Annotated in this window: 51 protein-coding genes (2 of these 51 running past the window's edge); 25 read left to right on the top strand and 26 right to left on the bottom strand. The window is 65.7% G+C overall.

The genetic code is table 11. The features are described from left to right. Positions 1-872 carry the 5' portion of an MFS transporter gene (locus ACO06P_RS20925; protein WP_420347165.1) on the bottom strand. The gene continues 691 nt to the left of window position 1, outside the view, so 872 of the gene's 1,563 nt are visible here — the first part of the coding sequence; it begins with the start codon at positions 870-872; its stop codon lies beyond the left edge, outside the window. 345 nt (positions 873-1,217) lie between these two features. Here ACO06P_RS20925 and ACO06P_RS20920 point away from each other — a divergent pair, with 345 nt between their 5' ends. From ACO06P_RS20920 to ACO06P_RS20905, 4 genes are all read left to right on the top strand, one after another. Beyond that, the gene (locus tag ACO06P_RS20920) at positions 1,218-2,546 is read left to right on the top strand and encodes a multidrug effflux MFS transporter (protein ID WP_420347164.1); all 1,329 of its coding nucleotides are present in this window, start codon (positions 1,218-1,220) and stop codon (positions 2,544-2,546) included. A 122-nt stretch (positions 2,547-2,668) separates the two neighbouring features. After that, positions 2,669-3,358: an orotate phosphoribosyltransferase gene (locus ACO06P_RS20915; RefSeq protein ID WP_420347163.1), complete on the top strand. Its 690-nt coding sequence runs from the start codon at positions 2,669-2,671 to the stop codon at positions 3,356-3,358. A 297-nt stretch (positions 3,359-3,655) separates the two neighbouring features. Then, complete coding sequence (locus tag ACO06P_RS20910; RefSeq protein WP_420347162.1) at positions 3,656-4,225, top strand: hypothetical protein; 570 nt, start codon at positions 3,656-3,658, stop codon at positions 4,223-4,225. Positions 4,226-4,457: 232 nt separating this feature from the next. Further along, positions 4,458-5,312 (top strand): division plane positioning ATPase MipZ, encoded by an 855-nt coding sequence (locus tag ACO06P_RS20905; protein WP_420347161.1) that lies wholly within the window; start codon positions 4,458-4,460, stop codon positions 5,310-5,312. A 13-nt stretch (positions 5,313-5,325) separates the two neighbouring features. On the opposite strand, the gene ACO06P_RS20900 is transcribed toward ACO06P_RS20905, so the two are convergent. Further along, the gene (locus ACO06P_RS20900) at positions 5,326-7,743 is read right to left on the bottom strand and encodes an SPOR domain-containing protein (RefSeq protein WP_420347160.1); all 2,418 of its coding nucleotides are present in this window, start codon (positions 7,741-7,743) and stop codon (positions 5,326-5,328) included. Between the two features lies 1 nt (position 7,744). After that, positions 7,745-8,452, bottom strand: a complete 708-nt coding sequence (locus ACO06P_RS20895; RefSeq protein ID WP_420347159.1) for an AAA family ATPase — start codon at positions 8,450-8,452, stop codon at positions 7,745-7,747. A 516-nt stretch (positions 8,453-8,968) separates the two neighbouring features. Here ACO06P_RS20895 and ACO06P_RS20890 point away from each other — a divergent pair. Next, positions 8,969-9,154, top strand: a complete 186-nt coding sequence (locus ACO06P_RS20890; protein ID WP_420347158.1) for a hypothetical protein — start codon at positions 8,969-8,971, stop codon at positions 9,152-9,154. A 402-nt stretch (positions 9,155-9,556) separates the two neighbouring features. Further along, complete coding sequence (locus ACO06P_RS20885; RefSeq protein ID WP_420347157.1) at positions 9,557-10,213, top strand: class I SAM-dependent methyltransferase; 657 nt, start codon at positions 9,557-9,559, stop codon at positions 10,211-10,213. A 96-nt stretch (positions 10,214-10,309) separates the two neighbouring features. Here the strand turns inward: ACO06P_RS20885 and ACO06P_RS20880 are convergent, their stop codons facing one another. Next, complete coding sequence (locus tag ACO06P_RS20880; RefSeq protein WP_421938148.1) at positions 10,310-11,527, bottom strand: polyhydroxyalkanoate depolymerase; 1,218 nt, start codon at positions 11,525-11,527, stop codon at positions 10,310-10,312. A gap of 448 nt (positions 11,528-11,975) precedes the next feature. Between ACO06P_RS20880 and ACO06P_RS20875 the strand changes: the two genes are divergently transcribed. From ACO06P_RS20875 to ACO06P_RS20855, 5 genes are all read left to right on the top strand, one after another. Beyond that, positions 11,976-12,536, top strand: a complete 561-nt coding sequence (locus tag ACO06P_RS20875; RefSeq protein WP_420347155.1) for a hemerythrin domain-containing protein — start codon at positions 11,976-11,978, stop codon at positions 12,534-12,536. Between the two features lie 214 nt (positions 12,537-12,750). Next, positions 12,751-13,734, top strand: coding sequence for a TAXI family TRAP transporter solute-binding subunit (locus ACO06P_RS20870; protein WP_420347154.1), 984 nt, complete (start codon positions 12,751-12,753; stop codon positions 13,732-13,734). Between the two features lie 158 nt (positions 13,735-13,892). Further along, positions 13,893-15,587: a peptide ABC transporter substrate-binding protein gene (locus tag ACO06P_RS20865; protein ID WP_420347153.1), complete on the top strand. Its 1,695-nt coding sequence runs from the start codon at positions 13,893-13,895 to the stop codon at positions 15,585-15,587. 32 nt (positions 15,588-15,619) lie between these two features. Next, complete coding sequence (locus ACO06P_RS20860; protein ID WP_420347152.1) at positions 15,620-16,567, top strand: ABC transporter permease; 948 nt, start codon at positions 15,620-15,622, stop codon at positions 16,565-16,567. Further along, positions 16,564-17,535 (top strand): ABC transporter permease, encoded by a 972-nt coding sequence (locus tag ACO06P_RS20855; RefSeq protein ID WP_420347151.1) that lies wholly within the window; start codon positions 16,564-16,566, stop codon positions 17,533-17,535. The genes ACO06P_RS20860 and ACO06P_RS20855 overlap by 4 nt, the downstream gene beginning before the upstream one ends. Before the next feature lie 39 nt (positions 17,536-17,574). On the opposite strand, the gene ACO06P_RS20850 is transcribed toward ACO06P_RS20855, so the two are convergent. The 11 genes from ACO06P_RS20850 to ACO06P_RS20800 all read right to left on the bottom strand — a co-directional run bounded on the left by ACO06P_RS20850 (position 17,575) and on the right by ACO06P_RS20800 (position 32,707). Continuing rightward, entirely contained in the window at positions 17,575-21,240 is a 3,666-nt protein-coding gene (locus ACO06P_RS20850; RefSeq protein WP_421938147.1) for a CheR family methyltransferase, read from the bottom strand. A 382-nt stretch (positions 21,241-21,622) separates the two neighbouring features. Next, complete coding sequence (locus ACO06P_RS20845; RefSeq protein ID WP_420347149.1) at positions 21,623-22,306, bottom strand: hypothetical protein; 684 nt, start codon at positions 22,304-22,306, stop codon at positions 21,623-21,625. A gap of 185 nt (positions 22,307-22,491) precedes the next feature. Continuing rightward, positions 22,492-23,169: a rhomboid family intramembrane serine protease gene (locus ACO06P_RS20840; RefSeq protein ID WP_420347148.1), complete on the bottom strand. Its 678-nt coding sequence runs from the start codon at positions 23,167-23,169 to the stop codon at positions 22,492-22,494. 122 nt (positions 23,170-23,291) lie between these two features. Continuing rightward, positions 23,292-24,476 carry a M20 aminoacylase family protein gene (locus ACO06P_RS20835; protein WP_420347147.1) on the bottom strand — a complete coding sequence of 395 codons (1,185 nt, stop codon included), beginning with the start codon at positions 24,474-24,476 and terminating at the stop codon, positions 23,292-23,294. 26 nt (positions 24,477-24,502) lie between these two features. After that, the gene (locus ACO06P_RS20830; protein ID WP_420347146.1) at positions 24,503-25,612 is read right to left on the bottom strand and encodes an ABC transporter ATP-binding protein; all 1,110 of its coding nucleotides are present in this window, start codon (positions 25,610-25,612) and stop codon (positions 24,503-24,505) included. Next, entirely contained in the window at positions 25,605-26,630 is a 1,026-nt protein-coding gene (locus tag ACO06P_RS20825) for an ABC transporter ATP-binding protein (RefSeq protein WP_420347145.1), read from the bottom strand. Before ACO06P_RS20825 ends, ACO06P_RS20830 begins: the two co-directional genes overlap by 8 nt. Before the next feature lie 8 nt (positions 26,631-26,638). Further along, entirely contained in the window at positions 26,639-27,607 is a 969-nt protein-coding gene (locus tag ACO06P_RS20820) for an ABC transporter permease (RefSeq protein WP_420347144.1), read from the bottom strand. Positions 27,608-27,617: 10 nt separating this feature from the next. Beyond that, a complete protein-coding gene (locus tag ACO06P_RS20815; protein WP_420347143.1) occupies positions 27,618-28,643 on the bottom strand; it encodes an ABC transporter permease in 1,026 nt (341 codons plus the stop codon). Between the two features lie 67 nt (positions 28,644-28,710). Further along, a complete protein-coding gene (locus ACO06P_RS20810; protein ID WP_420347142.1) occupies positions 28,711-30,318 on the bottom strand; it encodes an ABC transporter substrate-binding protein in 1,608 nt (535 codons plus the stop codon). Between the two features lie 199 nt (positions 30,319-30,517). Next, on the bottom strand, positions 30,518-31,753 hold the full coding sequence (locus ACO06P_RS20805) for an amidohydrolase family protein (RefSeq protein WP_420347141.1): 1,236 nt from the start codon (positions 31,751-31,753) through the stop codon (positions 30,518-30,520). Between the two features lie 105 nt (positions 31,754-31,858). After that, positions 31,859-32,707: a DUF2927 domain-containing protein gene (locus tag ACO06P_RS20800; RefSeq protein WP_420347140.1), complete on the bottom strand. Its 849-nt coding sequence runs from the start codon at positions 32,705-32,707 to the stop codon at positions 31,859-31,861. Between the two features lie 187 nt (positions 32,708-32,894). Between ACO06P_RS20800 and ACO06P_RS20795 the strand changes: the two genes are divergently transcribed. From ACO06P_RS20795 to ACO06P_RS20770, 6 genes are all read left to right on the top strand, one after another. Beyond that, positions 32,895-34,757: an ABC transporter ATP-binding protein gene (locus ACO06P_RS20795; RefSeq protein WP_420347139.1), complete on the top strand. Its 1,863-nt coding sequence runs from the start codon at positions 32,895-32,897 to the stop codon at positions 34,755-34,757. Between the two features lie 2 nt (positions 34,758-34,759). After that, the gene (locus tag ACO06P_RS20790; protein WP_420347138.1) at positions 34,760-35,353 is read left to right on the top strand and encodes an NAD(P)H-dependent oxidoreductase; all 594 of its coding nucleotides are present in this window, start codon (positions 34,760-34,762) and stop codon (positions 35,351-35,353) included. A gap of 152 nt (positions 35,354-35,505) precedes the next feature. Continuing rightward, entirely contained in the window at positions 35,506-36,897 is a 1,392-nt protein-coding gene (locus ACO06P_RS20785; RefSeq protein ID WP_420347137.1) for an aspartate aminotransferase family protein, read from the top strand. Between the two features lie 270 nt (positions 36,898-37,167). Further along, complete coding sequence (hemA, locus tag ACO06P_RS20780) at positions 37,168-38,379, top strand: 5-aminolevulinate synthase (protein WP_420349664.1); 1,212 nt, start codon at positions 37,168-37,170, stop codon at positions 38,377-38,379. A gap of 246 nt (positions 38,380-38,625) precedes the next feature. Next, complete coding sequence (locus ACO06P_RS20775) at positions 38,626-39,906, top strand: extracellular solute-binding protein (RefSeq protein WP_420347136.1); 1,281 nt, start codon at positions 38,626-38,628, stop codon at positions 39,904-39,906. Positions 39,907-40,148: 242 nt separating this feature from the next. Further along, on the top strand, positions 40,149-40,691 hold the full coding sequence (locus ACO06P_RS20770; protein ID WP_420347135.1) for a hypothetical protein: 543 nt from the start codon (positions 40,149-40,151) through the stop codon (positions 40,689-40,691). A 22-nt stretch (positions 40,692-40,713) separates the two neighbouring features. Here ACO06P_RS20770 and ACO06P_RS20765 read toward each other — a convergent pair whose 3' ends face one another. The 8 genes from ACO06P_RS20765 to pdxH form a co-directional block, all read right to left on the bottom strand. Further along, positions 40,714-41,145 carry a GFA family protein gene (locus ACO06P_RS20765; protein WP_420347134.1) on the bottom strand — a complete coding sequence of 144 codons (432 nt, stop codon included), beginning with the start codon at positions 41,143-41,145 and terminating at the stop codon, positions 40,714-40,716. Between the two features lie 73 nt (positions 41,146-41,218). Beyond that, positions 41,219-42,193, bottom strand: coding sequence for a prolyl aminopeptidase (gene pip, locus ACO06P_RS20760; RefSeq protein ID WP_420347133.1), 975 nt, complete (start codon positions 42,191-42,193; stop codon positions 41,219-41,221). A 44-nt stretch (positions 42,194-42,237) separates the two neighbouring features. After that, positions 42,238-43,098: an SDR family NAD(P)-dependent oxidoreductase gene (locus ACO06P_RS20755; RefSeq protein ID WP_420347132.1), complete on the bottom strand. Its 861-nt coding sequence runs from the start codon at positions 43,096-43,098 to the stop codon at positions 42,238-42,240. A gap of 132 nt (positions 43,099-43,230) precedes the next feature. After that, positions 43,231-43,596, bottom strand: a complete 366-nt coding sequence (locus ACO06P_RS20750; RefSeq protein WP_420347131.1) for a hypothetical protein — start codon at positions 43,594-43,596, stop codon at positions 43,231-43,233. Between the two features lie 58 nt (positions 43,597-43,654). Next, on the bottom strand, positions 43,655-43,930 hold the full coding sequence (locus ACO06P_RS20745; RefSeq protein WP_420347130.1) for a hypothetical protein: 276 nt from the start codon (positions 43,928-43,930) through the stop codon (positions 43,655-43,657). Positions 43,931-44,046: 116 nt separating this feature from the next. Then, positions 44,047-44,856, bottom strand: coding sequence for a universal stress protein (locus ACO06P_RS20740; protein WP_421938146.1), 810 nt, complete (start codon positions 44,854-44,856; stop codon positions 44,047-44,049). 206 nt (positions 44,857-45,062) lie between these two features. After that, complete coding sequence (locus ACO06P_RS20735; protein ID WP_420347128.1) at positions 45,063-46,031, bottom strand: cation diffusion facilitator family transporter; 969 nt, start codon at positions 46,029-46,031, stop codon at positions 45,063-45,065. Between the two features lie 22 nt (positions 46,032-46,053). Then, the gene (gene pdxH, locus ACO06P_RS20730) at positions 46,054-46,662 is read right to left on the bottom strand and encodes a pyridoxamine 5'-phosphate oxidase (RefSeq protein WP_420347127.1); all 609 of its coding nucleotides are present in this window, start codon (positions 46,660-46,662) and stop codon (positions 46,054-46,056) included. Positions 46,663-46,870: 208 nt separating this feature from the next. On the opposite strand from pdxH, the gene ACO06P_RS20725 reads away from it, so the two are divergent. The 3 genes from ACO06P_RS20725 (at position 46,871) to ACO06P_RS20715 (ending at position 48,889) form a co-directional block, all read left to right on the top strand. Further along, positions 46,871-47,335, top strand: a complete 465-nt coding sequence (locus tag ACO06P_RS20725; RefSeq protein ID WP_420347126.1) for an RT0821/Lpp0805 family surface protein — start codon at positions 46,871-46,873, stop codon at positions 47,333-47,335. Positions 47,336-47,519: 184 nt separating this feature from the next. Continuing rightward, a complete protein-coding gene (locus tag ACO06P_RS20720; protein ID WP_420347125.1) occupies positions 47,520-48,428 on the top strand; it encodes a DnaJ C-terminal domain-containing protein in 909 nt (302 codons plus the stop codon). Between the two features lie 116 nt (positions 48,429-48,544). Further along, the gene (locus tag ACO06P_RS20715; protein WP_420347124.1) at positions 48,545-48,889 is read left to right on the top strand and encodes a chaperone modulator CbpM; all 345 of its coding nucleotides are present in this window, start codon (positions 48,545-48,547) and stop codon (positions 48,887-48,889) included. A 51-nt stretch (positions 48,890-48,940) separates the two neighbouring features. On the opposite strand, the gene ACO06P_RS20710 is transcribed toward ACO06P_RS20715, so the two are convergent. Beyond that, on the bottom strand, positions 48,941-50,209 hold the full coding sequence (locus ACO06P_RS20710) for a YihY family inner membrane protein (RefSeq protein WP_420347123.1): 1,269 nt from the start codon (positions 50,207-50,209) through the stop codon (positions 48,941-48,943). A 171-nt stretch (positions 50,210-50,380) separates the two neighbouring features. Between ACO06P_RS20710 and fabI the strand changes: the two genes are divergently transcribed. The 3 genes from fabI to ACO06P_RS20695 are packed head-to-tail and all read left to right on the top strand — an operon-like array spanning position 50,381 to position 53,456. Continuing rightward, positions 50,381-51,220 carry an enoyl-ACP reductase FabI gene (gene fabI, locus ACO06P_RS20705; protein WP_420347122.1) on the top strand — a complete coding sequence of 280 codons (840 nt, stop codon included), beginning with the start codon at positions 50,381-50,383 and terminating at the stop codon, positions 51,218-51,220. Between the two features lie 19 nt (positions 51,221-51,239). After that, on the top strand, positions 51,240-52,334 hold the full coding sequence (gene aroC, locus ACO06P_RS20700; RefSeq protein ID WP_420347121.1) for a chorismate synthase: 1,095 nt from the start codon (positions 51,240-51,242) through the stop codon (positions 52,332-52,334). A 57-nt stretch (positions 52,335-52,391) separates the two neighbouring features. After that, positions 52,392-53,456 (top strand): threonine aldolase family protein, encoded by a 1,065-nt coding sequence (locus ACO06P_RS20695; protein WP_420347120.1) that lies wholly within the window; start codon positions 52,392-52,394, stop codon positions 53,454-53,456. A 194-nt stretch (positions 53,457-53,650) separates the two neighbouring features. Here ACO06P_RS20695 and ACO06P_RS20690 read toward each other — a convergent pair whose 3' ends face one another. Further along, on the bottom strand, positions 53,651-53,956 hold the full coding sequence (locus tag ACO06P_RS20690) for a helix-turn-helix domain-containing protein (RefSeq protein WP_420347119.1): 306 nt from the start codon (positions 53,954-53,956) through the stop codon (positions 53,651-53,653). A 160-nt stretch (positions 53,957-54,116) separates the two neighbouring features. On the opposite strand from ACO06P_RS20690, the gene ACO06P_RS20685 reads away from it, so the two are divergent. Then, positions 54,117-54,350: a helix-turn-helix domain-containing protein gene (locus tag ACO06P_RS20685; protein ID WP_420347118.1), complete on the top strand. Its 234-nt coding sequence runs from the start codon at positions 54,117-54,119 to the stop codon at positions 54,348-54,350. Between the two features lie 66 nt (positions 54,351-54,416). Here ACO06P_RS20685 and ACO06P_RS20680 read toward each other — a convergent pair whose 3' ends face one another. After that, positions 54,417-55,565 carry an IS4 family transposase gene (locus ACO06P_RS20680; protein WP_420345314.1) on the bottom strand — a complete coding sequence of 383 codons (1,149 nt, stop codon included), beginning with the start codon at positions 55,563-55,565 and terminating at the stop codon, positions 54,417-54,419. A 497-nt stretch (positions 55,566-56,062) separates the two neighbouring features. On the opposite strand from ACO06P_RS20680, the gene ACO06P_RS20675 reads away from it, so the two are divergent. Continuing rightward, a protein-coding gene (locus ACO06P_RS20675) for a pentapeptide repeat-containing protein (protein ID WP_420347117.1) crosses the window boundary here: on the top strand, positions 56,063-56,977 show its 5' portion. 168 nt of this gene lie beyond the right edge of the window; 915 of the gene's 1,083 nt are visible here — the first part of the coding sequence; its start codon is at positions 56,063-56,065; its stop codon lies beyond the right edge, outside the window.

Below are 56,977 nucleotides of genomic sequence, written 5' to 3'. Positions count from 1 at the left end.
AACAGGGTCAGCAGGTTGGCCCCTGTGAAGGCGGAAGATCGGAACAGCCCGAGCGGCAGCATCGGATCGCCGCTGCGCCGTTCGACCCAGAGAAAGACCAGCAAGCCCAGCACACCTGCAATGCCCATCAGGACCAGGGACTGCGAGATCTGGCGACTCTCACCAAACGTCGTGAGGCTGTAGGTCAGGGCCGCCAGGGCCAGCACTGCCAGCAACCCGCCGGCCCAGTCCATCCGCCGCCCGGCCGTCTCGTCGCGGGATTCCGGAACCCGCCACAGCGAAAGTGCCAGCGCTACGGCCGCCACCGGCAGATTGATGAGGAACACCAGCCGCCAGGACCCGAGGTCGATCAGCCAGCCGCCGAGCACGGGCCCCAGGGCGGCGGCGATGGCCGAGAACGCAGCCCAGGTGCCGATGGCCCGGCCGCGCTCCGCCGGCGGAAAGGCGGCAGAGATGATGGCCAGGCTGTTGGGGACCAGGAGAGCGCCGCCGAAGCCCTGCAGCGCCCGCGCGGCGACCAGTTGACCCGCGGTCTCTGCCAGTCCGCACCACAGGGATGCCAGCGCGAAGACCACGACCCCGATGTTGAACACCCGGCGACGGCCGTAAAGGTCCCCTGCCGCGCCGCCAACCAGCAACAGAGCCGCCAGGAAAAGGGCATAGGCGTTGACCACCCACTGCATGAAGCTGAGCGAACCGCCGAACTGCTCCCCGATCACCGGCAGGGCGACGGTGACCACGGTGCCGTCCACGAAGGCGAGACTGGACCCCAGGATGGTGACCATCAGGACGATCGGCCGGGCCTCGCGGCGACAGGGTTCGGTGCAGGCGCCGGCCCGGATCTGGCTGTCATCGCAGGGCGCAATCTTCATCGTCGGTCCTGGCTCGCTCTCAAAAAAAGGCTGTTTTCCGGGAAACAGGGCAGCTATGCGGACAAGTCACTGGCTTTGTTCCCGCAGAGGTATCATCTTCGTGTAACAGTCACCGCAAAGAAGAGTGTCATTTCGGCGGGTCCGCAAAGGGCCGGGAGAAGACAGATCCGGCCGCCGGGCAGGTTTCTCTGATTTCCTAAGCTGAGTGTTCTTTGCGGCCGGCGCAAGGGGATGGAATGCGACCGGGACCTCCGCCATTGCGATTGCGGCCATTGCGGTTGCAGCAGTCGAGCGGTGCACCCTCGTCAAGCACGGCCTGACCCAATGGCCCAACCGGGGAGAGAAATGCGCGAGACGAGCGACGAGCGGGACGAACACCGGCAGCCCGAGGCGGCAGCCGGAGCTTCGTCGACGCCGTCCCAGGCCATGCCGCGCACCGTCACCGGCGCGGGCCTTCAGACCGGTGCGGTGCGCCGGCCTTCGCTGGGCATCCTCATCGCCGTCACCGCCCTCGGCCCCCTGGCCTTGAACATCTTCATCCCCTCCATGCCGGGCATGCAGGCGGTCTTCAACACCGACTACGGCACCATCCAACTGACGCTGACGCTCTACCTTTTTGGCGTCGCCGTCTCGCAGCTCTTCCTGGGGCCCCTCTCCGACCGCTTCGGGCGCCGGCCGGTGCTGCTGTGGGGCATCCTGCTGTTTCTCCTGGGCACCCTGCTCTGCGCGCTGGCCGAGAGCATCGCCATGCTGATCGTCGGCCGGGTGATCCAGGCCGTGGGCGGCTGTGCCGGTCTGGTGCTGGGCCGCGCCATCGTGCGCGACACCCACGACCGCAGCGAGTCGGCCAGCATGATCGGCTATATCACCATGGCCATGGTGGTCGCCCCGATGGTGGCGCCCCTGCTGGGCGGCTTCACCGACGATCTCTTCGGCTGGCGCGCCTCCTTCTTCCTGGTGCTGCTGGTGGGCGCCGTGGTGCTGGCCCTCGCCTGGTTCCTGCTGATCGAGACCCACTTCGACCGCGACGCCGTTGCCGGACCGGCCAGCATGATCCGGGGTTTCGGGACGCTGCTCCGGGACACGGCCTTTACCGGCTATGCGATCAACGTCTCCTTCACAACGGCGGTGTTCTTCGCCTTCCTCGCCGGCGCCCCCTACATGATGATCGAAGTGATGGGCCGCCCGCCCAGCGAGTACGGTCTCTACTTCATGCTGAATGCCGCCAGCTACATGACCGGCAACTTCCTGGCCGGCCGGCTGTCGACCAAGGTCGGGCCGGAACGCATGACACTGGCGGGCAGCGCGCTTGCCCTCATGGGCGTGGCTCTGCTGACCGGCCTCGCGCTCTCGGGCGAGATGACGCCCCTCATGCTGTTCGGCCCGGTCATGTTCATCGGGCTGGCCAACGGCCTCAGCCTGCCCAATGCGACCGCCTCCGCGATCTCCGTGCGCCCGGACCTGGCCGGCACCGCATCGGGCCTGCTCGGCTTCCTGCAGATGATGGTCGGCGGCGTTGCCACCCTTGTGGTCGGGCATCTGCAGAGCGACACCGCCACCCCCATGGTCGCCGTGATGACCGCGGCGGCGGTGATCGCCTTCCTCGGCTACTTCCTCGCCAAGATCGCCCTGGCTGCCCGGCCGGCGGCAACAGTTTCCCGCGGGGCCGAATAGTCCGCCTCACGGTGGCGTTTGCTCGACTCGGGCGAAGGGGCTAAAACCGGCTCAAACGAAGGCTGGCACGGACCCCAGCGCGGCAGAGGTCCCGGCCAGAGGCCGAACCTTGAGGACGGACGATGCACGCGGCAAGCACAACCGACGGGCAAGCCATGGCGGCGGTCACGGCCCGGATTCTGCTGGAAATCGAAGCGATCCTTTTTCGCCCGCAGGAGCCCTTCACCTTCACCTCCGGCCGGGTCAGCCCGGTCTACGTCGACTGCCGCAAGATCATCTCCTTTCCGCGTGCCCGGGCGCAGCTCATGGACTTCGGCTGCGAACTGATCAAACGCGAAGTGGGTTATGAATCCATCGACTGCATCGCCGGCGGCGAGACGGCGGGCATTCCCTTCGCAGCCTGGATCGCCGAGCGCCTGGGCCTGCCGATGGTCTATGTGCGCAAGCAGCCGAAAGGCTTCGGCCGCAACGCCCAGATCGAAGGACATCTGCCGGAAGGCAGCCGGGTACTTCTGGTTGAAGACCTCGCCACCGACGGCGGCTCCAAGCTCGCCTTCGTCGATGCGCTGCGTAAGGCCGGCACAGAGGTCGCCCATACTTTCGTAGTCTTCCACTACGGCATTTTCCCTGAGGGCGTCGCCGCCCTGCAGGAACAGGGTGTGACGCTGCATGCTCTTGCAACCTGGTGGGACGCTCTCGCGGTTGCCGAACAGACCGGCTACCTCAAAGGGGCCGAGGTCGAGGCGGTGCGGCACTTCCTGCAGGACCCGGAAAGCTGGACGCCGGACACGCAGGCCACGTCGAACGGCTAGCGCGGGATCACGCTACGCCGGCACCGCTCGGTGATCCCGCGAAGCGCGGCAGACCTGTCTACTTTCAACCGCTAGAGCGGACCCGACGGTTTGATCGAATGCCTCCGGCGATTCCGTCAAGCCCGGAACGTCTCTGCGCCGGGATGTGACTCCGGCCGCAGGGTCCGGATACCAGAGGTAGTTTTGCGGCGCGAAATTAACCATAAGCAAATCTATTTTTTGTGAATTCGAGGTAGGGGCGCTTCTCTTCCATCGCAAAATCAGTACACTTCAACCGAGGGTCTGGGGACGGGGAGCATGGATCGGAATACGCCGGAAGGCGACATCATCACGCGCGTCATCTCCGAACTTGAAAGCGCTTCCGAAGGCAGCCAGGAACTGGACTGCATGATCAGCTATGCGCTGGAACTGGCGCGCGGCGAGTTCGATCAGGTGATGATGGAACTGCTGGTCAAGGAAGGCTTCTCCTGGAACGTCATCTCGGAGATCTGGGGCGGCAAGGTGCCGCCCTATACCCAGTCGCTCGACTGCGGGTTGGAAGGCGAGAACATTGCCTTTGCCATGCGCTCGGACAAGCGCCAGCAATGGGCGGCCGTGCATAAGAACACGGAGGGCAAGGAGTTCCTGGCCTGGGCCAAGACCGAGGTTCTGGCCCGGCGGCTGGCCGCCCTGAAAGGCAACGTCGCCGAAAGCGTGGGCCAGCCGGAGAGAGGCCCCAGTCTCGAGCCCGAAAAAGCCGAACAGCCGGAAGATCTCGGCGGCGAACAAGAGGCGGAACATCTGAGAATGGTGTCCCCTGGCGGCCACTCAACCGTCGCCCAGGCTGCCGCCGCCCGCGATACGGAAAGCTGGACGGTGCTGTTCTAAAACGAGGTTGTTCGGGAGGAAGCCGTTCTGGGAGTGACGGCGCTGGAAAGGGCTTTTCTGGAAGGGGCTTTTCTTGGGGGGACCGTTGTTGTGAGGGAATGCCGATGGATCGGCCGGGGTCAGAGCCGGCGGTGGGCGGAACGCCAGGGCGACAGGCGGCAGCGCGGATTTCTATACCTCCCGTTGCGACAATACGGTGAACTCCCGTTCGCGCTGTGCTAGCGTCATGAGCATGCAGGGGGCGACCGTCGAGTCAGAGGAAGACTGGGTTCAGGACCAGCCTGACGACAATGGACCCTATGTCGTCGTCGTCGGCAGCGAGAAGGGCGGCACCGGCAAGTCGACCACAGCCATCAACCTCAGCGTCGCCTTGATGAAGCTGGGATTCAAGGTCGCGACTCTCGACCTGGATTCCCGCCAGGCAACGCTGTCCGCATTCTTCAAGAACCGTGAAGACTACGCCCAGCGCAGCGGACGGACGCTGGAACTGCCGCGCCACACAGTGGTCGAACGCTCCGCCGCCGCCGATCGTCAGGAAGCCATGGACGACGAAGAACGGCGCCTGCGCGCGGCACTGGCCGAGGCGCAGGGCTGCGACTTCGTCGTCATCGACACACCGGGCAGCGATTCCTCGCTCTGCCGGCTGGGGCACCGCTTCGCGGACACCCTCGTGACACCCTTGAACGACAGCCTCTTGGACATCGAGGTCCTGGCGCGCATCAACCGCAAGGACCGGCTGGTCGAAGCGCCGAGCGTCTACAGCCAACTGGTCTGGGAACAGAACAACCAGCGCGTGGTCACAGGACGGCCGCCGATCGACTGGGTGGTGCTGCGCAACCGGCTGGCGCACATCGAAGCCCGCAACATGCGCGAGATCAGCAACCTGCTGTCCGTCCTGTCGAAGCGCATCGGATTTCGCGTCGCTCCGGGCGTCAGCGAGCGGGTGGTCTTCCGCGAACTCTTCCTGAGCGGGCTGACGGCCCTGGACCTGCCCGAGGAAGGGGAAACCAGCAGCCATGCGGCCGCACGCCGCGAGATCAAGGACGTTCTGGAAGCGATCGGCCTCTACGACACCGGCAGCGCCTGACAGCGGCGCGTCTTCAGTCCGGGATTTCCGCCTGCTGGTTCGGCGGCGGGATCGCCCCCGGCGGATCGAGCAGGTCTGCGTCAGGCCCCGTCATCGGCGGGTCCTCCGCGCGAACGACGACAAGACAGCCCTGCCCCTCAGCCTCCAGCCGCCGGCAGAGCTCGCGCGCCTTGCCCAGATCATCGATAGGACCTGTCCGCAGGCGATAGAAGACCCCGGCGCCGTCGATCGTGGCTTCCTGCACCCTGAGACCGAGCCCGCCGAGAAGAGCCGGGAAGATGCCGATCAGTCTCTCGCGTTCCCTTTCGGCCGCGTCGCTCTGCCGAACCGAAGCGAACTGCACCTGATAGCCACCGCCCGGCGCGAGGTCGATGACCGCAGACCGCTGCACGGCTGCCGGCAGCTCCTGCGGCTTCAGACGCGGCAAAGCGACCGCGGCCGCCGCACCTTCCGCCAAGGCCTCTGCGTCCCCGGGACCCTGGTCCGGCGCCTCCGTCGCCACCACCCGGCTACCCAGGGGCGCCAGCACCCCGGCGTCGCCGCGGTCGGATTCCGCGGTACCCGTCGGAGCTTCCGGCACGTCATCGACGGCCTCGGACGACGGGCCGATCGTCGCCGGGATTTCGACCTTCCCGCGCTCGGCCTTTCTCACCAGGCTGAAATCGTTGGCGCCGGGAACCAGCGAGGAGTCCGGCAGCAACACCCATTCACCGTTGACATCGGCTTGGACGGTCCCGATGGGCTCACCGTTGTTCAGCAGGATCCACTCGCTGAGCGGCTCTGCACGCCCGGCAATGATCGACTGGCCGTTCGGTTCGATCCGGATGATATCGAAGGAGGGATCGGCAGCGGGCTCGGGTGATGCAGCAGCCTCGGATGGCAGGGCCGGATTGTCCGGCGCATCGCGCTCCGCCTGCGCATCACCCCCGGCCGGGTCGCCGGCATCGGCGGCAACCGCCGGGGACGGGGTCGGCGCGACGGCCCCGGAACCTTGCGCCGCGTCCTGCCCGGCGTCTTGTGCGGTGCTCTCTCCGGCGGGCGCCGAGGATTGCGGTGCCGACGAGAACTCCGGGCCCCCCGCGGTTTGCGGCGCTTCGGTCGACTGCGGCCAGAAAGTATAGGCGCCGAACCCGAGCGCAGCCCCGACCGCGATCACGGCGGCCATCCGCCAGGGACTCCGGTCCCGCCCGACACTATGGTCCCGCCGCGGTCCGGCAATGACGGAGGAGGGACCGGCGGAGGTGGGGGTGGCGGAGGTCGGCGCTGCAGTGCCCTTGGGCCGGCGGGCGGCCGCGGGTCCGTCGATTTTCTGCGCCAGACGCAGATTGACCGCCGACGACGTGCGCTGCGGGTCTTGCGCATCGGGCTTGGCGATGGCTGCAGCCTCGTCGCTCTGGGCCTTTTCGCTCTGGGCCTTTTCGCTCTGGCTGTCCTGAAGACCATCGCCCTGATCGGCGCCGTCAGCGACCGCCGTGGCGGGCTTGTCCAGCGCGGCGGTCTCCGTTTCCGCGCGCGGTTCCGGGTCGCTCCCTGCTGCAGGCATAGCGGATGCCGGCTGTTCCGAGCTGGCGGCGAGCGGCGCTGCGGCAAGGCCGGGGTCCCCATCAGCACCGTCTTCTTCGGTGTCGCCCTGTTTTGGATCACCCTGTTCAGGGTCGTCCAGTTCATCGGCGTCCTGCTGCGCCACGACGTCCGGCCGGTCGCTCCGGTCCTCGGGTTCGACGATCTCGGCGTCGATGATGCCGGCTTCAGCCTGCTCGCCTTCGGCGAGATCCGGGCCCTTGCGCGCCACGGCGGCTGTCGGTGCAGGGTCGGCGACCAGAGGATCCCCGACAACAGGCGCAGGCGAAAACGGAACGGCCTCTCCGGGTTCCGTTTCGACCGCTTCCACCTCCAGCGTCTCGGGTTCGGGTGTTTCCGAGGGAGGCGGCGCCTGCTCAGGCGGCCCCTCAGCCTCGCTCCGCAAGCCGAGGGGACTGCGGTCCAGAAGGCTCGCCGCCGGGCTCGCCTCACCGTTCCGCTCCCCGACGCGGTCGGTCAGGGTGCCATCCGGCCCTTGGGCCTCCGTATCATCCTCTGCAGCGCCGGTCGCGCCATCCGTGCCGACAGGCCCGTCTTCGCCGGCCTGCGCGGCTTCGGCATGCATGGCTTCGGTATGCACGGTTTCGGTATGCACGGTTTCGGGGGCCTGCCCGTCGTTCGCACGCTGGGCATCGACGAAGGCGAGCAGCGGCAGTTCCTGCTCGATCTCGGGCAACCTTGCCTGCCGCCGTTCCGAGGAGTCCCGGCCCCTGCCCTTGCGCTTGCCGCCGGGCAGGCTCTCGGTCTCTTCATCCGCCTGCAGTTCGGCGATCACGAGGCTCGCCGGTGACGCAGCGCCTTTGCGTGCGAAAAGCGCACTGGTCAGGGAAGCCGCCTTGGCTTGGGTCATCTCAGGCTCTGCCCTCAACCTTGATCTGATTTGCCTGATCGCTGCCGGTCAGGGCCGGCGGGATCGCGGGAACCCGCCGCGGCCTCCTGACGCCGAACAGGCGGGTGTCGAGGTAGTCCCAAAGCGCGGCAATCTCGCGCGCCGACCGGGATTCGCCAGGCAGTTCCATCACCGTGCGGCCATCGATCATGGAAGCCGCGAAGTCGACCCTCTGATGAATGATCGAAGGGGCCAGGGGCCCGTGCTGGGACAGCAGAGAAACGGCTTCCGCCGTGATCTTCGCCCGGGGCGCGGCGCCGTTGACCACGAAGACCAGCGGCTTGCCCAGGTGCTCGACCAGTTCCATGGTCGCCCCGATCGAGCGCAGATCGTGCGGGCTGGGCCGGGTGGGGATGACCACCAGGTCGGCGACGCGGATGACATCGGCGATGGTCCCGGTCAGCGCCGGCGGGGTGTCGATCACCAGCAATTCCATGCCGTGTGCCGCCAGTTCCTTGACGTCCTGCGCCAGCCGCGGCACGGCAGTCTGTATGAAAAAGGGATTGGGCGCCGCCCGTTCATTCCACCAGTCCGCCAGGCTGCCCTGCGGATCGACATCGATCAGCCCAACCGGGCCACGACCGCTGAGTTCAGCCTGTACCGCCAGGTGTCCGGCAACCGTCGTCTTTCCGGATCCACCCTTTTGGGATGCAACAACAACAACCTTCACAACCGCCCGCTCCCCCAATTGACAAGAGCCCGCAGAAGCCGACCGACCGCGGCCCGACGCGGCATCAGCAACTCTTACCTCAACGCTGCAAGAAAGCGTATGCTCCCCGCACCTACCAGTGAAAGTTAATATTTGGTTAAGCTATACTATATGTAGCGGTTGATTGGAAGCTGGACATATTGCAGCCGGCAAAAAAATGTGCGGTGCGGTAAAGCCTTTGACCGCAAGCCCCTTGGCATGGAAGGCGCCCCCTGCAGTCCTGCCGCGGATGCTTTGAGAGACGGCGCAACAGGGCGCCTCATCACCATGTTTAGCGCAGCACGTGCGCGGACTGATCTAGAAATCAACCAGAAATCCAAATAAAATACGCCTATCCCAATGATTTTTCATGAGAAAAATTAGATGAAATTTTATTTAAATTCGTCTTTATTTGCATTTTATTTAAATCTTTACTTAAGCGCCATGATGTATTACATAGAGATGGTAGAATGACTGCCTGAACTTTAGGAGGTTCAAATGCAGATCCAACCAAGCCCCGTGCCGCTGGCCAATACGGGGACGACGCAGTCGGTGGTGCCCGAGGCCCCGCCCGCTGCCAAGTCGGACTCGGCCCGGCCGGTAGAGTCGGCACCCAAAGACCCGCCCCCGCGGTTTCCCTATCCGGATCCCGACCGGGGACAGAAGATCGACTTCGAGGCGTGATCTTCGCCTTTGGGCTGACAACACCGGGGGCAAAAAATGACGGTAATGAGGTTGCTCCGAGAAGGGCCTGATCGGCCTTTTTCGGAGCTCCCGTCGTTGGCCCGCCTCGTTCGATGGCGCCGCACCACAGGAAGATCACTTGTGGACGAGCGAGCCGGCTCCATATACAGCATATCCCCAGGCGTTGTGTGGATTCGCCAACGTTCCTCGGGGGCTGCCCGCGCCTGGTAGACCGGCTGACAGTGAATGGGGACAAGCCGACTTTGCCGCGGCGAAGAGCGGCGGCGCAGGCAGCTGCAATGGGCGGCCCGTTTCGAGGGAGAACCGGGCCAACTCAAGCGGGCCAACTCAGGTGGGCCACCTCAGGCGGATCATCGGAACTGGGTCAATGGAACTGGGTCAATGGAATTGCGGCAACCGAAGAAACTGAAGCGGAACATCCGCTTCCTGGGCCGCTGGCTGCGTAACCCGAAGGCTGTCGGGGCCGTGGTCCCGAGCGGCCGCAGTCTCGCGACCGCCATGGCTGCGGAAATCGACCCGGACGCCGAAGGCGCAATCATCGAACTGGGCGGCGGCACCGGAAACATCACTGCGGCCCTGCTCGAAGCCGGCATTTCCTATAAAGACCTCATCGTGATCGAGCGGGACAGGGCGTTCCACCGGGTCATCGCCGAGCGCTTCCCCCAGGTCCAGGTTCTGAGGGGCGATGCGGTGGAACTGCGCCGGTTGCTGCAGGAGGCCGGCATCGGCAAGGTGAAGGCGGTCGTATCGAGCCTGCCGCTGCTGTCGATCCCGGATCGGATCTGTCGCCAGATCGTCGCCGAGGCCATGGCCGTGCTCGACGACGATGGCGTCTTCGTCCAGTTCACCTACGGTCCGGCCTCGCCGGTGTCCAAGCGCATCGCCGCCGACCTGGGCCTTGCCGGGCGCCGTGCCAGTTGGGTGATGGATAACATCCCGCCGGCTTCGGTGTGGCGCTATCAGCGCCGCGATGCCGCGCCGGGATCGCAAAGGCCCCACAACCAATCCGCAGGACCGCTGCAGAAGCGCAGCGCCTGAGCGCGGCCAAAGCCGGCCGCCGCCCGCCCCAGCCGCAGACCCCAGACTCAGACCCCAGACTCAGGCCAAGGCCGCAGAATCCAGACGGTGCCGGACTCAGTCGGTTCCGGACAGCCGGGCCGCTGTCCGGCGGCGGCGCATGGTGGCGCGGATCATTTTTTTCAGCCGCGGCTGAATCTCGTCGCGCCAGCGACGCCCGTTGAAGACGCCGTAGTGGCCGACGCCTTCTTGGACATAGTGATGATGATCGGCAGCAGGGATGTTGGGGCAGAGATCGTGCGCGGCTTCGGTCTGGCCGAGACCGCAGATATCGTCCAGCTCGCCCTCGATGGTCATCAGCGCCGTTTTGCGGATTGCCCGGCAATCCACCGGACTGCCGCGATGCCGCATGGTCCCGTTCGGCAGGGCATGCTTCTGGAAAACCGTGTCGATGGTCTGCAGGTAGAACTCCGCCGTCAGATCCATGACCGAGAGGTACTCCTCGTAGAAGCGCTGGTGCTGGTCGACCGAATCGCAATCCCCTTCGATCAGATGACGGAAGAGATCGGCGTGCGCGTCGAGGTGGCGCTCCAGGTTCATGGTCATGAAGCCGGTCAACTGGACAAATCCGGGATAAACCCGCCGCATCGCCCCCGGGCAGGGAAAAGGCACCGGGGAGATGACGGTGTGCTCGAACCATGACAGCGGGCGCGAGGCCGCCAGTTCGTTCACCGCGGTCGGATTGCGGCGCGTATCGATGGGTCCGCCGATCAGGGTCATGGAGGCCGGCTGCAGCGGATCGCGCTGCTCGGCCATCACGGCCGCTGCGGCCAGCACCGGAACCGATGGCTGGCAGACGGCGATCACATGGGTGTCCGGGCCGATAAAACGGATGAAGTCGATCACGTAATCGATGAAGTCGTCGAGATCGAAGCGCCCGTAGGCAAGCGGCATGAAACGGGCGTCGCGCCAATCGGTTACGAAAACCTCATGCTCCGGGATCATCGCCTTCACGGTGCCCCTCAGCAGGGTCGCATAGTGACCGGAAAGCGGCGCCACGATCAGCACCTTCGGATCCTTGCGGCCCGCCACGGCCGCCTCGTCCCGCTTGAAGTGCAGAAGGTCGCAGAACAGCTTGCCGTAAACCAGCCGCGGTTCGACGGCGACCTCTTCGCCGTCGATGTCGACAGCGTCGAGGCCCCATTCCGGCTTGCCGTAACGCCGCGTCACATTCTCAAAGACTTCGCAGGCCGCCGCCACCGCTTTGCCGACCGGCGTGTAGGCGACCGGGCTGAACGCGCTGCGGCAGGCGTAACGCAGTGCATCGGATTGCATTCGCAGAGGTCTCACCGCTGCGTGAGTCAACTCGTAAGCATGGTAAAGCAAGGTCTCAGTGGCCCCCAGTGTTGCCGTGCCGCTTTCGGGCACTCCCCCCAGTCTTTGTTACCGTGTTTTTCTTTGTCGTTTTTGCCTTCGCTGCCGTGGCCAATCGCTGGCCTCGTTCCGGTACCGGAGACCGCATTGCCGGTCTGCCGAACCGCGGGCGCCGCCGCAGCCATCGCACCGCGGCGGCAATCTATCACTTCGTATCGAGCCGGGCGAAGGGAAATCTCTGGCAATCATAAACGAAACGCTGATGCGCAAAGGAACAGCTGGCAGTGACGCGGCAGCGAAGCCGCCTGCTTGACGCAGGTCAATGTCTGCGCGCCAAACCGCCCCCTATCCTTGCCTCTCCCTTGCCGGGACCTCTCCCAGAGAGGCCTTCTCACGTAGAGGTACACCTATGGCCGGCATCATCGAGTCCCTGCGCAACGACCACTCCCGGATCACCAAGCTGCTGGATGCTCTGGAGCGCCAGATGACGGCTTTCGAAGACGGGCAGACACTGGAATTCGATATCCTGGACGGCATTCTCTACTACTGCCTGTCCTATCCGGATCTTCATCATCATCCCTTGGAAGACCTGATCTTCGGACGCCTGAAGGAGCGCAACCCCCAGGCGCTTGAGGGCGTTCCCGATCTGCGGAAAGAACACGCCGTCCTGGCCGAAAAGACCCAAAGGTTCGCTGCGGCGATCGAGTCGGTCGAACAGGACATTCCCCTTGAACGCAGCGCGATCAAGGATGTTGCCGTCGAGTTTCTCAGCGCCTACCGCCACCACATCATGATGGAGGAGAAGCATTTTTTCCCAGCGGCCCAGCGCAGCCTGAAGCCGGAAGACTGGGCCGCCATCAGCGCGCAGTTGAAACCGATTGAAGATCCCCTGTTCGAGCGGCGCGAGGACCAGAGGTTCGCAGCCATCTACGACGATATCATCGCCTGGGACCAGGCCTCCATGGCCTGAAGCCGCTGCGCAGCCGGCGCAGACTGCGCTTTGGCCGCCGCACGACAGTTGCCAGACTGTCAGTCTTCTAACGATAATACGAAAAGCAGCAGGATCTCCGACTCGCGAAGGCCCTGGACTGCCGCCGCGGGGGCGCGGTCCGCTCTGCGGGACCCTTGAGCGCCGTCGGAGTCGCCGGCGACCCTATCGGACCGTCCAATCTGGGGAGGATCTTATGGCGCAAGGGCTCTACACATCCGCCATTCTGTTCCCGCTCGCCGTCCTGGCCGCGGGCATTGCGCCCGGCTGGCAGCCGGCCTCGGCCGAAGAAGCGATGACGATCGGGACCGGCAGCCGCGCGGGGGTTTATTTTCAGGTCGGCCGTGCCGCCTGCCGACTGATCAATGAGACCCGGGACGCGCATGGCATCGCCTGCAGCGCCGAACCGACGGCAGGCTCCATCGCCAACCTCGAAGCCCTGCGCAAGGGTGAGATCGAGTTTGCCGTCGCACAGTCCGACTGGCAGTTCCATGCTGTAAACGGGACCAGCCGCTTCGCGGAGGCTGAGGCCGATCCCGACCTGCGCGCGGTTTTCTCCGTGCACGGCGAGCCCTTTACCCTGGTCGCCCGGCGCGATTCGGGTATCCGGCACCTGCGCGATCTGGCCGGCAAGCGGGTGAACATCGGCAACCCCGGCTCCGGCCAGCGCGGCACCATGGAAGTGGTGATGAGGGCGATGAACTGGGACAAGGCCTCGTTCAGCCTGGCCGAGGAATTGCCGGCGAGCCAGCAGTCGCTCGCGCTCTGCCACGACCGGGTTCAGGCCATGATCTACACCGTCGGCCATCCGAACGACTCGGTTGCGCAGGCGGTGCGCCTCTGCGATGCGGTGATTGCCGAGGTTTCCGGCCAGCAGATCCAGAAACTGGTCGACGAAAACCCATACTACGCCATGACAGCCGTACCCGGCGGTCTCTATGCAGGCAACACCAAGGATGTCACGACCTTCGGCGTCAAAGCCACGCTCGTCACCTCCGCGGCGGTGCCGGCGGAGACGGTTTACAGCGTGACGAAGGCGATCTTCGAGAATCTCGACCAGTTCCGCGCCATGCATCCCGCCTTTGCCAGGCTGCAGCCGGAAGTCATGGTGCGCGACGGCCTCTCCGCCCCTTTGCACGAGGGCGCGGCACGCTACTTTAAAGAGCGGGGCTGGCTCTAGCGGCTTCTTCGCGCCGGGTTCCGCTCCCCCGGGCAGCTTCAGCAAAGCCTTCGCCTCGGGGGCGCGGTTCGCTAGACTGGCGGGATGCTGCCGGAAACGGGCGTTCAACAGAGCCCGGCCGGGGCCTGAACAGGGTGGGCTGCGAAAGGGATCTACCGATGCGAAAGCTGTTGCTGGCCGTCGTCTTTGCGTTCGCAGGAAGCTTAACGGGCGCCTTCGCAGGGCCACAGGCCGCCGCAGCCGAGGAATTGCGCATCGGGATATCGCAATACCCGACGACCCTGCATCCGAGCAGAGAGGCCTCGGTCGCAAAGTCTTACATCATGTCGATGACACAGCGGCCGATGACGGTCTACGACCATGAGTGGCAGCTCATCTGCATGCTCTGCGTCGAACTGCCGTCGATCGAAGCCGGCACCGCCGTACCGGAGGACCTGCCGGAAGGCGTGGAGGGCGCCGGGGACGGCAAGGGCATCGCCCTCACCTACACCATCCAGCCGGAGGCGACCTGGGGCGACGGCACGCCGATCACCACCAAGGACGTGCTCTTTACCTTGAAGGTGGGACGTCACGAGAAATCCGGCGTCGGCAGCCTGGAACTCTACCGCCGCATCCTTTCCATCGACGTGATCGACGACAAGACCTTCGTCATGCACTACGACCGGATCGGCTTCGAATATGCCGCCATCAACGACTTCCGCCTGCTGCCGGCGCATATCGAGGAGCCGATCTTCGACGCCGCGCCGGAGGACTACCGGAACCGCACCGCCTTCGACAACGACCCGGCCAACCCGGGGCTCGCCTTCGGCCCCTATCGCATCGTCGAGGCGATCCCCGGTTCGCGCATCGTCCTAGAACGCAACGACACCTGGTGGGGCAAGCGCCCGGCCTTCGACCGTATCACCCTGCTCACCATCGAAAAGACCACGGCGCTGGAGGCCAATCTGCTGTCCGGCAACATCGACATGATCGCCGGCGAGCTGGGGCTGACCTTCGACCAGGCCCTCGCCTTCGAACGGCGCCACGGCGGCAACTATCAGATCATCTATGAGCCGAGCCTGCTCTACGAACACATCGACCTGATGCTGGAGAACCCGATCCTTCAGGACAAGCGGGTGCGCCAGGCACTGGTCTATGCCATCGACCGGGAAGCCATCAGCGAGCGCCTCTTCGAAGGCCGTCAGCCGGTCGCCCATTCCGGCGTCTCGCCGCTGGACTGGGTCTACTATCCGGACATCAAGAAATACAGCCACGACCCGCAGAAGGCCGCCGCCCTGCTCGACGAAGCGGGGTGGAGCGAGATGCGTGGCGGAATCCGCCACAATGCCGCGGGCGAGCCGCTGCGTCTGGAGTTCATGACGACGGCGGGCAACCGTATCCGCGAACTGGTCCAGCAGGTGCTGCAAAGCCAGTGGAAGCAGGCCGGCATCGACATGCGCGTGCGCAACGAGCCGCCGCGCGCCTTCTTCGGCGAGACCGTGCATCACCGCCGCTTCACCGGCCTTGCCATGTTCGCCTGGGGCAAAGGACCGGAGCACGTGCCGCGCACTACGCTGCACTCCGAAGAGATCCCGACGGAGGAGAACGGCTGGTCCGGGCAGAACTACACCGGCTTCCGCAACGCGGAGATGGACTCCCTGATCGAGGCCATCGGCGTGGAACTCGACCGGCCGACCCGCAAGGAAATGTGGGCGCGCGTCCAGCAGATCTACGCCGAAGAGATCCCGGTGATCTCCCTCTACTGGCGCGCCAACGCCCACGTGCTGCCGAAGTGGCTGAAGGGTCTGCGCCCGACGGGCCAGATGGCGACCTCCTCGCTGTGGATCGAAGACTGGACGGTCGAAGGGCGGTGAGCCTGGGCAAGCCGGGCCCGGGCTGAGCGGCCATGCTGTCCTACCTGGCCCGTCGCCTGACGGAGTCGCTGATCGTCCTGGCGATCATGTCTTTCGTTATCTTCGCCCTGCTGGGCCTCATGCCGGGCGATCCGATCGACATCATGATCTTTTCCGACCCGGAGATGACGCCGGAGGACGCGGCGCGCCTGCGCGCACTCTACGGGCTCGACCGCCCGATCACCGACCGCTACCTCACCTGGCTCGGCGCGGCCCTTCAGGGCGACTTCGGCTATTCACGGCTCTACAACCAGCCGACGCTGGACATCCTGCTGCCGCGCCTCGGCAACACCATCATACTGATGGGGCTCAGTCTCTTCCTGGCTTTGCTCATCGCCCTGCCGGCGGGCATCTATGCCGCAACCCGCCCGCAGAGCCTGACCGACCACGCCATCAACCTGCTGGCCTTCGCCGGCATCTCGGTGCCGCCGTTCTGGCTCGCCATCCTGCTGATCATTCTGTTTGCCGTGACGCTCGGCTGGCTTCCCGCCGGCGGCATGGGCGACGGCCGCGATTTCTGGGCCGACCTGCGCTTTCTCGTGCTGCCGGTGCTCGCGCTCACCATTGCGACGGTGGGCGGCATCGTCCGCTTCATGCGCGCCGCCGCCATCGAAGCGCTGCGCCAGGACTATGTGCGCACGGCGCGCGCCAAGGGCTTGAGCGGGCGGCAGGTTGTCGTCGGCCATGTGCTGCGCAACGCGATGATCCCGGTGGCCACCATCCTCGCCCTGCAGATGGGCAACCTCTTCTCCGGCGCCCTGATCACCGAGACCATCTTCGCCTATCTGGGAATGGGCAAGACAATCTACGATTCCGTCGTCGGCAACGACTTCAACGTGGCCCTCGTCGGACTGCTCTTCGCCACCCTGACGACCCTGCTTGCCAACCTTCTGGCGGACCTGGCCTATACCTGGCTGGATCCGAGGATTTCCTACCAATGAGCCGCGACGGCGAAACCCCGGGCGCCCCCCTGCTGGCCGCCGAAGCCGCCCTGGCGGCCGGCGGTTCGCTGACGGCGCGGCAGGTTTTTCTGCGGCGCTTTCTGAGGCACCGCTTTGCCGTCGCCAGCCTTGGCTTCCTCGTCCTCCTCGCCCTGCTGTCGGCCGCAGCGCCGCTGGTGGAGGCCTGGCTCGGGGTCGACGGCAATCTGGTCGATCTTTTCAACGCCAAGCAGCCGCCCTCGCCGCAGCATCCTCTCGGCACCGACGAACTGGGCCGCGATACCCTGGTGCGCCTGCTCTACGGCGGCCAGGTTTCACTGGTTGTGGGTCTTGCGGCTGCGGTCGGCTCGGCGATCATCGGAACCCTGCTGGGCATCACCGCCGGCTACTATGGCGGCCGCCTGGATGCGCTGCTGATGCGCTTCACCGACGGCGTGATCGCCCTGCCGATCCTGCCGCTGCTGATCATCCTGGCGGTGGTCGATCTCACCAAGCTGGGCCTGCCGCAGGATCTGGCCAATTCCGAGACCATCTCGATCTACCGCATCGTCTTCCTCATCGCCCTGGTGGGCTGGACGACGGTCGCCCGGCTGGTGCGCGGCGCCACGCTCTCGATGAAGGCGCGGGAGTTCGTGCGCGCGGCAGAGGCCCTGGGTGCATCCGGGCCGCGGATCATGCTGGTCCATATTCTGCCCAACGTCGTCTCGCCCATCATCGTCGCAACGACGCTCTCCATCGGCGGCATCATCCTGCTGGAATCGGTCTTGAGCTTCCTCGGCCTCGGCATCCAGCCGCCGCTGCCATCCTGGGGAAACATGCTGACCAACGCGCAGGAACTGATCTGGGATGCTCCGGTGCTGGCGATCTATCCGGGTCTCCTGATCTTCCTCACCGTCATCGCCTTCAACTTCCTGGGCGACGGCCTGCAGGACGCACTTGACCCGCGGGCCATACAGGAAGGGGAGTAAGAGACCCAGGCGATGCCGGGATAGCGCCGAAGCGAAGGCCTATTTGGCGGCGATCGCCGCGGCCTGCTTCCGAGAAGGCCTCGCTTTCGCGGCCGGGCGTTTCCTGACCCGGGATCGCGGCAATCGCAGAGTCACCTGCGTTCCCTCACCCAGTTCGCTGTGGATGTCCACCTTGGCCTGATGCTGTCTGGCAAGGCCCTGTACGAGGGAGAGACCCAGACCGACGCCGGAATTGTTGGAGGTGAGCGTTGACCGCACCTGGGCGAAGGGTTCGGTTATGCGGAGCAGGTCTTCCTTGGCAATCCCGACACCGTCGTCGGAAATCTCGACCACCAGTTCGCCGGTTGATCGGTCGAGCCTGGCGACACAGGAAATGGTTCCCCCGGCATCGGTGAACTTCAAGGCATTGCCGATGACATTGATCAGAATCTGTTTGATGGCGCCCGCGTCCGCGAACACCGAGGGCAAGCGCCTGGGTACGTCACGCAGCAGTCGAACCCGCTTCTGTTTTGCTTCCTGCTCGATGAGCTTGAACACTGCAGCCGCACACTCCCCGACGTCGACCAGTGATTCGCTGAGTTCAAGACGGCCCGACTCGATCTTCGAGAGGTCGAGGATGTGATTGATCATGCTCAGCAGGTGATTGGCAGCGCTGGAGATGTCCCGTCCATACTCGGCGTATTTGTGGCTGCTGTGCACGCCGTAAGCTTCCGAGGCGATGAGATCGGAAAAGCCGATGATGGCATTCAGCGGCGTCCGCAACTCATGGCTCATGTTCGCCAGGAAGCTGGACTTGGCGTGGCTCGCCTGCTCGGCCAGCTTGCGCGCCGCGGCCGTCGACGCCTCCAGCAAGACCTCGCTGGTGATGTCGAAGTGCATGACAAGCGCACCGATTGCGTTGTTCTCCGATCCGCTTCCGCGAATGACACACTTGAACCAGCGCTTCTCGTCCGGAGCGTGGCAGGTATAGCGAACCTCAGCCTGATCGAGATGACCATCAAGCACCTGCCGCAGGCCATCGACGATCTGAGAGCCGCCCACTTCTTGTGCAGCGGGTTGTTCACAGACCCCGAAATAGCTGTTGCCGACGCCGAAGCTGCCATCCGTCGCGCCGTTTTCGCGGCCGAACGCCCGCCAGCCTTCGTTGACGGCGATGATCGTTCCGGCCTTGTCGAGCACGGCGATCTGGGCCGGCGTGCTGTCCAGAATCGTGGTGCGCAGCACGACCTCACTGGCAAGATCGCGGCGGCTGCGGCGCAGTCTTGCATTGGCGCGAGCCAACCTTGAAACGTCGTTGACTGTAAGAACGGCGCCGATCATCTGATTGTGGGAGTCGACACAGGGGTGGATCAACAGATCGAAGTACTTGTCGACCTTGCGGGCCCGAATCGCTTTGGACTTCGGACTGCCGCTGTTGATCACTTCGCGGACAAGAGCGCTCAGATCGGGCATCAGAAACTGGGGCTTCGCCTGCGCAAGGGGTTGACCGATGCACTGGTCGTCTACCCTGAAAAGGCGTCCGGCCGCAACGTTGTACCGTTGAATGCGAAGGTCTCTGTCCGTCACGATGACGGCATTGGAAATGCTCTCAAGGATCGACGTCTGAAATGAATTCGCTTCGTTCAGGGCGTCGGACTTGACGACGATTTCCTCATTGACCGTTGTCAGTTCCTCGTTCGTGGACTGCAGCTCTTCGTTGGAGGTCTCGAGCTCTTCGTTTGTCGACTGAAGCTCCTCGTTGGACGACTGCAGTTCTTCGTTGAGAGACTGCAACTCCTCGTTCGAGGTCTCAAGCTCACTGACCATGGTGTGAAGGTGCTCTCGCATCGCCAGAAGCTCGTGCTCAAGCTCCCGGACCTGATCCGGCTTCTCCGTAACATCGAAGTCCGGGCTCTCTTCCTCCTCAAGCAGGGCGCGCACCGTCATGAACGCGATAAGGTTCAGATCTTCATCGGTGGCATCATCGCGATAGGGGTGAACGACGATCCTGAATTGCCATCGGTCGCCCTGGTAATCCGCAGCGTGCGGACGGCTGTGCACCACGACATGCTCGCGCCGGCTGCGGAGCAGAAGTGCGCGCAGTTCCGGGCGCAGGTTTTCGTCAACCAGGCTGAAGACGTCAAACTGCGAGCTGCCGGTAGGAACCTGCAGGTAGGGTTTGATCGCGCCCGCGATATGAACCGGTTTGTCATCGCGGTCCACAACCACCGTCGGCGGGCCGAACCGCTTGGCTATGGCTTCGTACGCCTGCGCCTCCCGGCTGCGCGACCGTTTGTTCACCTGCTTTGTTTCCTGCGCCTTGGGCACGGAAAAGGGCGTGAAAGCGCTGGGTCTGAACGGTGAACGCTCGCGGTTGGCCGCACGAAACAGCTTGTTGGGCCGATCAACCAGTTCAAACAGCTCGTTCGGCTCCCCGATCGCCTCGGAGCGCCCCAGCACAAGCGCGCAACCGCTCTGCAAAGCGTAGTGGAACCGCTCCAGGATGCGGCGCTGCAGGTCATGCGTGAAATAGATGAAGAGGTTGCGGCAGCTGATCAAATCGAGCTTCGAAAAAGGCGGGTCTTCGATGATGTTGTGTCGGCTGAAGACGATCATGTCTCGGATGACCTGGTTAACCGAGAACTCGGTCCCTGCCGGCGTGAAATAGCGCCGAAGCAGGGCGGCACTCATCTGCTCCGCCGCAGAGGCCGGATAAATGCCCTTCCTGGCGATTGCCAGGGCATCGTTGTCAAGGTCGCTGGCGAAGATCTGGACCTTCAGGTTCTTATCCTGCTTCCGCAGAGCTTCAGCCAGGAGAATCCCGATCGAATAGGCTTCCTCACCGGTTGCGCAGCCAGGCACCCAGATCCTGATCGGGTCGCGGATTGACCGCGTGCGGACAAGTTCTTCGACGGTTGGCGCCAGCGCTTCCCAGACAGAGGGGTCCCGGAAAAAGGACGTCACGCCAATCAGCAGTTCGCGGACCAGCTGATCGATTTCCGCCGTGTCGCGATGCAGGACGCGGAGATAAGACTCGAGGTCCTCGACGCGCAGCAGCTTCATGCGGCGCGACAGCCTGCGTAGGATCGTCGAAGACCTGTAGTTGCTGAAATCGATGCTGGTATGGGTGCGGACGACGGCACAGATTTCCAGGTAGGTGTCGCTGTCCGCGGCATGATCCGACTTCTGAAGAACGTCCTGGCGCTGGCTGCCGTGGAGCAGGTTAGGAATATGCTTGGCGATCTCATCGGGCTTCAGAACAAGATCGACACAGCCCGTCGCAACCGCCGCATTCGGCATTCCGTTGTACTTCGCAGACGCATCCTGGGCGACGGTGACGCCGCCGGCCGCCCGAATGGCCTTGATGCCGCGGGCGCCGTCCGACCCGGTACCGGAGAGGACGACGCCGATCGCCCTTTCCTCGCACTCAAGGGCCAGCGATGCGAAAAGCAGGTCGACGGAGGGCTGCGGCCCGGTCTTGATCTTCGGCGTCCTGACGGTCAGAAGCCCGTTCTGCAACTCCACATGCCGGTTCGGCGGCGTAATGTATATGACGTCGGGCTGCGGAAGCTGGTTGCGCAGAATCTCTTTTACTTCCAGCTTCGTCTCGCGGGCCAGCAGTTCCATAAGCATGCTGCGATGGCGCGGCGACAGATGCTGGGCGACGACATAGCAAAACCCGCCGCCCGGCTTCAGCCCGGCCACCAGTTCGCGCAGCGCCTCCAACCCCCCCGCTGAGGCCCCGATGCCGACAATGGCGGCCGCCCGCGCCGTACTCTCGTCGTTTGCTATAGCTTCCCCCAGAGCATGGCCTGCACAACTCATGGATTGCCGCACTCGATCCAACCTACTCATTGCGCGTAATCTAAATCGTTAGTACTGAAATTCAACCAAGATTTGCGGAAACCCCTCCGATTCTTTCCCGTAATGATTGCAGGTTGGTCAGAATCCGCCCTTGATCAACCGACGCTGAAGCAGAAGCGTCAGTCGCGCCCCTGAGGAGGAGCCACGTCGATCGGGTCGCATCTGCGGATTCGGGGGTTACGTGATCCTGGACGCTTGGGTCGAGGGGCGTCCTTAATGCCTCGGAGGCATCGGCGGGCGCCGGTCAGCGCATGAAGGTTACGGTCGCTGCCAGACTGTCGCCCCCCGGGCCTTCGATCTGGACGCGGCTGACGGTGCGCAGCCGCGGCGAGCGCGACAGCACGCGCAGGTGCCGGACCGTCAGCTTGCCCGCCGTCATCGGTGCGGTGCCGAGCGGCAGCGCGGTCTGGCGAAACCCGGCGAAGCGGAGGTCGTCAAACGCACCCGGCCCGGCCAGGTGCACGCCCTTGACGGTCTCCACGATGAGACTGAGCAGGTCCTCGAAATCCAGAAGCCCGGCAAAGGCGAAAGTGCCGTTCAGACCCGCCCCTTTCGGCCCCAGAGGCTCGAAGACCACATCGTGGCGGCGCTTCCGGTGCTCGGCCGGTTCGGCCAGTTCGGCGAACCGCAGGATCACGGGGCCGCAGTCGCCGGACTGGGTGGCGAAGCGCGCCTCGCCGATGAGGTCCAGACCTTCCGGCGGCGGCGTGTCGCCTTTCAGGCAGAGGACCTGGTTGCGCGTCCTGCGCGTGAACACGGCAGCCGTAAGGACGGCCTGCGGCCCGAAGATGCCACGTGCAATCCTCGCAGCGCCGGAAATGATCTGGGTTTCCCCGACATAGGTCTCGCCGCCGTCGACGAAGACGGGCAGGCGCTTCAAGGCGGGCGGTGTGCTTTGGCTGGCAGGATGCGCCAGGATCGTGGCCATGGCTGGGTCTTCCGGTTTGTCCGGCGTTGTTGATTGCCGTTGCCCTGGTTCCGCCTGCCGGCAGGCAGGGATGGCCGGGCGTTTCCTCCGCAACCTCTTATACACAGCCGCCGGATGACCGATCTGTGACCGTTCTGGGGCAGACGCGTTCAGGCAGAGATCGGGAGCAGTGATGTGCGGGGGTGCTAGCGGGGATCGGGCCGCTTGCCGAGCAGCCCGGCTGCCAAGAGACCGGCCAGGAAACCGCCGATGTGCGCTTTCCAGCCGATCTGGGCGCCGGCCAGGAAGTCGCCGAGGCCAATAACGCCGAACGCCAGGTTCAGGCCGATGAGCACGAAGACAAGGCTGAGGCCTGCACGCCGCCTGAGGCCGCCGCGGTCCAGCAGCATGAAGCGCGCGGCAGCGCCGGTCATGCCGTAGACCACGCCGGAGGCGCCGATCAGCAGGATCTCCCGCCCGCCGCGCAGCGCGAATTCGGCGAGCGCCCCCGCCGCCGCCGTCAGGGCCACCAGCAGCAGGAAGGGCAGGAAGCCGACCCTGCGCTCGACGAAGCTGCCGAAGGCCAGAAAGAAGCCGAGATTGAGCAGCAGATGCGTGGCGTCGGCATGCAGGAGGGCATAGGTCACCAAAGACGGCAAGGCGCCGAGGTCCGGCAGACCGCGCCCCTGCGGCCAGAAGGAGAAGGACTCGAAGGCCAGCGTGAACACGAGCCAGTCCCCGCTCCGCCCCGGCAGGATGACCTGCAACGCGAAGACCGCCAGAATGGCCAGGGTGAGCCATTTGGTCGCCGGCGGCAGATTGAAAATCGGCTCCCGCCCGCCGGGCGGCGGGGCGGGCTGGCTGGGGTCGGGTTGCGGGGTCATCAAGGGCCGGCAGCGTTGGGGGAACGACCTCGAAGATGTGAGGACTCCTCCCCCTTAAGGCAAGGCGTCCCGCCGGCCCCCTGGGACGGACCGCAAGCCGGGCCGGCCGGTCGCTGGCCCCCTCACCCGTCCTTCGGCAGGGTGGATTCCACCAGGGTCGCCCAGTAGCTCGCACCGACCACGGCGATATCGTCGTTGAAGTCGTAGTGCGGGTTGTGGACGGCGCAGCCGCCGGGCCCGCCCTCGGTGCCGTTGCCGAGCCAGATGTAGCAGCCGGGCCGGGCCTCCAGCATGTAGGCGAAGTCCTCCGAGCCCATCAGCGGCTCGGCGCCGACGCGCACGTTCTCCTGTCCCACCACCTTGGCGGCCACGGCGGCGGCGATGTCGGTCTCCGCCGCGCTGTTGACCAGCGCCGGATAGCGCCGCTCGTAGCGCAGGGTCATGCGCGCGCCCTGGGAGGCGCAGATCGCTTCGGCGATGCGGGCGATGTCCTCCTCCACCTTGGCCTGGGTGTCCTTGCGGAAGGTGCGCACGGTGCCGCGGATCACCGCCGTCTCCGGGATCACGTTCCAGGTGTCGCCGGCGTGGAACTGGGTGACGCTCAGGACGACGGAGTCGATGGGCTCGGTGCGCCGGCTGGCGATGGTCTGCAGGGCAGTGACGATCTGCGCGCCGGTGATCACCGGATCGATGCCCTGGTGCGGCATGGCGGCATGGGCCCCCTTGCCGGTGATGGCGATTTCGAAGATGTCGAAGGCCGCCATCGCCGGACCGGCGCGCATGGCGACCTTGCCGACGGGCTCGCCCGGCATGTTGTGCAGACCGTAGACGGCCTCCACCGGGAACTTCTCGAACAGCCCCTCCTCCACCATCACCCGGCCGCCGCCTTCGTTTTCCTCCGCCGGCTGGAAGATGAAGGCGACCCGGCCGTCGAAGTTGCGGGTCTCGGACAGATACTTGGCCGCACCCAGCAGCATGGCCGTGTGGCCGTCGTGACCGCAGGCGTGCATCTTGCCGTCGTGGCGCGAGCGGTGATCGAAATCGTTCAGTTCCTGGATATGCAGCGCATCCATGTCGGCGCGCAGGCCGATAGCCCGTCCGCTGGCGTTGGTCCGGCCGTCGAGCAAGCCGACGACGCCGGTGGTGGCGAGGCCGCGGTGCACCTCGATGCCGAACTCGGCCAGCTTCTCGGCCACGAAGTCAGAGGTGCGCTGCTCCTCGAAGGCGGTCTCCGGGTGGGCATGAAGATCGCGGCGCCAGCCTTTGATCTCCTCATGGAACTCGGCGATACGGTTGATGACGGCCATCGGGGGCACTCCTCTTGGCTTCTTGTTCAGGCACGCGGCGCCTGGCTTCCGGCGACTTTACCCGTGTCTGTTTGTGTGGGGTTTGCCTGCTTGGGCAGGCGGCGCGGCTCCGCCTCCGGCAGGCGGTCCTCTTCGACGGCGTGGCAGGCGACCGCGCCGGCCGCCGTCGCCAGCGGCTTCGGCGCTTCACGTTTGCAGCGCTCATTGGCGAAGGGGCAGCGCGGATGAAAGTGGCAGCCGCTGGGCGGGGAGATCGGGCTCGGCACCTCGCCGGCCACCGGGATGCGGTGACGTCCCGTCATCTCCAGATCGGGAATGGCATCCAGCAGCATGCGGGTGTAGGGGTGCTGCGGGCGGCGGAACAGGGCCCGCGCGTCGCCCCACTCCACCAGGCGGCCCAGGTACATCACCCCCACCATGTCGGAGATGTGATAGACCACCGCCAGGTCGTGGCTGATGAAGAGATAGGTGAGGCCGAGCTCGCGCTGCAGGCGCTTCATCAGGTTCAGGATCTGCGCCTGCACCGAGACGTCCAGCGCGGAGGTCGGCTCGTCGCAGACCAGGAACTCCGGATTGCTGGCGAGCGCGCGGGCGATGGAGATGCGCTGGCGCTGGCCGCCGGAAAACTCGTGCGGAAACTTCTCGCCGTCGGCCGGGGCGAGGCCCACCTGCATCAGAAGCTCGCCGACCTTCTGGGCAATCGCATGGCTGTCGCGCGACAGGCCGTGGGCACGGATCGGCTCGGCGATGATGTCGGCGACGCGCCAGCGCGGGTTGAGGCTGGCATAGGGGTCCTGAAAGATCATCTGCAGGCGCTTGCGCAGCGGCGCGATCTCGGCCCGCGTCTTCAGGCCCGCCATGTCGGTACCGTCGAATTCGATCTTGCCGCGGGTCGGGTGATAAAGCCCGACCACAAGGCGGGCCACGGTGGACTTGCCGCAGCCGGACTCCCCAACCAGGCTGAAGGTCTTGCCGCGCGGAATCTCGAAGGAGACGCCGTCGACGGCCTTCAGGTAGACGCGCTTCTCCCCCTGCAGGATACGGTTCAGCAGCGGCGGCGAGACATCGAAGGTCTTGGCCAGGTCGGTCACGGCGACCAGCGCGTCACCGCGTTTCTCCTGCACCGCCTCAGCCATGGGTGCCGCTCCGGCCCGCCGCCGGCTCATCATACAGCCAGCAGGCCGCCTGGGTCGCGCCGACGGGCTGCAGGTCCGGGCGCTCCCGCCGGCAGCGGTCGAAGGCCCGCGGGCAGCGCGGGTTGAAGGCGCAGCCCCGGGGGATGGCGTTCAGCCGCGGCATGGCGCCGTCGATCTGGGCCAGGTCCTCGACATCATGGCCGACCAGCGGGATCGAACCCATCAGCCCCGCGGTATAGGGGTGCTGGGCGCGCAGCACCACATCGGCCACCGGGCCGATCTCGACGATGCGCCCGGCATACATCACGGCCACGCGGTCCGCGGTCTCGGCGATCACCCCCATGTCGTGGGTAACCAGCATGACCGCCGCGCCGTGCTCGCGGCAGAGGCGTTTCAGCAGCGCGATGATCTGCGCCTGGATCGAAACGTCCAGCGCCGTGGTCGGCTCGTCGGCGATGATGAGCCGCGGGTTGATGCAGAGCGCAAGCGCGATCACCACCCGCTGGCGCATGCCGCCGGAGAACTGATGCGGATAGTGGTCGATGCGCTCGGCGGCGGCGGGAATGCCGACCTCCTGCAGCAGGTCGATGGCCCGCTGGCGCGCCGCCTTCTCGCCCAGGTCGGTGTGGGTCAGGATGGTTTCGGTCAACTGGCGCCCGACCGTGTAGAGCGGGTTCAGGGAGGTCAGCGGGTCCTGAAAGACCATACCGATCTCCCGCCCGCGGATGCGCCGCATCTGCTCGTAGGGCAGGTTGTCGACGCGCCGGCCGTCGAGATGGATGGTGCCGCCGGCGATATGGCAGGGCGGCTCCAGCAGGCCGATGACGGCGGAACCGGTGAGCGACTTGCCGGCGCCGGACTCCCCCACCACCCCCAGCACCTCGCCCTCGCTGATGTGAAAGGAGACGTCGTCGACCGCCACCAGGGTGCCGCGGCGGTTGGGGATCTCGATACGCAGGTTTTCGACCCGCAGCAGCGGCTGGTTGGAGGGACGGCGCTCTCGGGCGGGATCGCTCATGGGCGGCGTCAGCGCAGCTTCGGGTTCAGGGCGTCGCGCAGCCAGTCGCCCAGAAGGTTGACCGCCAGCACCAGGATCGCCAGGGCGGCGCCCGGGAAGATGGTGATCCACCACTCGCCGGAGAACAGGAAGTCGTTGCCGACACGGATCAGGGTGCCGAGCGACGGCGAGGTCAGCGGCACGCCGACGCCGAGGAAGGAGAGCGTCGCCTCGGTGATCACAGCGATGGCCAGATTGATGGTGGCAATCACCAGCACCGGCCCCATGACGTTGGGCAGGACGTGGCGGATCATGATCAGCACCGGCGGGATGCCGATCACGCGGGCGGCCTGCACATATTCCTTGTTGCGCTCCACCATGGCCGAGCCGCGGACCGTGCGGGCGTACTGCACCCAGAACGACAGGCCGATGGCCAGCACCAGCACGTAGAACCAGACCTCGCTGTGGAAGTCGCGCGGCAGCACCGCGCGGGCCAGTCCGTCGATCAGCAGCGCGATGAGGATGGCCGGAAAGGTGAGCTGCACGTCGGCGATGCGCATGATGACCGCATCCACGGTGCCGCCGAAGTAGCCGCTGACGAGACCGAGGGCGATGCCCAGCACCATGGCGAAGAGCACCGAGGCGAAGCCGACGCCGAGGGAGATGCGCGAGCCGTAGATGATGGTGGAGAGGATTCCACGCCCCTGATCGTCCGTCCCCAGCAGAAAGCGCGGGTCCCCCTCCGCACTCCAGATTGGCGGAATGAAAGAGTCCAGCAGATCGATGGAGGCAAGATCGAAGGGATCGTGCGGCGCCACCAGAGGCGCAAAGGCAGCCGAGACGACAAAGAGCAGAGTGATGACCGCCGAGACGATGACCACCGGCGAGCGGGTGAAGGAGTACCAGATGTCGCCGTCGAAAAAGCGCCTCAGCGCATCGAGGAAGCGCGCCCCTATCCCCGCCTCCACCGCGATCGGCTTGTCCTGCCCAATGGCCACGGCTGCCCTCCTACTGATGCCCGCCGGCCACGGCCTTGTCGGCACGCAGGCGCGGGTCCACCACGTAGTACAGCAGGTCGACGATCAGGTTTATGACCACGAAGAAGAACCCGATCATGATGAGGTAGGAGGCCATGACCGGTATGTCGACCTCGTTGATCGCCTGGATGAAGAGCAGGCCCATGCCCGGCCACTGGAAGACCTGCTCGGTGATCAGCGCAAAGGCGATGATGGAGCCGAGCTGCAGGCCGGTGATGGTGATCACCGGCACCAGGGTGTTCTTCAGGGCATGGCCGAAGTTCACCGCCCGGTTGGTGAGACCGCGCGCGCGGGCGAACTTGATGTAGTCTGTGCGCAGCACCTCCAGCATTTCCGAGCGCACAAGACGCATGATCAGCGTCATCTGGAACAGCGCCAGGGTTATGGACGGCAGGATCAGCGCCAGGATGCCGGACTGGGTGAGGAAGCCGGTGCTCCACCAGCCGACCTGCGTGGTCTCGCCGCGCCCGAAGGTGGGCAGCTGCGGCAGCAGGGAAAAGCCGATGGCCTGGTTGATGTCCTGCGACATCACGCCGAAGACCAGAATCAGCAGGATGCCGATCAGAAAGGTCGGCAGGGAGATGCCGATCAACGATACGGTCAGAAAGACCTGGGAGAGGAAGCCGCGGCGGTGTAACCCGGTGTAGACCCCCATCGGAACGCCGATGAAGAGCGCCAGCACCGCGGCCACGAAAGAGAGCTCCAGGGTCGCCGGCATGCGTTCGGCAATGAGCTCGGAGACCGGGCGGCGGTGGCGGTAGGAGATGCCGAAATCGCCCTGGACCGCGTTCACCAGAAAGCGCCCGTACTGCACGAAGAAGGGGTCGTCCAGGCCCAGGCGCTCGCGCAGTTCCTGGCGCTGCTCCAGGGTCGTGTCCTGGCCCACCATGTTGTTGATCGGATCGCCGACGTAGGTGAACAGCGAGAAGGCAATGAAGCCGACCGCCAGCATCACCAGAATGGACTGCAAGAGCCGCCGAACGACGAAGGCGATCATAGGACACCGAACCCTGCAAAAAGAGGCCCGGACCGCGGACGGCCCGGGCCCCGGATTTCGATCCGCCTTACTTCACCGTCACGTACTGCAGGTGAAAGACGTTGTCCGCCCTCTGCGCGACCGTCACGTCGTCGCTGACGCCCCAGGACAGCGGCTGTTGGTGCAGCGGAATATGGCCGACGTCCTCCGCATGGATCTTGAAGGCCTCGTCGATCAGGGCCTGACGCTTTTCCTGATCGGTTTCGGTCTGGATCATGTCGGCCAGTTCGGTGACCCGCTGGTTACAGTAGCCGCCGAGGTTAAAGGCGCCCTTGCCGTCCTCCCGGCAGGACATCAGCGTCGAGATCGGGTTGTGGGAGTCGAAGGTGGAAGGCGTCCACCCCAGCAGATAGAAGCTCGTGTCGTAATTGTTCTGGGCCAGCACCTTGCCGAAGTACTTCGACTTGGTCTGCGCCAGCAGATCCACTTTGACGCCGATCCGCGCCAGCATCGAGGCAACCGCCTGGCAGATGCGCTCGTCGTTGACGTAGCGGTCGTTGGGGCAGTCCATGGTGACCTCGAAGCCGTCCGGGTAGCCGGCTTCGGTCATCAGGGCCTTGGCGGCCTCCACGTCAAGCGGCAGACGCTCGTTGAGCGCGGCGTTGTAGCCGTTGATCTGCGGCGCCACCATCAGGTTGGACGGCGTGGCCGCGCCGCGCATCACCTTCTTGCGAATCGCATCGATGTCGATGGCCTGATAGAAGGCCTGGCGCACACGCTGGTCCTTGAAGGGGTTCTCACCCTTGATGTTGGAATAGAGCAGCTCGTCGCGGTCCTGATCGAAACCAAGGAAAATGGTCCGCGCCTCCGGCCCGGTCAGCGGGCTGACGCCATTGGCATCCTCCAGCCGCTTCCAGTCCTGCACCGGGACCGGGTAGGCCATGTGGACATCGCCGGAGATCAGCGCGGCGACGCGCGTCGCATCCTGGCTGATCGGGGTGAACACCGCTTCGGTGATGTTGCTCTCGTTCTGACCCCACCAGTTGGGATTGGGCACCAGGACGGTGCGGACGTCGGGCTGCCGCTCCTTGACCATGTAGGGGCCGGTCCCGTTGGCATTGATGTTGGCGTGGTTGCCCTGGTCGTCGCCCCTGACGTTGGTGGCCTCGGTGGTGTTGTGCTCCTCGGCCCATTCCCTGTCCATGATGTAGAAGATTTCGAGCTGCAGCGGCAGGATCGGGTTGGGCTGCGGCGTCACGATATCGACGGTGAAGTCGTCGACCTTGACCGCGTCCTTGATCAGGCCGGCAACCACCTTGATGTCCGAGCCTTCGCTGCGGATGCGCTCGACCGAGAAGATCACATCGTCGGCGTTGAAGGCGTTGCCGTTCTGAAACTGCACGCCCTTGCGCAGAGTGAAGCGCCAGGTATCCGGCTTCACGTTTTCCCAGGAGGTCGCCAGCGCCGGCACCACCTCCAGATCGGGCGTGCGCGTCACCAGGCCTTCGTAGACGTTGGCCTGGAAGCCGAGCGTCATGGTCTCGAAGAGGCCGTGCGGGTCCATGGTCTGCACGTCGCCCTGAAAGGCCCACTTGAACGTCTTCGCCTCGGCCGCCCCGCCGCCCACGGCCAGCGCCACACCCGCCACGGCCGCGAGCAGGCCCGATCGCAGTGTCTTTCCTCGCTGCAGTCTCATTGCTATCTCCCTTGTCGGCTTCCCTGTTCGCGCACACCCGCGACACCGCCAACCACCAAGACAATCGGCAGAGGGTGCATGTGTTTTGCGCTTTTCCGTAGCTGTTACCCTAGTACGAGGCGGGCTGCCTTAACAAGACGATTAGGGGCTTCGGGTAGGGGCTTCGGGACGGCGACGGGCAGCCTCGGTCCGGCCGCGCCTAAAGGCCCTCGCGCTTCACGAAATCGCCGTCCTTCATGATGACCGGAATGTGGGCGCCCTGGTCGCCCAGCACGCCCAGATCGGCCAGCGGGTCGCCGTCCACGACGAGGAGGTCGGCCAGAGCACCGGGCGCCACCACCCCCAGTTCGCCTTCCGCGTTCATCATGGCCGCATTGACCGAGGTGGCGGAGCGCAGCACCTCCGCCGGTGACAGCACCTCCGCCCGGATCGTGAACTCCTCGCTCTGGTGGGCCTGCATGGCGCCCAGAAGATCGGTGCCGAAGCCCATCCTGACTCCGGCCGCCTTCAGGAGTTCGAGGGAGGTGAGACCCGCCGCCCGCACTTCCTTCAGCTTCTCCTGACTGACCGCCGGCAGGCCCAGTTCGGGGCCGAAGCGGTGCAGCGCATCGTAGGTCACCAGGGTGGGCACCACATAGGCCCCCTCCGCGGCACAGAGCGCCGCCGTCGGCTCGTCGATCAGGTTGGCGTGCTCGATGGAGCGCACGCCGAACTGTACGCAGCGGGAGATCGCTTCGGGCGTATAGGCATGGGCCATGACGTAGGTGCGCCAGGAGGCGGCCTCCCAGACAATGGCCCGGATCTCCTCCTCCGAGTACTGCAGGTTCCAGATCGGATCGCTGGGCGAGGCCACCCCGCCCGAGGCCATGATCTTGATCTGGGTCGCGCCCTTGCGCAGCTCCTCCCGCGCGGCCTGGCGCACCGCCGGCACGCCGTCGGCGATGACCCCGAAGACATGGCTGCCCTGGCCGCAGAAGCAGAAGGCGCTGTGGTCTTCCAGGGCGCGAAAATCGGCGTGGCCGCCGGTCTGGGTCAGCGCCCGGCCGGAATAGAACAGCCGCGGGCCCTTGATGAGCCCCGCCTTGATGGCCAGCGCCAGGCCGTAGTCGGCCCCGCCGGCGTCGCGCAGCGAGGTGAAGCCGCGGGCGAGCGCCGCCTCCAGCAGCTGGCGCGCGTGCTGGGCCAGCAGGGAGCGGGGCATCGCCTCCATCTTCGCGAAGTCCGGGTCGGCGGCCATGGCGTGGAAATGCGCGTCGATCAGGCCCGGCATCAGGGTCCGCCCGCCGAGATCAAGGACCTCCGCCCCCTCCGCCGTGATCGGCTTGTCGGAGACTTCCTTGATGACCGAGCCTTCGGTCAGAACCTCGTGGCCTTCCAGCAGTTCCGACCCTTCGCCGTCGAACAGCCGGCCATTGCGGAACAAAACCTGTCCCATGATCTCACCCCTCCCCACGGCCGGCCTGCGCACCCGATTTCAGAGCATGACCGATCCGCTCTCACTAATGGCGCTCATGCTAGGAGCTTGTCCGACGAGAGGCAATCAGCCACCACGCCGGAGCTCGCGCAGCGCTGCGCGGGCCAGCGGCTCAACCTCCGCCCAGCCCATGCCGGGCCTGAGGCGCCCATCGTAGAGCATCCGGATCAACAGGCGGTCGCGCGCCGTCAGGGCGACCTGGCGGCCGGAGTCGCTGAACACCGAGTCCGCCGTCGGCGCCAGATCGTTCATCGGGCCCAGAACCTGGGTCACCTCCTGCACCAGGCATCCCTCTATGGTGCGCGCGCCACGGTCGGCGCGGATGAAGGCAACGGCGAAGTCGATGCTGCGGCCGCTGGGCCAGCCGCCCCAGAGAAAGCCGAAGCAGGTCGCCGTGCGCTCCATCTCTCGCAGCAGCGCCTCATAGCTGGGCCGATCGGCGATCTTGTGCGCGAAGAGCCCGCGGTGACGGCGGGCCGCAGCAAAGGGGTCCTTGGCGAGAAAGATCAGCAGATTGGCGCGGGATAGCGGCGCCGGGGCAACCTCCAGCCCTGTCAGACCCGCGAGATCCTCCAGATGCGCCTCCGCCAAGCGGCGAAAGGACGGCGGCGGCGCGCGCAGGTCCTCGGAGTCGCCGTCCACCAGGGCAAAGCGGACCGGAACCGTCCACTTGGCCAGATGGTCGCGGCGCGGCCGCGGACGCCCGTCATTGCCCAGAACCGGGCGTTCCGTCTGAAAGGCCAGACTGCGGAAGTCCCGCAGCAGAGCCTCTTCCTCCGGGTCGGGCGGCGGCGGAGCGGCGCAGGCGGCAAGCAGTGTCAGGAGGAGGCAGGAGAGACGCAGGGTGCGCCTGATTGGCTGGGCTTCCGACTTTGCAAGGGTCCGGCGGCACGAAGCTGCTATGATATCTGGCATTGCGCTGCTCCCGATCCGCCCGTCGTTGAGATTGCCAAATCGCTGCCGCGCTTCAGATTAAGTCGAGGGGGCTGCTGACGCGCGCCCGGCACGCGGTTTGGAACGGCCATGCCGCCGGGCAGGGGGGAGGCAGCGCGGCAGCCGACGGCCCGAAGCGATACCACGACGAAGGAGATCCGCAGCCCGCATGTATGCTTTTTTTGAGCGCCTCTTCAACCCTCTCGCACCGGCGGCGATCGAGCGCCCGCCGACCCTGACCCGCGACTTCTTCATCCACTTCCTGTCACCGGTCAAGGGGCTGCTCCTGGCCACCCTGCTGATTTCCGGGATCGCGGCGGCCGCCGAGATCGCGCTCTATTACTTTCTCGGCATGCTGGTCGACTGGCTGACCACCGGCAACCCCAACACCTTTCTGCAGGATCACGGCTGGGGCCTCGCCGGCATGGCCGTGGTGGCGGTGCTCCTGCGCCCCATCGCCACCCTGATCTCGCGCGGCCTCATCAACCTCAGCCTGGCGCCCGGCCTCACCAACCGGGTGCGCTGGCTGAACCACCGCTATGTGCTGCGCCAGAGCCTGGCCTATTTCCAGAACGATTTCGCCGGGCGGATCGCGCAAAAGGTGTTGCAGACAGGCCACGCCGTGCGGGAAGCGGTGATCAACGTCATCGACGGCGTCTGGTTCCTGCTGATTTATCTGCTCGGCACCCTCTTCCTCTTTGCCGGGATCGACTGGCGCCTGCTGCTGCCGGTGCTGGCCTGGACCTTGGCCTATGCGGCGGTGATCTACTTCATGGTGCCGCCGGTGCGGCGCAAGTCCGCGGCCCTCTCCGAAGCGAACTCCGCCCTCACAGGGCGCATCGTCGACAGCTACACGAACATTCAGTCGGTGAAACTCTTCGCCGACAGCGAGCGCGAGGACGCCTTCGTCGCCGAAGTCGTGGACCGCCACACCCTGGCGCTCCGTCGGCTGATGCGCTCGGTCGTCGGCATGACCATCACCTTGACGGTACTGAACACGGCCCTCATCGTCCTGGTGTCGGGCCTCGCCATCGCGCTTTGGATGCAGGAAAGCATCTCCACCGGCGCCATCGCCGTGGCCGTCAGCCTGATCATCCGCCTGACCCAGATGTCGGGCTGGATCCTGCGCACCGTCACCAGCCTGTTCGAGAACATCGGCACCGTGCAGAACGGCATCGAAACCATCTCCCAGGCCTACTCGGTCGCCGACCCGCCGGCGGCCAAGACCCTGACCGTGAACGACGGCGAGGTGCGTTTCGACGGCATCCGCTTCCACTACGGCAAGGAAGACGGCGTGATCGAAGATCTCAGCCTCACCGTGCGGGCGGGCGAGAAGGTCGGCATCGTCGGGCGCTCCGGCGCCGGCAAGTCGACCCTGGTCAACCTGCTGCTGCGCTTCTACGACCTGGAGGGCGGCCGCATCCTGATCGACGGCCAGGATATCGCCGAGGTCTCGCAACACAGCCTGCGCAGCCAGATTGCCATGGTCACCCAGGATACGGCGCTGCTGCACCGCTCCATCCGCGACAACATTCTCTATGGCCGGCCGGAGGCCAGCGAAGCCGAGATGCGCCGTGCCGCCGACCTGGCCGAGGCCCTGCCCTTCATCCCCGACCTGGAGGACATGCAGGGGCGCCGCGGCTTCGAGGCCCATGTCGGCGAGCGTGGCGTCAAGCTGTCGGGCGGCCAGCGCCAGCGCGTGGCCATCGCCCGGGTGATCCTGAAGGATGCGCCGATCCTGGTGCTGGACGAAGCGACCTCGGCGCTCGACTCCGAGGTCGAGGCGGCGATCCAGAGCCAGCTCAAGAACCTGATGGCCGGCAAGACCGTGATCGCCATCGCCCACCGTCTCTCCACCATCGCCTCCCTCGACCGGCTGGTGGTGATGGACCGGGGCCACGTCGTCGAACAGGGCAGCCACGCCGAACTGCTGCGCCGCGGCGGGCTCTACGCCCAGCTCTGGGAGCGCCAGTCCGGCGGCTTCCTTGGCCTCGACGCGGAGCGCAAGGCGTCCGTGAGCGCGGCGGGGTAACCGTGGCGCAGGTGCTGCTCATCCTGGCGCATCCGCTGGAGGACAGCTTCTGCGCCGCCATCGCCGCGCGCGCCGAAGCGGCCCTCGAGGCCAGGGGCGATGGCGTCGATGTCCTCGACCTTTACCGGGAGGACTTCGATCCGCGCCTCAGCCGCAGCGAACGCCGCTGCCACTACAGCGACCAGCCGGATCACAGCGCCGTGGCGGATCAGATCCGGCGCCTGCGGGCCGCCGACAAGATAGTGCTGGTGTTTCCCCAGTGGTGGTTCGCGATGCCGGCCATTCTGAAAGGCTATTTCGACCGCGTGTTCCAGCCCGGCGTCGCCTTCGACCATACGCCCGGCTACGGCCAGATCCGCCCGCGGCTGAAAACCCTGCAGGCGGTCCTGGCCGTCTCCACCCTCGGCTCCGCCCGCTGGGTGAGCGCTCTCTACATGGGCTATCCCGTCAAGCGCCAGTTGCGCCGGGCCATCGTCAAGACCTGCGCGCCGCAGGCCCGCTTCCGCATGCTCAATTGCTACGATACGGAAAAGATCGACGCCGCGCGCAGCGCGCGCTTTCTGGCCCGGGTCGAAAAGGCCGCCGCGGCGCTCTGAGGCCCCTGCGACGGGCAGGTGCAGCGGGCACCAAAGAATTGGCAGGCGGCCACGCGGAAGAGTAGGCTGCGTCAAAGTCCCTCCATCGGACCGAGACTGCGGTCGCGGCGGGACCAATGCCGTTTGGAGAGAGCCCTTCTTTGGAGACCAGCATGAGCGACCGCTCGAACTCGGCCGTCGACCGGGACATCGCCTACCACCTTCATCCCTATACCAACGCCCGCAAGAACGAGAGCGAGGGCTCGCTGATCATCGACCGCGGCGACGGCGTCTATGTCATCGACAGCCAGGGTAAGCGCTATCTGGAGGCCATGGCCGGCCTCTGGTGCGCGGGTCTCGGCTTCAGCGAGGAGCGGCTGGTGAAGGCGGCGAGCGATCAAATGGCCCGGCTGCCCTATTACCACTCCTTTGCCCAGAAGACCGCCGGCCCGGCGGTCGACCTGGCCGAAAAGCTGGTCGGAATGACGCCGCCGCAGCTGACCAAGGTCTTCTTCGCAAACTCCGGCTCCGAGGCCAACGACAGCGCCGTCAAGATGGTCTGGTACTACAACAACGCGATCGGCCGACCGCAGAAGAAGAAGATCATCAGCCGGGTGAAGGGCTATCACGGCGTCACCATCGCCGCCGCCAGCCTCACGGCCATGCCCTACGTGCAGGCCGGCTTCGACCTGCCGATCGCCAACATCATCCATACCGGCGCGCCGCACCACTATCGCTTCGCGCAGGAGGGTGAAAGCGAGGACGCCTTCACCGACCGCCTGGCCCGCGAACTGGAAGACCTGATCCTGCAGGAGGGCCCGGACACGGTCGCCGCCTTCATCGGCGAGCCGCTGCAGGGGGCCGGCGGGGTGGTCGTACCGCCGGACGGCTACTGGGCGAAGATCCAGGCGGTGCTCAAGAAATACGACGTGCTGTTGATTGCCGACGAGGTCATCTGCGGCTTCGGGCGCACCGGGCGGATGTTCGGCAGCGAGACCTTCGGGCTTGAACCGGACATCATGACCTGCGCCAAGCAGCTCAGCAGCGCCTATGTCCCGATCTCGGCGGTGCTGATCTCAGACCCTGTCTATCAGGCCATCGCCGACAACTCGGCGAAGCTCGGGTCCTTCGGCCACGGCTACACCTATGGGGCGCACCCGGTGGCCGCCGCCGTGGCGCTGGAGACGTTGAAGATCTACGAAGAGCGGCGGATCGTCGACCACGTCCAGGCTGTCGCGCCGCGGTTGCAGGACGGCCTCCGGCGCTTCCAGGACAACCCCATCGTCGGAGAGATCCGTGGCATCGGCCTGATCGCCGCCGCCGAGCTGGTCGCCGACAAGGCCGGCAAAACCCCCTTCGACCCGGCAGGCAAGGTGGGCGCCTTTTTCGCGGCCCGGGCCCAGGACCACGGCGTCATATTCCGCAACCTGGGCGACACCATCGCGATCTGTCCGCCGATGATCATCACCGAAGCGGAGATCGACCGCCTGCTGGAGGGCTTTGCAGCCGCCCTGGCGGACACCGAGGCCTGGGTGGCCGAGCAGGGTCTGGCGGCGGTGGCGTGAGGCCGCCGCAAAGGCCGGTGAAACGCCTGCGGGCGTCCTGAAACCGGCGGTTATGCGGCGAATTGACACCCTGTTCACAAAGCTTTGTCATTATCGGGCAAATTGAGCTATGACCGGGCTCGCCGGGATTGCTAGAGTTGCAGCAAAGCAGGTTGTCGGACGCCTACGCGCAGATTGACGAGTATCAAGGCCCAGTCATTCGGCAGCGCTAGAGTTGTCGACGGACTGGGACGAAATACCTGCGAAACTGGAGTGAGAGACACCAAGCCCATGGACTTCGAGCGTTTTTTTGCTGAAGAGATGGCCGGCCTGAAGGCAGAAGGCCGCTATCGGATCTTCGCCGATCTGGAACGCAAGATGGGGAACTTCCCCCGCGCTGATTTCTACGGCCCCAGGGGCGTCGAAGCGGTCACCGTCTGGTGCTCGAACGACTATCTGGGCATGGGCCAGCACCCGGATGTGATCGCCGCCATGCACGAGGCGATCGAGCGTTGCGGCGCCGGCGCCGGCGGCACCCGCAACATCTCGGGAACCAACCACTACCACGTCCTGCTGGAGCGCGAACTCGCCGCCCTGCACGGCAAGGAAGCGGCCCTGCTGTTCACCTCCGGCTATGTCTCCAACTGGGCGGCGCTCGGTACCCTGGCGAGCCGGCTGCCCAACTGCACCGTCTTCTCCGATGCCCTGAATCACGCTTCGATGATCGAGGGCATCCGCCAGAGCCGTGCGAAAAAGGCGATCTTTCGGCACAACGACCCAGAAGACCTGGACCGCAAGCTGTCCGAGGCCGATCCCGATGGCGCCAAGCTGGTCGCCTTTGAGTCCGTCTATTCGATGGACGGCGACATCGCCCCCATCGCGGAGATCTGCGATGTGGCCGAACGCCACGGCGCCATGACCTATCTGGACGAGGTCCACGCCGTGGGCCTCTACGGCGATCAGGGCGGCGGGATTGCGCAGCGCGACGGCGTCGCCGACCGGGTGACGGTGATCGAAGGCACCCTGGGCAAGGCGTTCGGTGTGATGGGCGGCTACATCACCGCCTCCGCCAACCTGACCGATTTCGTGCGCAGCTTCGCCTCCGGCTTCATCTTCACCACCTCCCTGCCACCGGCCATTGCCGCCGGGGCGCTGGCCAGCGTGTCCCACCTGCGCCGCAGCCAGGCGGAGCGAACCGCGCATCAGGAGCGTGCCGCCACCCTGAAGCGGCGCCTCACCGAGGCCGGCCTGCCCGTCATGCCCTCCGAGAGCCATATCGTGCCACTGCTGGTCGGCGATCCGGTCGCCTGCCGCACGGTCACCGACCGGCTGATGGCGGACTACGGGATCTACGTGCAGCCGATCAACTATCCGACCGTGCCGCGCGGGACCGAGCGGCTGCGTCTGACCCCTTCGCCGCTGCACAACGATGCCGATCTCGACCATCTGGTGATGGCCCTGGGTGAAATCTGGCAGGCCATGGATCTGCGCCGCGCCGCCTGACGCCGTCAGGTTCCGATGCGGTATCCGGGGCCCCGGGCCCGTGACAGGGCTACGAAACGCCGCCCGGGGGCACCGTCCCGGATCTAAAAAGACCCTGCAATTGCAGCTGACGCCGCCGCGCGACACCGGGCGGCAGCGCGCTGCGCCCAGGGATTAACCCTTGGGCACAAATAAGTCACCGGTCGGGGATTGCCGGGATGCGCGTAAAAAGGCAAAGCTATCAAAAGCTTCGCGGGGGGAACTGCCATGCCTGAACGCAACAAGTCCACGGTTTGCCTCAGCCTGACGGGGTTCGGTCTGCTGGCCGTTCTGCTGGCGCAGGCGCCGCTTTCGGCCCAGGCCCAGGCCCAGACACAAACCGAGACGCAAACCGAGACACAAGTCCAGACACAGGCCCCGGTGGAGGCCGAGGCACCGCCGCAGAGCCAGGATCTGCCCGAAACGCAAGACTTGGCCCAAACCCAGGATCCGGGCCAGACCCAGGATCTGCCGGGCGCCGCCGTCGAGCGGCTGGTGGTGGTCTCCTGGGGGCGCAGCTACGGGCGCAGCCAGGAAGAAGCGATCTACAAGCCCTTCACCGAGGCGACCGGCCAGCCGATCCTGCGTCAGGACTACCGGGGCGGCATGCAGCAGATCCGCGCCCAGGTGGAAAGCGGCGAAGTCTACTGGGACGTTGTCGATATCGAGCCGGCCACGGCCGACCGCGGCTGTGAGGAAGGTCTCTTCGAGTCTCTCCCTCTGCTGTTGCCGCCGGCACCCGACGGCACCTCCGCCGTCGAGGACTTCCTGCCCGGCACGCTGCACCCCTGTGCCGTGGGCTCGGTCGTCTGGTCCATGGTCGTCGCCGTGGACAGCGATCAGGCCGGCGAAAACCAGCCGGACCGGATGGCCGATCTCTTCAACCTCAATGATTTTCCGGGCCGGCGGGGCCTGCGCAAGACCCCCAAGGGCAATCTGGAGTGGGCCCTGATTGCCGATGGCGTGGCGCCGGAAGAGGTCTACATGGAACTCGCCACCAGCGAAGGCGTGGCGCGGGCCTTCGCCAAGCTGGACAGCATCAAGGACCAGATCGTCTGGTGGGAGGACGGAGAAGAGCCGAGCCAGCTTCTGGCGCGGGAGGCGGTGCTGATGACCTCCACTTACAACAGCCGCATCTTCCGCGACGTGGCCATCGAGCAGGAGCCCTACACCGTGATCTGGGACCACCAGATCTGGGACGTCGACCTCTGGGCCGTGCCCAAGGGCGCGCGCAACAAGGAGCAGGCGCTGGAGTTCATCCGCTTCGCCACCAGCACGGAGCCCCTGGCTGAGATCACCAAGTGGTTGCCCTATGGCCCGGCGCGGCGGTCATCCCACGCGCTGGTCGGCCCCACGGTGATCGTCGCGGATGTTGACGTGGCGCCCTTCCTGCCGACCCATCCGGACAACTTTGCCACGGCGCTGCACAACAGCGCCTCGTTCTGGAGCGAGAACGGAACGGCACTGGTGGAGCGCTTCAACGCGTGGCTGCAGGAGCCTTCGGGCTGAAGGTTTCGCCGGGTTTGCCAGAGGATCGGCGGAACACAGGCCGAGTCCCAAGCACGGTCCGGCGGACCTCGCTTTAGGAGGCTCGTTGAGGGGGCTCGGTCCGGCGGGACTTATTGAGAATCATTCTCAAATACGTGGACAGCGCGGGGCAGACGCGCTATATTGCTGTTAACGGACTGGATCGATCCGGTCGGGTAGGCTGGCTTGCCTATCCAGCCGATTTCGGAAAGGGCGACGGCGCCATGTACCGCGACAATACACTGATCCCGAGCGAGGCTGTTCGCCTGCTGGCTTTGGGTATCCTGGCCGGCCGGCCGATGTCGTATGGCCAGCTGGCGAAGGAGGTGCGGCACTTTACCGGGCGCATCGTCGGTCCCTCGCTGGATCTCGTCGGCGCCCCGCTGGAGGTCCTGAAAGTCGAGGGACTGGTTGCACAGGTCGACCCCGCCGCCAAGGGCGAGGACGCGGTTCTGACTGTCACCGAACTCGGCCGTTCGGAGATGCTGCGGCTGCTGGCGTCGAACGTGCGCCCGCAGGTCAGCGACATCAACAAGCTGATCATCGCCCTGAAGATGCGCTTCCTGCATTTCCTCGACGTCGGGGACCAGCGGGTCCAGGCCGAGCTCCTGCACGACATCAGCGAGCGGGAACTGGCGCGCCTCACGGATCTGCGTGGCCATCACGGCGAGGAGGACGGGTATCTGCCCGCCTGGCTCGACCTCGAGATCGCCCAGACCCAGGCCCGGCACGACTGGATCGGCAGGCTGCGCGACCGCCTCGTCTGAAGCGTCTTCATTCCGCTCGTTCTCAGGAGCCGTCGGCGTCCAAGGCGCGCGAGGCAACTGCGGAGCTTATCTTTTCAAAGCGCGGCAAGCCGTCGTCCAGCCGTACCCAGGGTAGCTGGCGCAGAGTCCAGACATGATCGTCGGGACGAATGTCCTCCTGCCGGTCGAGGCTTCCAAGAGACACCTGCACGCGGTCGTCGAGAACCGCCTCATGCATGGTCAGCGTGCTGCCGCAGTGCGCACAGAAGCCGCGCTCGGCCTCAGAGGAGGAACGGTAGCGCGTGGGCTCGCCTTCGATCCACTCAAAGGCGGCGATGGGAAAATGCACATGAGTCAGAAAGGCCGCGCCGGACGCACGCCTGCACATCGTGCAGTGGCAATGCACCGCACGGATCGGATCGGCCGTCGCCCGGTAGCGGACGGCCCCGCAAAGACATCCTCCGGTCCACTCCATGTCACTGTCCAATACTGGTCGCACGTTGTCCGCCAAGCAGCATAGCCAAGCCAAGCCAGGGGTAAAACGGACATCAGTCTTGTGCCGGGATTTCCCCGGCAAAGCGGTCGGTCACGCCGATGATGGTCTCAGCAAGGCCGGGATCGCCGTGCGAGTGGCCAGCGCTTGCGACCATTCGCAGTTCTGCATCGGGCCAGGCCCGTGACAGCTCCCAGGCGGTCACCGGCGGCGCCTCCAGGTCGAGACGGCCCTGCACCAGGACGCCGGGAATCCCTGCCAGCTGCGCCGCCCCTCTCAACAAGGCTCCCTCCGCCAGCCAGGCGTTGTTGTGAAAGTAGTGCGTGATGATGCGGGTGCGCGCCAGAATGTAGGCGGGATCGGACCAACGGGCCGGCGGCCTCGCCGCTGGATCGACCTTCATAGAGGCCGCTTCCCAGTCGTGCCAGTCGCGCGCCGCCTTGGCGCAGATGGCAGGATCGCGGTCGTTCACCAGGCGGTGGTAGGCCGCGATCAGATCGCCGTCGCGCGCATCCTCGGGAATCCCGGCGCGAAAGCGGTCCCAGTCCTCCGGGAAAAAGCGGGCAAGCCCGCGGTACAGCCAGTCGATCTCCGACCGTCGGGTGGTGGTGACGCCGACAAGCACCAGGCCAAGGACCCGCGCCCGCTCAGCCTGGGCGTAGGCCAGGGCCAGCGTCGTCCCCCAGGAGTGACCGAACAGCAGCCAACGCTCCACGCCGAGATGACGGCGCAGCCGTTCCATGTCCCCGATGAGATGAGCCGTCGTATTGACCGAGAGATCGACCCCCGGCGTGCTGGCATGGGGCCGGCTGCGCCCGCAGCCGCGTTGGTCGAAGAGAATGATGCGATAGGCGCCTGGATCGAAGAAGCGCCGGACCCGGGGTGAACTGCCGGAGCCCGGGCCGCCGTGCAGCGCCACGACAGGCCGCCCCCGGGGGTTGCCGCTGATCTCCCAGTAAAGGCTGTTGCCATCGCCGACCGCCAGCATGCCCTCGGCGTAGGGTTCGATCTCCGGATAGAGCGGGTTCATGCCGTGGCGCTGCAACCTGCCTCAGAAAAGGCCTGGAGCGGCGGTCAGTAGAGGTGCTGGCCGCCGGTCACGAAGATCTCGGTGCCGGTGACATAGCCGAAGTCCTCGGTGCAGAGGCGGAACACCGTGGCCGCCACCTCCTCGGGCCGGCCCATGCGGTGCAGCGGTATGCGCGGAATCAGCGCTTCGTATTCTTCCCCGATCATCGCCGTCTCGATCTCGCCAGGGGCAACGGCGTTGACGCGCACGTTCAGCTCGGCGAACTCCACCGCCATCTCCCGCGTCAAGGCGGAGAGCGCCGCCTTGGAAGTGGAATAAGCCGAACCGGCAAAGGGATGCACGCCGTGGCCGGCGATGGAGGTGATGTTGACGATCGCCCCCTGCCCGCGGCGCAGCGGCGCGGCAAAGCCGCGGCCCAGTGCCAGGGGGGCGAAGAAGTTCAGTTCGAAGACCTCCCGCCAGTGGTCGAGATCGCCGTTGAGGCAGCCGAGGCGCTCCTTGAACTCGGTCTTCGGCGAGACCGCCGCGTTGTTCACCAGGGCGTGGACCGCGCCCTCTCCCACAAGGGCCAGCGCTTCCTCGACAAAGCTGTCGACGGCACTGCGGTCAGCAAGGTCTGCAGTGATGTGATGCGTCCAGTTGGGATCGCGCAGACAGTGCTCCGGCACCGCATCACGCGAACAGGTGATGACCTCCCATCCTTCATCGCTGAAGCGTTTGACCGTGGCATGGCCGATCCCGCGGCTGGCGCCGGTCAGAACAACACGCCGGCGGTCCTGGGCTCGGTCCCGGGCCTGTTCCCGGGCTTGCTCGGAGGAAGGCTCCTCAGGGCGCTGCCGGGCACCGGCCGGGCAATTGGCGGAACCGTTGGCTGGACCGTCGGCTGGGGGGGATGCCTCGCTCATGACCGCGATCATATACCGCCCGCCGTGCCTTGCCAGCGCAGAAAACGCGATTCAGTGCAGTTTCATTTTCCGGTCATCAGGCTGCCGCCTGCCTTCGGCCAACCTGCGTCTGGGCGGTCAGCGTTTGGGTGGTCAGCGTACAGACGCCACCCGGAAGGTCCGCAAGGAGCCGTCGTGCTCGCGGATCGAGACGTACTCACCCTCATTGAAGACATGGGACTCGAACTTGAAGCCGACTTCGTCGTCGTCGGGGTCGCCGTCGATGTCGTAGTGAAAGGCCCACTGTCCACCGCGGGTGTGGCGCAGGTGGCCGCTCTCGTCGTCCTCTCCGGGCCAGAAGCGTTTCACCCGGCAGGCCGCGCGGTTCTGGCGCCAGGCCTCCGCATCGATGTGCCCCTCCGCCGTCAGCGGCGCGCGCAGTTCGTAGCCGCGGTCCGCCGAGCCGTTGGGGAAGTCATGGTCTCTGGCGAGTTCGAGGCGGATGGTCTTCAGGCTCATACGTCCTCCCGACACCTGGTCTGAGCTTTCTGATTTACGTTCGTGCTGGAAGCTTGGCTCAATTCGCCACCTTGTGCAAATCGCGGTGCGTCCGTATGAAGTGGCGCAGGACGAGCCTCAAATGCAGGGCATGCTTCAAATCGTTGCGCTGCTCTGCGGCGGCGATGTCATCCAGGATGATGCGCTTCAGCATGGGCACGCCGTCCGGCGAATGCATCAGGTAGTTGCCGTACTCCACCGCAACAATCTCAGGAATGTGTTCGTGCTCGGAGATCGCTTCGATCTCGGCCTCGTTCAGCCCCGAGAGGGCAATACAGTCTTCGATTGTCAGCATCGCCTTTCCTCCGTTCGGGAGGGCAGCTGCCGCCACAGCCTGTGCGGCAGCAAAGCCACCTTGGTGAGGGCGCCCCCCCGGACCAGTGCGTAATCGGGACTAGTGCGTCATCAGGACTAGTGCATCATCAGGATCGGAACCTTGGCCCGCTCCAGCACGCCCTGGGTCGCGCCGCCGAGGATGCGCTCGCGCAGCCGGCTGTGGCCATAGGCGCCCATGACCAGCATGTCGGCACGGGCATGGTCGGCCTGTTCCAGAAGGCCGTCGGCGATGCTCTCCGACCCCGGTGTGTAGGCCCAGGTCTTCGCCGTGACCCCGTGGCCGGCCAGGAAGCGGGCCAGTTCGCTGGGTTCGACCTCGTCACCGCTTTCGCGCGCCGTGATGATGACAACCTCTTCCGCCGCCTGCAGCAACGGCATCGCCGCGGTGACGGCGGCGGCGCCTTCGCGCGAGCCGTCCCAGGCGACGGCAATACGGCTCCCGAAACTCTGGCCGGCGGTCTCCGGGGCGATCACCACGGGCCGGCCGCTGCCGAACAGCGCTGCATCCAGGGTGGCCTCGCCGTCACCCTCGACCGCCCCGGGGCGCGGCAGAACGATGACGTCGCTCAAGCGGCCCAGGCGCTCGACCAATTCAGCCTCCCGCCCGGTGACGCGATTCATGCAGACCGCAAACTCCCCGGGCTCCGATGTCAGGCCCGGTGCGATCTCCGGCACGCCTGCGCCGCTGCAATGACGCTTGTAGCTCTTGTCGACCGCCTCGCGCTGCGCCGCGTTGCGGGCGTCGACGGAGGCCATGATCTGTTCCATCGCAGTGGCGGACATACCCTCGCCGACGTAGGGGACCAGGTCGCGCGCATCGTTCTCGACGTGCAGGAAATCGACCCTCGCGCCGAACCGCCGGCCAAGATCGATTGCGGCGGTCATCGCAGCTTCGCAACCCGAACCGCCATCAGTGACTGCAAGAACAGTGGCCCAACCCATGTGTATCTTCCTCTAGCCAGTAAACCCGGGTCCCGGGACTCGCCCCGGGACTTTCTCCGTCCGGTTCATTGAAGGTGCTGGCCGGTCTCCCGGCATTGACTTGGGTCAAGCGCCGGATCTGGCCACTACGGCCAGGAAATCCGCGCCGTTCAGCCGAAGTGCGCGCGCTCTTCCTTGATGCCGTGGGGGTCCTGATGAAGGATGATCTCGGCCCCCGGAAAAGCCTCCGAAAGCGCCTCCTCCACCTGATCGGCGATGGTGTGGGCATCGATCAGGCTGAGGCCGCCGTCCATTTCGATGTGTGCCTGAATGAAAACCTGCGGTCCGGATGCGCGGGTGCGCAGGTCGTGCAGCCCGACCACGGCGGGATGGGCCAGGGCCACGTCGCGGATCCGCCTGCGGTCCTCGTCCGGCAGTTCGCGGTCCATCAGCATGTCCAACGCGCCGCTGGCGATCTGCCAGGCGGTGTAGAGAATATAGGCCGCAATGGCGAGGCCGAAGAGGGGATCGGCATAGAGCCATCCGAGCTGGGCGGTGACGAGCAGCGCCACGATGACGGCGCCGTTCACCAGAATGTCGCCGACGTAGTGCAGGGAATCGGCCTGAATGGCCAGCGAGCCTGTGCGCCGGATGACGTAGCGCTGGAAGCTGACCAATCCCAGGGTCGCCACGATCGAGAACACCATCACCGCAATCCCGATTTCGCCGTTTTCGAGCGGCCGCGGCGTGAAAAAGCGGTGGCTGGCCTCGATGATCAGAAAAATCGCCGAGCCGGTGATGAAGGCCGCCTGGCCCAGGGCCGCCAACGGCTCGGCCTTGCCGTGGCCGAAGCGGTGCTCGCGGTCGGCCGGAACCAGGGCATGGCGCACGGCGAGCAGGTTGACGACAGAGGCAGCGGCATCGAGCAGCGAGTCGATCAGCGTCGACAGAATGCTCACCGAGTCGGTCAGCACGAAGGCGCCGAACTTCACCACGATCAGGACGCTGGCCGTTGCCACCGAGGCCGTCGTGGCAAGGCGCAGCAGCCGCCCCGCTTCCGGGCCGGTAAGCCTCTGTTGGGCGGGCTGTGGGCTGGGCCCTGCGTTCATCGTCGTCCGCTCGCGGAACTCGTCAGCCACTTGGGGCTCGTGGGATACGCGCTCATGGGAACAGGCGTTCCGTCGCCCAGCCGTCGCCGTCGCGCTCGTAGACCAGCCGGTCGTGCAGGCGAAAGGCGCCGTCCTGCCAGAACTCGATCAGTCGGGGCACGACGCGAAAGCCGGACCAATGCGGCGGGCGCGGCACGCTGCCGACCGCATACTTGGCCCCGAAAAGCGCGACCCGCTTTTCCAGCTCGAAGCGCCCCTCCAGGGGCCGGGACTGGGTGCTGGCCCAGGCGCCGATCTGGCTCTGCTTGGGCCGCGACGCGAAGTAGGCATCGGCCTCCTCGTCGCTCACCTGTTCCACCTCGCCCTCGATGCGCACCTGGCGGCGCAGGCTTTTCCAGTGGAACAGCATGGCCGCCTTAGGCTGGGCCAGAAGCTGCTGGCCCTTGCGGCTCTCGTAGTTCGTGTAGAACACGAAGCCGCGCGCGTCATAGCCCTTCAGAAGCACCATGCGCGAAGACGGCATGCCGTCTTCACCCACGGTAGAGAGCGACAGGGCGTTGGGATCGTTGGGTTCGGACTCCTCGGCCTCGCTCAGCCAGGCGCCGAAGATCTCCAACGGATCGGCCGGTGCGTTACTGCGGATCTGGGTCGCTGCGCTCATGCGGGTCTTTGCCTGATAATTGCCATATTTGCAGCATATAGCGGCGGTATAGCCTAGAAAAAGCTTGAAAAACTGCCGTGATGACCGCGGATGCCTCCAGGGGGATGGTCCTGGCGGACCCGGCGTATAACTGCTCGCATTCAATTTAGTGGATTCTGGCCCTGGATTCGGGAAAAACAGGGGCCAATCTTCGAGAGAGGGTATTTCAATGAAACTCAAAATCGTCATCGCCGCCGCGGCGATCGCTCTCACCACTGCCGCCTGTGAGAACGCGGGCACCAAGCAGACCATCGGCACCTTGGCCGGCGGCGCCGCCGGCGGCCTGTTCGGCGCCCAGTTCGGCAGCGGCTCGGGCCAGCTCGCCGCGACGGCGGCCGGAGCCCTGCTCGGCGCCTTCATCGGTGGCGAGATCGGCCGCACCATGGATGACGTGGACCGTCTGAAAGCCCAGCAGGCCTACGACAAGGCGACGACGGCGCCGATCGGCGAGCAGATCGCCTGGAGCAACCCGGACAGCGGCAACAGCGGCACCGTCACACCGACCCGCGAGGGCACCTCCTCCACCGGCGCATACTGCCGGGAGTTCCAGCAGACCGTCACCATCGGCGGCCAGCAGGAAGAGGCCTACGGCGTCGCCTGCCGCCAGCCGGACGGCGCCTGGGAGATCCAGTAAGCGGCCCTCTGCATCATAGGGCAGCCCCGCAATGCGGGGCCCGGGCCTAAGGGAGACTCTTGGCCTGACAGAGACTTTGGCCTGACGGAGACTCTTGGGTCGTCCCCGACGAGGGGGTATGGTTGAACCATGCCCCCTCGGATTCGGTCTTTTTCCTGTCGTCCCGTTCCTGTTGTGTGAGCCGATGCAGGACCCCTACAAGCTTCTGAACATCGATCGCAGCGCCTCTCAGGAGGACGTGAAGCGCGCCTACCGCAAGCTGGCCAAGGAGCTGCATCCGGACATCAATCCGGGCAACAAGGCGGTGGAACAGAAGTTCAAGGAAATCTCGCAGGCCTACAGCATTCTGGGCGATGCGGAGAAGCGCAAACGCTTCGATCGCGGGGAGATCGATGCCAGCGGCCAGGAAAAACCCTGGAAAGGCGGCTTCTACCGCAACCATGCCGGCACCGAGCGCGGCGCCAAGTACAATCCCTTCGACTTCGGAGAGAACGTCAGCGCCGACGACATCTTCGCCGATCTTTTCGGCGCCCGCACCCGCCGGGTGCGCCGGCCCGGCGCCAACGTCTCCTATACCGTTCCGATCTCGTTTCTCGAAGCCGCCCAGGGCGCCAAAAAGCGCATCAAGCTGGCCGACGGCAAAACCCTGGACGTACAGATCCCGGCCGGCACCGACGACGGCCAGTCACTGCGCCTGAAGGGCCAGGGCATGCCGGGTGTCGGCGGCGGCCCGGCCGGCGACGCCCTGGTCGAAGTGCAGATCCAGGCGCATCCCTTTTTCGAGCGCAAAGGCGCCAGCGTGCATCTGGAACTGCCGGTGACGCTCCAGGAAGCCCTCCTGGGCGCCACCATCACGGTGCCCACGGTTCACGGCAACGTCTCGATGAAGATCCCGGCGGGCTCGAACTCCGGCACCACGCTGCGCCTGAAGGGCAAGGGAATCCAGGTCAAAGACAGCGCCGAGGTCGGCGACCAGTATGTGAAGCTGCGGGTCATGCTGCCCGACCGCCCGGACCAGGAACTGCGCGACTTCGTGGAAAGCTGGAGCCAGACCCATGACTACGACCCGCGCCGCAAATCGGGCATGACCTAGCGCAGCGGCAAGGCAACAGGACGGCCGGCGCAAGAACCCTGCATACGGCCGCGGGAAGAACACCAGGGCACGGACGGTCGGGGCACACACGGCCAGGGCACACACGGGGAGCCTGAGTGGTGGAATTCGAAGAGGTCTTGGTTGAACTGAACATCGGCGCCAGCGAGCTGCACGCCTGGATCGAGCAGCACTGGGTCCTGCCGGTGCGCAGCCAGGAGACCTACCACTTCGACGAGGCCGATGTGGCGCGGGTGCGGCTGATCGCCGAGTTGCGCAGCGACATGGGCGTCAACGACGACGCCATCCCCGTCGTGCTGAGGCTGCTCGACCAGATCTACAGTCTGCGCCGCGCCCTGTCGGACCTCAACGACGCCATCCTCGACCTGCCCGAGGACGTGCAGGAGCAACTGCGCGAAAGGCTGGGGAGCCAGAACGAAGACGACGGCACGAAGACCCCCTAGAGCGGATCCGCCCTGGCGCGTTCGTCACCGGGGACGTTCTTCAACAGCCCGTCAGCTTTCGTCCCGGGGCAGCGGGTGGATGCGGGCAACGCCGTCGGGCGTCTCCGTGGCCGAGGCCTCGTCGAGCAGCGCGGCCAGGCTCTTGCCGCGCACCTCGCCACCCATCTGACCGGCCGCTGTGACGATGCCGTCGATGCCGTCCGGCCAACCCTCCCCCGGCGAGAGGTCCAGTTTCAACGCCTTCAGCAGGTCCTCCAGGCTCGCCGCCGTCAGATCCCGGGAAAGCAGCCAGCGCCCGTTGGCGCGGCTGACGAAACCGTGGCGGCGCAGGGCCAGCATAACGGCCGAGAGCTCATCCAGACCGGCCGGCAGGCCGCGGGTCAGGGCCGTCTCCTTCAGCACTGTCCCCGCCCGCGCCGCCGAGCGCAGCCGCTGCAGCAGGGCAAGCGCCAAGGCCAGGCGCGGGCCGGAGCCTTCGCGCGCCGAATGCAGGCGGTCGACGAGCCGCCACTCCGGCGCCGCCGCGGCGATCTCCGCACCGAACAGGACCACCGCCCAGGAGAGATACATCCAGATCAGAAAGATCGGGATCGCGGCCAGAGCGCCGTAGATGACTTCGTAGGAGGGAAACTGCTGCAGGTAGACCGCAAAGCCGGCTTTCAGGATTTCGAAAAGCAGGGCAGCGACCAGCCCGCCGACAACCGCGTGGCGGATGGCCACGTTGCGCGCCGGCACGACCGCATAGATCACGGCAAAGGCGCTGGCGGTCAGCAGGAAGGGCAGCAGGCGCGTCAGACCGAAGGCGCGGTCGCCTTCCAGCAGCAGGGTCTTGGCAAAACCGTAGCTGGAGAGCGAGAGCGAGGCGCCGAGGAAGATCGGACCGATGGTGAGCACCATCCAGTAGGACATCATCCGCACCATGAAGGGCCGCGGTTCGGTCACCCGCCAGATGGCGTTGAAGGCGCCGTTGATGGTGGACAGCAAAAACAGCACCGTCGCCGCGAGCGCAAGGAAGCCCAGGCCCGTCATGCTGCGGGCATTCTCCACGAAGGTCGCGAGCTGGTCGCTGATCTCGACGCCGGCATTGGGAACCAGGTTTTCGAAGAGGAAGCTCTGCACGTCCTGGCGCAGGTGCTCGAAGCCGGGAAAGGCCGACAGCAGCCCGAAGCAGATCGCCAGCGCCGGTACAACCGCCAGCAGCGAAGCATAGCTCAGCTGGGTGGCGATACGCAGGCACTGGTCACCCGTAAAGCGCTGGCCGCAGTAAAGCGAAAACCGTCCCAGGTTGTGCAGGAATCCGGAAAAGTCAGGGGTTTTCATGGCTGGCTCCGGCAGCGGCGGCAATTGCGCCCCAAGGCTCCATTTTAGAGGAGAAATCGGCAGAAATGTGGGATTATTGCGATGTCACGTCGTTGACCCGGCAGGCCTTTGGTGTAGGATGCCGCTCTTTCTGCAAAGCCTTTGTAACCTGACCGACATTGAGGATTTATAATGACCGAGCCCCAACCGCTAATGGCCGGCAAACGCGGCCTTGTCATGGGCGTCGCCAATGACAGGTCCATTGCCTGGGGTATCGCAAAGGCGGCGCATGAACAGGGGGCCGAACTGGCCTTCACCTATCAGGGCGACGCCCTGGAAAAGCGGGTGCGGCCGCTGGCGCAGTCGGTCGGCTCCGACCTGGTCGCATCCTGCGATGTGACCGACGATTCCTCCATCGACCGGGTCTTCGAGGAAATCGAGAGCCGTTGGGGCCAGCTGGATTTCCTCGTCCACGCCATCGCCTACGCCGACAAGGAGGAACTGAAGGGCAAGTACCTTCAGACCAGCCGCGACAACTTCGTGCGCAGCCTCGATATCTCCTGCTATTCACTGACGGCGGTCAGCCAGCGGGCCGTGCCGCTGATGAAGAACGGCGGCAGCATCGTCACCCTGACCTACTATGGCGCCGAGCGGGTGATGCCGCACTACAACGTGATGGGCGTCGCCAAGGCGGCGCTGGAGGCCAGCGTGCGCTACCTGGCCGCCGACCTGGGCGACCAGGGCATCCGCGTGAACGCCATCTCGGCCGGCCCGATCAAGACCCTGGCCGCCGCGGGCATCGGCGACTTCCGCCACATCCTGAAGTGGAACGAACTGAACTCGCCGCTGCGCCAGAACGTCAGCATCGGACAGGTCGGCGGGGCCGGGCTCTATCTGCTGTCGGACCTCTCGGCCGGCGTCACCGGCGAAGTGCATCACGTCGATGCCGGCTACCACGTCGTCGGCATGATGGCCGTCGACGCCGCCCCGGCCGTCGCCCAGATGCTGCAGAACTTCACGCCACAGTCTTAGAAGCGCGCGAGCCAGAGACATGGCCGGCAACAGCTTCGGGGAGGCCTTTCGCTTCACCACCTGGGGAGAAAGCCACGGGCCGGCCATCGGCTGCGTGGTGGACGGTGTCCCGCCGCGCATTCCGCTTAGCGAAGCCGACCTGCAGGTCTGGCTCGACGCGCGCAAGCCCGGCCAGTCGCGCTTCACCACCCAGCGCCGCGAACCGGATGCGGTGAAGATCCTGTCGGGCATTTTCGAGGGTCAGACCACCGGCACGCCGATCTCCCTGCTGATCGAAAACCAGGACCAGCGCTCCAAGGACTACGGCGACATCGCCGAGAAGTTTCGGCCCGGCCACGCGGACTACACCTACTGGCAGAAGTACGGCATCCGCGACTACCGCGGCGGCGGACGGTCTTCGGCCAGGGAAACGGCCATGCGCGTGGCCGCCGGGGGTATCGCCCGCAAGGTTCTGGACCACCTGCTGCCGTTGCCGGTTTCGATCCGCGGCGCGCTGGTTCAGATGGGCCCGCACAGGATCGACCGCGCGCGCTGGGACTGGGCGCAGACGCAGGACAACCCTTTCTGGTGCCCCGACCCGGTGGCCGCCAAGGACTGGGAGGGCTTTCTCGACGGCGTGCGCAAGGCGGGCTCCTCCACCGGCGCGGTGATCGAGGTGGTCGCCGGCGGCGTGCCGGCCGGCCTCGGCGAGCCGGTTTACGACAAGCTCGATGCCGACCTCGCCAAGGCGATGATGTCGATCAACGCCGTCAAGGCGGTGGAGATCGGCGCCGGTCTGGAGGCGGCCGCCCTCAGCGGCGAGGAAAACGCCGACGAGATGCGCCGGGAGGGCAACAAGGTCGTCTACACCTCCAACAAGGCCGGCGGCGTGCTGGGCGGCATCTCCAGCGGCCAGGACGTCGTGGTGCGCTTTGCCGTCAAACCGACCTCCTCCATTCTGACCCCGCGGCGGACCGTCGACCGCCAGGGCGCCGAAACCGAGATCGTCACCAAGGGCCGCCACGATCCCTGCGTCGGTATCCGCGCGGTGCCGGTGGGGGAGGCCATGATGGCGATCGTGCTGGCCGATCATCTCTTGCGCCACCGCGCCCAGTGTGGCGACATCCCGGAATAGCGGCGACATCCCCGGAGCAACGGCCCAGTCCCGCGCCGCCAGTAAGGAACGCCAGCGATGAGCGACAGCGCGATCAATCTCTACAGCGATACCCAGACCCGGCCCTCGCCGGCGATGCGTCAGGCCATGGCCGAAGCGCCGGTCGGCGACGAGCAGCGCGGCGAAGACCCCAGCGTCAACCGGCTCTGCGAGATGACGGCGGACCTGCTGGGCAAGGAAGCGGCGGTCTTCATGCCCTCCGGGACCATGTGCAACCAGATCGCCATTCACATCCACTGCCGCCCGGGTGAGGAGATCATCGCCCACAAGACCGCCCACATCCTGAACTTCGAGGGCGGCGGCACGGCGGCCTTCTCCGGCGCGCAGGTGCAGGGCCTGGACGGCGCGCACGGCCAGTACAGCCTGGAGGACGCCCGCGCGGCGATCCGGCCGAAGGACCGCTACAGCCCGCAGACGCGGATGATCGCCGTCGAGCAGACCTCAAACCTGGGCGGCGGCAGCATCTGGCCGCTGGAGCGGATCCAGGGCCTGGGCGACCTCGCCGCCCGGCACGATCTGGCCTATCACATGGACGGCGCCCGCCTGCTCAACGCGGTGGTCGCCTCCGGCGTTCCCGCCAAGGTCTACGCCGCCCCCTTCGACAGCCTGTGGCTCGACCTCAGCAAGGGGCTGGGCTGCCCGGTCGGCGCCGTGCTGGCGGGCTCCGCCGCCTTCATCGACGAGGCCTGGCGCCTGAAGCAGCGCACCGGCGGGGCCATGCGCCAGGCCGGCATCATCGCCGCGGCCGGCGTCTTTGCGCTGGAGCACAACGTGCAGCGCCTCGCCGAAGACCACGCCAACGCGCGCCGCTTTGCCGAGGGCCTGCGCAACCTGCCGGGCATCACTCTGGACGTCGACGCGGTGGAGACCAACATCGTGTTCTTCGATATCGCCGGAACCGGCCTCGATGCCGATGCGTTCTGCAGCCGGTTGCAGCAACGCGGGGTCATCCTCGGCGGCGACGGCACCAGCATCCGCGCCGTGACCCACCTGGATGTCGATGCCGCCGGCATCGACCGGGCGCTGGACATCATCCGCACGCTGGTCACGGAAGCCGCCGCCGAGCCCGCCGCCACCGGGTAGCGGGAAGCGCTTCCCCCCTCACCCTCCCACTGCGTGGGCCCCTCCCTCTCCCACCAGGGGAGAGGGATAAAAAAGGAAACCCTCTCCCCTCCTTGAGATCCCTCTCCCCTGGTGGGAGAGGGTTGCGCAGGCTTGGTGAGGCGAACAGCCGAGCCTAGCCGAAGCTGGGTGAGGGGGAACAACGCCGGCCTGCGTCAGGGGACCGGCCGGGCAAGGCAGACGCCGGCCCCGCCGGTTTCGTCGGCGTCGATGAACAGCAGCCCAGCGGAAACGAACGTGAGCCGCAGCAGCTGCGCCGTGGACTCCTTGAGGCTGCTTTGGCCGCGCTCGAAGGTGCGGACGGTCACCGCGCTGATGCGGGCGCGCCGGGCGAGATCGCCCTGGCTCCAGTGAAGCATGGCCCGCGCCGCCCGGCACTGCTCCCGGGTGAGCGGCCCGCCGGTGTCGGGAGCGCTTTGATTGAGGGTCGGCGAATCCGTGCTAAGGATAGCCTCAGCCATGCCTGACTCCTCGCAAGCCGGGTGGTGGTCAGGCGCGAAAGGGGGTTGCGAGCACCTTTTCGTGCCGAGAGTAACGTCCAAAAGTGACGCAAAACGCATCACTTTTGGACGTTACTCTTGCCGTGCGGAATCGTCAATTGGTTTTCCTCTCACGCAAGAAATGACTCTGACACCGGAACAATGCCGCGCAGCCCGCGCCCTCCTGGACTGGTCTCAACCCGACCTTGCCGCAGCTTCCGGGATCGGGCGTTCGACGATCACGCGGTTGGAACGCGGCAGCCTCGTACCCCATCAAAGCAATCTGGCGAGCCTCCGGCAGGCGCTGGAGTCGGCCGGCGTCGAGTTCCTCGACGAGACCCGCATGCGCGGCCCTGGAGTCTGCCTGCGCAAGTAGCCCGCCAACAGAAGCCCCACACCGCCTGTCATACTCGGGCTTGACCCACTGGTGTCCGGTTTAGATTCAAACCCATAGCAAGGCCATTTGATTTGGGTTTTCGCGTGGATCGGGTTGGGCGGTTATCAGCCGATCTATACGGCGTCGGTGCATGAGGTTTGCGCGGACGAGACGGGCGAACTTGAGCGGGCTTTGGATGGTTTTCTGGTCGCCCTGAGCCATGCGCAGGATCAGGAAAGCGATGAGGGCGACGGCAATCTGGATGCGTAGGGCGTTCTCGCTGGCTCCGAGGCAGTGGCGGATTTTGAGGGTTTGCTTGACCCATCGGAAGAACAGCTCGATGGCCCAGCGGCGCTTGTAGAGATCGGCGATTTCCCTGGCTGGGGCCTTGAGATCGTTCGAGAGAATGCGCAAGATCTTGCCGGTGTGGGTCTTGACGCGCACCTCGCGAACCGGGCTGCTGAAGGGGTTCTTGCGGCTGTTAGCCTGACGCTGCGGCAACAGCCCGATGCGGTCGGAGAGGATGCTGGTGCCTTCCACTACGTCGAGTTCAACGGCTCCAGCCAGGGGCGTATTGGACTTGAAGCGGGTGACGATGCGGCAACCGGCGGCATCCATCCTGGCCCACCAGCCGTAATCGTAGTAGGCGAGATCGAAGACGTAGGTAGCTCCTGCCTCTATCGGCATCGTCTGGGCGACGGTGATGTCGTTGACCTTGGCCGCGGTGACCGCCGCATAGATCGGCCGGTCAGCGGCGGGATCATAGATGACGTGCGCCTTGGCGCCGCAGGCTTTGGCTGAAAAGTGCGCCCACTCGCAGCCAATCCCGCTGAGGCGGATACTGGTGGAATCAATCAGATAGACCGCCTCACCGACTTTGCGGCGCAGGCCCCGCTGGGCTTGACCAACCATCGCCGCAAAGAGATCGCTGAATACCGCGCTCGGGCGCAGGGCATTGGCGTCCGACAAAGTCGAGCGTGACACTGGTCGCCCACCCAGGTGGTAGAGCCGCCTGGCATGGCTCTCCAGGCCGCCAACGATCTCCCGCAGGCTCGTCGACCCGGAAAGCTGCCCGTAAAGCAAGGCTATAAACTGGCTCTTGGTTGGCAGACGGCGAACCCGATGGTCCGCTCCGTGCTCAGCCACCAGGCGCTCGAACTCTCCCCAGGGAACCCGCTTTAGAAGATCGTGAAAAACGCTATTCTGGTGTCGCACGGTGTTGTTCCTTTCTCGTGTCCCAGGACGTCGCCAAACGCTTGGACACAAGTAGAATCAACACCGTGCGCTCAGTCCACCAAATCTAAACCGGACACCAGTGGGCTTGTCCCGAGTATCCATTGCGCTCGCAGTTCCGGACCTCTCCGGCAGGGGTTCCGGTAGGCGGTCCGATAGACCCTCGGGTCAAGCCCGAGGGTGACGGAAGTGTGGGTGGCAGAATCGGCGTGCGCTTGAAGGACCAGCGCCACCTGCTCCGTCATCGTCAGCCGCCATGTCAGGGCTTGACCCGAGTATCCATCGCAGGGGGCAGACGCCGGCCCCGCCAACGAAGGCCCCATCGGACCGCCGCGCAGACTTTTTCGCGGCAAGCCTGCATCCATCCGAAATAGCACTTCCCCTGCTCTACAATCCGCCTTAAAGTTGAACTGGGGTGACTACTATAGAGTGTGGCTGGACAAGCCACGGGGGATTCAGAGTCATGTATCAGGTCAGCCGTGCCGAGCGATAGCAAAGGCAGCAACAGCAAAAACATCGTTCTCAGCAGGCGTATCATCACCCAGGAAGCCCTGGTCAAGCTGGCCGAGGTTCATCAACGCTTCGTCGATAAAAAGCGCGACGGGCGGCGGGTCATCATGCGCAACTGCGTCCTGGTGGAACTCGACATCAGCCGGCTCTGCTTCGCCGAGGCGCACTTCATGGCCTGCCTGTTTTCGCGCGCCAATCTGACCGATGCCAACTTCAGCCGGGCGAAGCTTTTCGGCTCGACCTTCGAGTCGGCGGATCTCACCCGGGCCAATTTCGAACGGGCCGATCTGCGCGCCGTGGTCTTCGACAAGGCCAACCTGCGGGACGCGCGTTTCGACGAGGCCGATCTGCGCCGCGGCGGCATCATCGCCAACGGCGCAAAGGGCGATCAGGAGGTGTTCCGGGAAATCCGCTCCTCGTTCCGCAACGCCAACCTCAGCCACACGAACCTGCGCAACGCCGTGCTGAAGGACGTCGACTTTGCAGGTGCAATGCTCGACGGGACGGAGCTTTACGGCGCCGATCTGCGCGGCAGCCGCTTCACCGGCGCCGAACTGAAGAGTGTGGTGCTCACCAACGCGCGGCTGCAGGAGGCCGATCTGCGCGGCGCAACCTTCGAAGATACCCGCGTGGAGCTTTCCGGCCTGCTTTCGACACCCATGGAGGCCGTTGATCCGGTCACCCTGGTCAAGACCCTTGCCGACCACGAGCGCTGGGTGAACAGCGACGGCAAGCAGGGCAAGAGGGCGGACTTCGCCGAGCAGAACCTCACCGAAGTCGATCTCTCCGGCCGCAGCCTGGCGACCATCTCCTTCGCCAATGCAAATCTCAAGGGGGTCAACTTCGACGGCTCGATCCTCGCCGCCTGCGACTTCTCCAACGCC

Source organism: Pelagibius sp., assembly GCF_965227505.1.
Taxonomy (GTDB): Bacteria; Pseudomonadota; Alphaproteobacteria; order Kiloniellales; family Kiloniellaceae; genus Pelagibius.
The sequence above is the reverse complement of the archived record's forward strand: the minus strand, read 5'-3'. Positions and strand labels throughout refer to the sequence as shown.

What these genes read in the sequence shown, in the direction of transcription:
- aroC (WP_420347121.1), top strand. Translation starts at nt 51,240, where the DNA reads ATGGCCGGCAACAGCTTCGGGGAGGCCTTTCGCTTCACCACCTGGGGA.
- ACO06P_RS20685 (WP_420347118.1), top strand. Translation starts at nt 54,117, where the DNA reads ATGACTCTGACACCGGAACAATGCCGCGCAGCCCGCGCCCTCCTGGAC.
- ACO06P_RS20825 (WP_420347145.1), bottom strand. Translation starts at nt 26,630, where the DNA reads ATGAGCGATCCCGCCCGAGAGCGCCGTCCCTCCAACCAGCCGCTGCTG.
- fabI (WP_420347122.1), top strand. Translation starts at nt 50,381, where the DNA reads ATGACCGAGCCCCAACCGCTAATGGCCGGCAAACGCGGCCTTGTCATG.
- ACO06P_RS20905 (WP_420347161.1), top strand. Translation starts at nt 4,458, where the DNA reads ATGCAGGGGGCGACCGTCGAGTCAGAGGAAGACTGGGTTCAGGACCAG.
- ACO06P_RS20915 (WP_420347163.1), top strand. Translation starts at nt 2,669, where the DNA reads ATGCACGCGGCAAGCACAACCGACGGGCAAGCCATGGCGGCGGTCACG.
- ACO06P_RS20740 (WP_421938146.1), bottom strand. Translation starts at nt 44,856, where the DNA reads ATGACCGCCGCAATCGATCTTGGCCGGCGGTTCGGCGCGAGGGTCGAT.
- ACO06P_RS20865 (WP_420347153.1), top strand. Translation starts at nt 13,893, where the DNA reads ATGCGAAAGCTGTTGCTGGCCGTCGTCTTTGCGTTCGCAGGAAGCTTA.
- ACO06P_RS20815 (WP_420347143.1), bottom strand. Translation starts at nt 28,643, where the DNA reads ATGATCGCCTTCGTCGTTCGGCGGCTCTTGCAGTCCATTCTGGTGATG.
- ACO06P_RS20795 (WP_420347139.1), top strand. Translation starts at nt 32,895, where the DNA reads ATGTATGCTTTTTTTGAGCGCCTCTTCAACCCTCTCGCACCGGCGGCG.
- ACO06P_RS20710 (WP_420347123.1), bottom strand. Translation starts at nt 50,209, where the DNA reads ATGAAAACCCCTGACTTTTCCGGATTCCTGCACAACCTGGGACGGTTT.
- ACO06P_RS20855 (WP_420347151.1), top strand. Translation starts at nt 16,564, where the DNA reads ATGAGCCGCGACGGCGAAACCCCGGGCGCCCCCCTGCTGGCCGCCGAA.
- ACO06P_RS20800 (WP_420347140.1), bottom strand. Translation starts at nt 32,707, where the DNA reads ATGCCAGATATCATAGCAGCTTCGTGCCGCCGGACCCTTGCAAAGTCG.
- ACO06P_RS20805 (WP_420347141.1), bottom strand. Translation starts at nt 31,753, where the DNA reads ATGGGACAGGTTTTGTTCCGCAATGGCCGGCTGTTCGACGGCGAAGGG.
- ACO06P_RS20840 (WP_420347148.1), bottom strand. Translation starts at nt 23,169, where the DNA reads ATGACCCCGCAACCCGACCCCAGCCAGCCCGCCCCGCCGCCCGGCGGG.
- pip (WP_420347133.1), bottom strand. Translation starts at nt 42,193, where the DNA reads ATGAACCCGCTCTATCCGGAGATCGAACCCTACGCCGAGGGCATGCTG.
- ACO06P_RS20755 (WP_420347132.1), bottom strand. Translation starts at nt 43,098, where the DNA reads ATGAGCGAGGCATCCCCCCCAGCCGACGGTCCAGCCAACGGTTCCGCC.
- ACO06P_RS20870 (WP_420347154.1), top strand. Translation starts at nt 12,751, where the DNA reads ATGGCGCAAGGGCTCTACACATCCGCCATTCTGTTCCCGCTCGCCGTC.
- hemA (WP_420349664.1), top strand. Translation starts at nt 37,168, where the DNA reads ATGGACTTCGAGCGTTTTTTTGCTGAAGAGATGGCCGGCCTGAAGGCA.
- ACO06P_RS20900 (WP_420347160.1), bottom strand. Translation starts at nt 7,743, where the DNA reads ATGACCCAAGCCAAGGCGGCTTCCCTGACCAGTGCGCTTTTCGCACGC.
- ACO06P_RS20690 (WP_420347119.1), bottom strand. Translation starts at nt 53,956, where the DNA reads ATGGCTGAGGCTATCCTTAGCACGGATTCGCCGACCCTCAATCAAAGC.
- ACO06P_RS20845 (WP_420347149.1), bottom strand. Translation starts at nt 22,306, where the DNA reads ATGGCCACGATCCTGGCGCATCCTGCCAGCCAAAGCACACCGCCCGCC.
- ACO06P_RS20720 (WP_420347125.1), top strand. Translation starts at nt 47,520, where the DNA reads ATGCAGGACCCCTACAAGCTTCTGAACATCGATCGCAGCGCCTCTCAG.
- ACO06P_RS20920 (WP_420347164.1), top strand. Translation starts at nt 1,218, where the DNA reads ATGCGCGAGACGAGCGACGAGCGGGACGAACACCGGCAGCCCGAGGCG.
- pdxH (WP_420347127.1), bottom strand. Translation starts at nt 46,662, where the DNA reads ATGAGCGCAGCGACCCAGATCCGCAGTAACGCACCGGCCGATCCGTTG.
- ACO06P_RS20695 (WP_420347120.1), top strand. Translation starts at nt 52,392, where the DNA reads ATGAGCGACAGCGCGATCAATCTCTACAGCGATACCCAGACCCGGCCC.
- ACO06P_RS20885 (WP_420347157.1), top strand. Translation starts at nt 9,557, where the DNA reads ATGGAATTGCGGCAACCGAAGAAACTGAAGCGGAACATCCGCTTCCTG.
- ACO06P_RS20860 (WP_420347152.1), top strand. Translation starts at nt 15,620, where the DNA reads ATGCTGTCCTACCTGGCCCGTCGCCTGACGGAGTCGCTGATCGTCCTG.
- ACO06P_RS20725 (WP_420347126.1), top strand. Translation starts at nt 46,871, where the DNA reads ATGAAACTCAAAATCGTCATCGCCGCCGCGGCGATCGCTCTCACCACT.
- ACO06P_RS20785 (WP_420347137.1), top strand. Translation starts at nt 35,506, where the DNA reads ATGAGCGACCGCTCGAACTCGGCCGTCGACCGGGACATCGCCTACCAC.
- ACO06P_RS20910 (WP_420347162.1), top strand. Translation starts at nt 3,656, where the DNA reads ATGGATCGGAATACGCCGGAAGGCGACATCATCACGCGCGTCATCTCC.
- ACO06P_RS20765 (WP_420347134.1), bottom strand. Translation starts at nt 41,145, where the DNA reads ATGGAGTGGACCGGAGGATGTCTTTGCGGGGCCGTCCGCTACCGGGCG.
- ACO06P_RS20835 (WP_420347147.1), bottom strand. Translation starts at nt 24,476, where the DNA reads ATGGCCGTCATCAACCGTATCGCCGAGTTCCATGAGGAGATCAAAGGC.
- ACO06P_RS20810 (WP_420347142.1), bottom strand. Translation starts at nt 30,318, where the DNA reads ATGAGACTGCAGCGAGGAAAGACACTGCGATCGGGCCTGCTCGCGGCC.
- ACO06P_RS20745 (WP_420347130.1), bottom strand. Translation starts at nt 43,930, where the DNA reads ATGCTGACAATCGAAGACTGTATTGCCCTCTCGGGGCTGAACGAGGCC.
- ACO06P_RS20875 (WP_420347155.1), top strand. Translation starts at nt 11,976, where the DNA reads ATGGCCGGCATCATCGAGTCCCTGCGCAACGACCACTCCCGGATCACC.
- ACO06P_RS20830 (WP_420347146.1), bottom strand. Translation starts at nt 25,612, where the DNA reads ATGGCTGAGGCGGTGCAGGAGAAACGCGGTGACGCGCTGGTCGCCGTG.
- ACO06P_RS20770 (WP_420347135.1), top strand. Translation starts at nt 40,149, where the DNA reads ATGTACCGCGACAATACACTGATCCCGAGCGAGGCTGTTCGCCTGCTG.
- ACO06P_RS20880 (WP_421938148.1), bottom strand. Translation starts at nt 11,527, where the DNA reads ATGCAATCCGATGCACTGCGTTACGCCTGCCGCAGCGCGTTCAGCCCG.
- ACO06P_RS20890 (WP_420347158.1), top strand. Translation starts at nt 8,969, where the DNA reads ATGCAGATCCAACCAAGCCCCGTGCCGCTGGCCAATACGGGGACGACG.
- ACO06P_RS20750 (WP_420347131.1), bottom strand. Translation starts at nt 43,596, where the DNA reads ATGAGCCTGAAGACCATCCGCCTCGAACTCGCCAGAGACCATGACTTC.
- ACO06P_RS20775 (WP_420347136.1), top strand. Translation starts at nt 38,626, where the DNA reads ATGCCTGAACGCAACAAGTCCACGGTTTGCCTCAGCCTGACGGGGTTC.